General features: G+C 62.1%; 50 protein-coding genes and 3 pseudogenes (2 of these 53 only partly in view). 25 read left to right on the forward strand and 28 right to left on the reverse strand.

Annotated features, from left to right (window positions below; genetic code table 11):
• Positions 1-1,550 (forward strand): annotated as a pseudogene (locus ACX3P0_RS16440) (efflux RND transporter permease subunit); it begins 1,590 nt to the left of the window's first position.
• A 188-nt stretch (positions 1,551-1,738) separates the two neighbouring features.
• Here ACX3P0_RS16440 and ACX3P0_RS16445 read toward each other — a convergent pair.
• The 6 genes and pseudogenes from ACX3P0_RS16445 to ACX3P0_RS16470 form a co-directional block, all read right to left on the reverse strand.
• Positions 1,739-3,133: a mercuric reductase gene (locus tag ACX3P0_RS16445; RefSeq protein WP_459090090.1), complete on the reverse strand. Its 1,395-nt coding sequence runs from the start codon at positions 3,131-3,133 to the stop codon at positions 1,739-1,741.
• A gap of 131 nt (positions 3,134-3,264) precedes the next feature.
• Entirely contained in the window at positions 3,265-3,837 is a 573-nt protein-coding gene (locus ACX3P0_RS16450) for an NADPH-dependent FMN reductase (RefSeq protein WP_459090092.1), read from the reverse strand.
• Between the two features lie 458 nt (positions 3,838-4,295).
• Positions 4,296-4,484 carry a hypothetical protein gene (locus tag ACX3P0_RS16455; RefSeq protein ID WP_459090094.1) on the reverse strand — a complete coding sequence of 63 codons (189 nt, stop codon included), beginning with the start codon at positions 4,482-4,484 and terminating at the stop codon, positions 4,296-4,298.
• 67 nt (positions 4,485-4,551) lie between these two features.
• Positions 4,552-4,776, reverse strand: coding sequence for an amphi-Trp domain-containing protein (locus ACX3P0_RS16460; RefSeq protein ID WP_459090096.1), 225 nt, complete (start codon positions 4,774-4,776; stop codon positions 4,552-4,554).
• 61 nt (positions 4,777-4,837) lie between these two features.
• The gene (locus tag ACX3P0_RS16465) at positions 4,838-5,281 is read right to left on the reverse strand and encodes a PPC domain-containing DNA-binding protein (RefSeq protein WP_459090098.1); all 444 of its coding nucleotides are present in this window, start codon (positions 5,279-5,281) and stop codon (positions 4,838-4,840) included.
• A 562-nt stretch (positions 5,282-5,843) separates the two neighbouring features.
• A pseudogene (locus ACX3P0_RS16470) lies at positions 5,844-6,229 on the reverse strand (diacylglycerol kinase).
• Positions 6,230-6,536: 307 nt separating this feature from the next.
• On the opposite strand from ACX3P0_RS16470, the gene ACX3P0_RS16475 reads away from it, so the two are divergent.
• The 5 genes from ACX3P0_RS16475 (at position 6,537) to ACX3P0_RS16495 (ending at position 10,527) form a co-directional block, all read left to right on the forward strand.
• Positions 6,537-7,409 (forward strand): formate dehydrogenase accessory sulfurtransferase FdhD, encoded by an 873-nt coding sequence (locus ACX3P0_RS16475; RefSeq protein ID WP_459090100.1) that lies wholly within the window; start codon positions 6,537-6,539, stop codon positions 7,407-7,409.
• Positions 7,402-8,025 (forward strand): molybdenum cofactor guanylyltransferase MobA, encoded by a 624-nt coding sequence (mobA, locus tag ACX3P0_RS16480; RefSeq protein ID WP_459081414.1) that lies wholly within the window; start codon positions 7,402-7,404, stop codon positions 8,023-8,025. The genes ACX3P0_RS16475 and mobA overlap by 8 nt, the downstream gene beginning before the upstream one ends.
• Entirely contained in the window at positions 8,022-9,299 is a 1,278-nt protein-coding gene (locus tag ACX3P0_RS16485) for a molybdopterin-binding protein (protein ID WP_459090102.1), read from the forward strand. Before mobA ends, ACX3P0_RS16485 begins: the two co-directional genes overlap by 4 nt.
• Positions 9,300-9,536: 237 nt before the next feature.
• Positions 9,537-10,238, forward strand: a complete 702-nt coding sequence (locus ACX3P0_RS16490; protein WP_459090104.1) for a hypothetical protein — start codon at positions 9,537-9,539, stop codon at positions 10,236-10,238.
• Positions 10,239-10,317: 79 nt separating this feature from the next.
• On the forward strand, positions 10,318-10,527 hold the full coding sequence (locus ACX3P0_RS16495; protein WP_459081411.1) for a hypothetical protein: 210 nt from the start codon (positions 10,318-10,320) through the stop codon (positions 10,525-10,527).
• 363 nt (positions 10,528-10,890) lie between these two features.
• Here ACX3P0_RS16495 and ACX3P0_RS16500 read toward each other — a convergent pair whose 3' ends face one another.
• The 10 genes from ACX3P0_RS16500 to ACX3P0_RS16545 form a co-directional block, all read right to left on the reverse strand.
• Entirely contained in the window at positions 10,891-11,919 is a 1,029-nt protein-coding gene (locus ACX3P0_RS16500; RefSeq protein WP_459090106.1) for a formate dehydrogenase subunit gamma, read from the reverse strand.
• A 162-nt stretch (positions 11,920-12,081) separates the two neighbouring features.
• Complete coding sequence (gene fdh3B / locus ACX3P0_RS16505) at positions 12,082-12,678, reverse strand: formate dehydrogenase FDH3 subunit beta (protein WP_459081409.1); 597 nt, start codon at positions 12,676-12,678, stop codon at positions 12,082-12,084.
• Between the two features lie 13 nt (positions 12,679-12,691).
• Positions 12,692-15,610, reverse strand: a complete 2,919-nt coding sequence (locus ACX3P0_RS16510) for a formate dehydrogenase subunit alpha (RefSeq protein ID WP_459090108.1) — start codon at positions 15,608-15,610, stop codon at positions 12,692-12,694.
• A gap of 7 nt (positions 15,611-15,617) precedes the next feature.
• A complete protein-coding gene (locus ACX3P0_RS16515; RefSeq protein WP_459090110.1) occupies positions 15,618-15,827 on the reverse strand; it encodes a formate dehydrogenase in 210 nt (69 codons plus the stop codon).
• A 45-nt stretch (positions 15,828-15,872) separates the two neighbouring features.
• Positions 15,873-16,547, reverse strand: coding sequence for a TorD/DmsD family molecular chaperone (locus ACX3P0_RS16520; protein ID WP_459090111.1), 675 nt, complete (start codon positions 16,545-16,547; stop codon positions 15,873-15,875).
• Between the two features lie 156 nt (positions 16,548-16,703).
• Entirely contained in the window at positions 16,704-17,426 is a 723-nt protein-coding gene (locus tag ACX3P0_RS16525; RefSeq protein WP_459090113.1) for a DUF3306 domain-containing protein, read from the reverse strand.
• Positions 17,423-17,935 carry a DUF3305 domain-containing protein gene (locus ACX3P0_RS16530; RefSeq protein ID WP_459090115.1) on the reverse strand — a complete coding sequence of 171 codons (513 nt, stop codon included), beginning with the start codon at positions 17,933-17,935 and terminating at the stop codon, positions 17,423-17,425. The genes ACX3P0_RS16525 and ACX3P0_RS16530 overlap by 4 nt, the downstream gene beginning before the upstream one ends.
• A 9-nt stretch (positions 17,936-17,944) precedes the next feature.
• Positions 17,945-18,961, reverse strand: a complete 1,017-nt coding sequence (locus tag ACX3P0_RS16535; protein ID WP_459090117.1) for a DUF6352 family protein — start codon at positions 18,959-18,961, stop codon at positions 17,945-17,947.
• Positions 18,962-19,501: a DUF6505 family protein gene (locus ACX3P0_RS16540; protein ID WP_459090119.1), complete on the reverse strand. Its 540-nt coding sequence runs from the start codon at positions 19,499-19,501 to the stop codon at positions 18,962-18,964.
• On the reverse strand, positions 19,492-20,238 hold the full coding sequence (locus tag ACX3P0_RS16545; protein WP_459090121.1) for a biotin/lipoate--protein ligase family protein: 747 nt from the start codon (positions 20,236-20,238) through the stop codon (positions 19,492-19,494). Before ACX3P0_RS16545 ends, ACX3P0_RS16540 begins: the two co-directional genes overlap by 10 nt.
• Before the next feature lie 104 nt (positions 20,239-20,342).
• Here ACX3P0_RS16545 and ACX3P0_RS16550 point away from each other — a divergent pair, with 104 nt between their 5' ends.
• Both ACX3P0_RS16550 and ACX3P0_RS16555 read left to right on the forward strand, forming a co-directional pair.
• Positions 20,343-22,382: a 4Fe-4S binding protein gene (locus tag ACX3P0_RS16550; protein ID WP_459090123.1), complete on the forward strand. Its 2,040-nt coding sequence runs from the start codon at positions 20,343-20,345 to the stop codon at positions 22,380-22,382.
• A gap of 177 nt (positions 22,383-22,559) precedes the next feature.
• Positions 22,560-22,766, forward strand: coding sequence for a DUF6494 family protein (locus ACX3P0_RS16555; RefSeq protein ID WP_459081399.1), 207 nt, complete (start codon positions 22,560-22,562; stop codon positions 22,764-22,766).
• A gap of 26 nt (positions 22,767-22,792) precedes the next feature.
• On the opposite strand, the gene ACX3P0_RS16560 is transcribed toward ACX3P0_RS16555, so the two are convergent.
• The gene (locus tag ACX3P0_RS16560; RefSeq protein WP_459090125.1) at positions 22,793-23,668 is read right to left on the reverse strand and encodes a substrate-binding domain-containing protein; all 876 of its coding nucleotides are present in this window, start codon (positions 23,666-23,668) and stop codon (positions 22,793-22,795) included.
• Between the two features lie 92 nt (positions 23,669-23,760).
• Between ACX3P0_RS16560 and ACX3P0_RS16565 the strand changes: the two genes are divergently transcribed.
• From ACX3P0_RS16565 to ACX3P0_RS16605, 9 genes and pseudogenes are all read left to right on the forward strand, one after another.
• Positions 23,761-24,453, forward strand: coding sequence for an ABC transporter permease (locus ACX3P0_RS16565; protein ID WP_459090127.1), 693 nt, complete (start codon positions 23,761-23,763; stop codon positions 24,451-24,453).
• A 2-nt stretch (positions 24,454-24,455) separates the two neighbouring features.
• Positions 24,456-25,178 (forward strand): ATP-binding cassette domain-containing protein, encoded by a 723-nt coding sequence (locus tag ACX3P0_RS16570; RefSeq protein WP_459090129.1) that lies wholly within the window; start codon positions 24,456-24,458, stop codon positions 25,176-25,178.
• A gap of 57 nt (positions 25,179-25,235) precedes the next feature.
• Positions 25,236-26,036: an ABC transporter substrate-binding protein gene (locus tag ACX3P0_RS16575; protein ID WP_459090322.1), complete on the forward strand. Its 801-nt coding sequence runs from the start codon at positions 25,236-25,238 to the stop codon at positions 26,034-26,036.
• A 44-nt stretch (positions 26,037-26,080) separates the two neighbouring features.
• Complete coding sequence (locus tag ACX3P0_RS16580; RefSeq protein WP_459090131.1) at positions 26,081-27,208, forward strand: molybdopterin-binding protein; 1,128 nt, start codon at positions 26,081-26,083, stop codon at positions 27,206-27,208.
• A gap of 10 nt (positions 27,209-27,218) precedes the next feature.
• The gene (locus ACX3P0_RS16585) at positions 27,219-29,168 is read left to right on the forward strand and encodes a molybdopterin biosynthesis protein (RefSeq protein ID WP_459090133.1); all 1,950 of its coding nucleotides are present in this window, start codon (positions 27,219-27,221) and stop codon (positions 29,166-29,168) included.
• Between the two features lie 120 nt (positions 29,169-29,288).
• Entirely contained in the window at positions 29,289-29,528 is a 240-nt protein-coding gene (locus ACX3P0_RS16590) for a sulfurtransferase TusA family protein (protein ID WP_459081422.1), read from the forward strand.
• A 155-nt stretch (positions 29,529-29,683) separates the two neighbouring features.
• Positions 29,684-31,357 (forward strand): NAD(P)H-dependent oxidoreductase subunit E, encoded by a 1,674-nt coding sequence (locus tag ACX3P0_RS16595; protein WP_459081392.1) that lies wholly within the window; start codon positions 29,684-29,686, stop codon positions 31,355-31,357.
• Position 31,358: 1 nt separating this feature from the next.
• Positions 31,359-34,151 (forward strand): formate dehydrogenase subunit alpha, encoded by a 2,793-nt coding sequence (gene fdhF / locus ACX3P0_RS16600; protein ID WP_459090135.1) that lies wholly within the window; start codon positions 31,359-31,361, stop codon positions 34,149-34,151.
• 295 nt (positions 34,152-34,446) lie between these two features.
• Positions 34,447-35,018 (forward strand): annotated as a pseudogene (locus ACX3P0_RS16605) (IS6 family transposase).
• A 54-nt stretch (positions 35,019-35,072) separates the two neighbouring features.
• Here ACX3P0_RS16605 and torT read toward each other — a convergent pair.
• Positions 35,073-36,155: a TMAO reductase system periplasmic protein TorT gene (gene torT / locus ACX3P0_RS16610; protein WP_459090137.1), complete on the reverse strand. Its 1,083-nt coding sequence runs from the start codon at positions 36,153-36,155 to the stop codon at positions 35,073-35,075.
• 39 nt (positions 36,156-36,194) lie between these two features.
• Between torT and torS the strand changes: the two genes are divergently transcribed.
• A complete protein-coding gene (gene torS / locus ACX3P0_RS16615) occupies positions 36,195-39,140 on the forward strand; it encodes a TMAO reductase system sensor histidine kinase/response regulator TorS (RefSeq protein WP_459090139.1) in 2,946 nt (981 codons plus the stop codon).
• Here torS and torR read toward each other — a convergent pair.
• Positions 39,137-39,844, reverse strand: a complete 708-nt coding sequence (torR, locus tag ACX3P0_RS16620; protein ID WP_459090141.1) for a two-component system response regulator TorR — start codon at positions 39,842-39,844, stop codon at positions 39,137-39,139. The genes torS and torR overlap by 4 nt on opposite strands.
• Positions 39,845-40,033: 189 nt before the next feature.
• Here torR and ACX3P0_RS16625 point away from each other — a divergent pair, with 189 nt between their 5' ends.
• From ACX3P0_RS16625 to ACX3P0_RS16650, 6 genes are all read left to right on the forward strand, one after another.
• Positions 40,034-40,987 (forward strand): ABC transporter substrate-binding protein, encoded by a 954-nt coding sequence (locus ACX3P0_RS16625; protein WP_459081387.1) that lies wholly within the window; start codon positions 40,034-40,036, stop codon positions 40,985-40,987.
• Between the two features lie 101 nt (positions 40,988-41,088).
• Positions 41,089-42,117 carry a quaternary amine ABC transporter ATP-binding protein gene (locus tag ACX3P0_RS16630; protein ID WP_459081386.1) on the forward strand — a complete coding sequence of 343 codons (1,029 nt, stop codon included), beginning with the start codon at positions 41,089-41,091 and terminating at the stop codon, positions 42,115-42,117.
• Complete coding sequence (locus ACX3P0_RS16635; protein WP_459090143.1) at positions 42,114-44,099, forward strand: ABC transporter permease; 1,986 nt, start codon at positions 42,114-42,116, stop codon at positions 44,097-44,099. Before ACX3P0_RS16630 ends, ACX3P0_RS16635 begins: the two co-directional genes overlap by 4 nt.
• A gap of 526 nt (positions 44,100-44,625) precedes the next feature.
• Complete coding sequence (locus tag ACX3P0_RS16640; protein WP_459081384.1) at positions 44,626-46,335, forward strand: APC family permease; 1,710 nt, start codon at positions 44,626-44,628, stop codon at positions 46,333-46,335.
• A gap of 281 nt (positions 46,336-46,616) precedes the next feature.
• The gene (locus tag ACX3P0_RS16645; protein ID WP_459081383.1) at positions 46,617-46,982 is read left to right on the forward strand and encodes a BRA0787 family protein; all 366 of its coding nucleotides are present in this window, start codon (positions 46,617-46,619) and stop codon (positions 46,980-46,982) included.
• A gap of 42 nt (positions 46,983-47,024) precedes the next feature.
• Entirely contained in the window at positions 47,025-47,426 is a 402-nt protein-coding gene (locus ACX3P0_RS16650; protein WP_459081382.1) for a group II truncated hemoglobin, read from the forward strand.
• A 13-nt stretch (positions 47,427-47,439) separates the two neighbouring features.
• Here the strand turns inward: ACX3P0_RS16650 and ACX3P0_RS16655 are convergent, their stop codons facing one another.
• From ACX3P0_RS16655 to ACX3P0_RS16695, 9 genes are all read right to left on the reverse strand, one after another.
• A complete protein-coding gene (locus ACX3P0_RS16655) occupies positions 47,440-47,751 on the reverse strand; it encodes a hypothetical protein (protein ID WP_459090145.1) in 312 nt (103 codons plus the stop codon).
• 60 nt (positions 47,752-47,811) lie between these two features.
• The gene (locus tag ACX3P0_RS16660) at positions 47,812-48,438 is read right to left on the reverse strand and encodes a sarcosine oxidase subunit gamma (RefSeq protein ID WP_459081380.1); all 627 of its coding nucleotides are present in this window, start codon (positions 48,436-48,438) and stop codon (positions 47,812-47,814) included.
• Positions 48,431-51,409: a sarcosine oxidase subunit alpha family protein gene (locus ACX3P0_RS16665; protein WP_459090147.1), complete on the reverse strand. Its 2,979-nt coding sequence runs from the start codon at positions 51,407-51,409 to the stop codon at positions 48,431-48,433. Before ACX3P0_RS16665 ends, ACX3P0_RS16660 begins: the two co-directional genes overlap by 8 nt.
• Positions 51,409-51,714, reverse strand: coding sequence for a sarcosine oxidase subunit delta (locus tag ACX3P0_RS16670; protein WP_459081378.1), 306 nt, complete (start codon positions 51,712-51,714; stop codon positions 51,409-51,411). Before ACX3P0_RS16670 ends, ACX3P0_RS16665 begins: the two co-directional genes overlap by 1 nt.
• 13 nt (positions 51,715-51,727) lie before the next feature.
• Positions 51,728-52,981: a sarcosine oxidase subunit beta family protein gene (locus tag ACX3P0_RS16675; protein ID WP_459090149.1), complete on the reverse strand. Its 1,254-nt coding sequence runs from the start codon at positions 52,979-52,981 to the stop codon at positions 51,728-51,730.
• Between the two features lie 28 nt (positions 52,982-53,009).
• Entirely contained in the window at positions 53,010-54,317 is a 1,308-nt protein-coding gene (glnT, locus tag ACX3P0_RS16680; protein ID WP_459090324.1) for a type III glutamate--ammonia ligase, read from the reverse strand.
• 62 nt (positions 54,318-54,379) lie between these two features.
• A complete protein-coding gene (locus ACX3P0_RS16685) occupies positions 54,380-55,708 on the reverse strand; it encodes an FMN-binding glutamate synthase family protein (RefSeq protein WP_459081376.1) in 1,329 nt (442 codons plus the stop codon).
• Between the two features lie 12 nt (positions 55,709-55,720).
• Complete coding sequence (locus ACX3P0_RS16690; RefSeq protein ID WP_459090326.1) at positions 55,721-56,407, reverse strand: GltB/FmdC/FwdC-like GXGXG domain-containing protein; 687 nt, start codon at positions 56,405-56,407, stop codon at positions 55,721-55,723.
• Between the two features lie 46 nt (positions 56,408-56,453).
• Positions 56,454-57,350 (reverse strand): class II glutamine amidotransferase, encoded by an 897-nt coding sequence (locus tag ACX3P0_RS16695; RefSeq protein ID WP_459090151.1) that lies wholly within the window; start codon positions 57,348-57,350, stop codon positions 56,454-56,456.
• A 297-nt stretch (positions 57,351-57,647) separates the two neighbouring features.
• Between ACX3P0_RS16695 and ACX3P0_RS16700 the strand changes: the two genes are divergently transcribed.
• Positions 57,648-57,671, forward strand: partial view of an aminomethyltransferase family protein gene (locus ACX3P0_RS16700; RefSeq protein ID WP_459090153.1) — the start only. The gene runs 1,110 nt beyond the window's last position; 24 of the gene's 1,134 nt are visible here — the first part of the coding sequence; the start codon lies at positions 57,648-57,650; its stop codon lies off the right edge, out of view.

A 57,671-nucleotide genomic window follows, 5' to 3' on the forward strand; every position in this document is an offset into this window, starting at 1 on the left:
TCGCCAGCACGACCAATGGTTACGTCCGTTCTGTCACCTATCTGGTGTTGCGTCCATTTCGCATGCTCATCCTGTTCGTCGTTATCCTCGCCGGCGCCTATTATCTTTACACACAACTGCCGGAATCCTTTGTGCCTGTCGAGGATCAGGGCGTTCTGACCACCCAGATTTCGCTGCCCTCAGGCGCCAATGCGGCACGGACGCAAGCCGTCATCGACATCGTCGAGAACTATTATCTCCGGCACGAAGGTGACGCGGTTCAAAGTGTCTTTACCAACCTCGGTTTTGGCTATGGTGGTGGCGGCGAAAATGCGGCCTCGGCGTTTGTGCGGCTGAAAGACTTCGACCAGCGCACCGATCCGCGGCTGTCCGCCGCCGCTGTCGCGCAACGCGCCACGGCCTACTTCCGTCAGATCCGCGATGCGCAGGTGTATGTGCTGGCGCCTCCGGCCATCCGTGGACTCGGCCAGTCGGACGGCTTCTCCATGTATCTGGCAGATACGGGAAACCAAGGCCGCGTCGCACTGATGGCGGCAAGCAACCAACTTGCCGACGAGGCCGGGAAAAGCCCGAACATCGACAATGTGCGCGGCAACACCAAAACGCTGGAGAGCCAGCTTGAAATCAATATCGATCAGGAAAAGGCGGGCGCGCTGGGCGTCGATCTCGCGGGCGCAAACGCGCTGATCGGAACCGTCTTCGCTGGAAGCTACGTCAACGACTTCATCCAGAACGGAGAGATCAAATCTGTCTATGTGCAGGCTGATGCCCCCTACCGTATGCAGCCCGACGATCTCAATGGCTGGTACGCCAGGAATTCGGCCGGAGAGATGGTGCCTTTCTCGGCGTTCGCGACGACCAAGTGGACGCAAGGGTCGCCGTCGCTCGCCCGCTTCAACGGCACGGCGGCAATCTCGATGCAGGGAACGGCAGCAGCAGGTGCAAGCTCCGGCGACGTAATGAGCGAAATGGAGGGGCTGGTCGCCAATCTGCCCGGCGGCTATGGTTCCGACTGGACCGGACTGTCCTATCAGGAGCGCCTCGCAGGTTCTCAGGCCGTCCTGCTTTACGCCATCTCGATCCTCGTCGTGTTCCTGTGCCTGGCCGCGCTCTATGAAAGCTGGTCGATCCCGTTTTCGGTCATTCTGGCTATTCCAGTCGGGATTTTCGGCGCCGTACTTGCGACATGGCTGTTCGACCAGGACAATGACGTCTACTTCAAGGTCGGAATGCTCACCACCATGGGCCTCGCCGCGAAAAACGCCATCTTGATTGTTGAGTTCGCCAAAGATTTGCGGGCGCAGGGCAAGAGCGTGATCGAGGCCGTTGGAGAGGCCGCACGTCTCAGGTTGCGTCCTATTATCATGACGTCCCTCGCTTTCACGCTCGGCGTCTTGCCGCTGGCCATCTCGACCGGTGCCGGATCGGGTGCTCAGAACGCCATCGGCATCAGCGTTCTGGGTGGCATGATCGCGGCGACGGCTCTGGGTATCTTCTTCGTCCCAGTGTTCTTTGTGATGGTGGCGAAGCTTGCGCCCCGCGGCTCGTGAGGCGGCAAGTAACGTAGGACTAACGAAGCGGACTTTTTCGATGGACGCTTTCTACGTCTGTTTCTGCATTAAATGCCGAGATCAGGAGCGCATCTTATTGCTCGGGCTGATGCAGGCAAAATAGCGAGACCAGTTGCAGCTCTAGCGCAGGGGCGGATCGCGGATCACGCCAGATGGAGCGGACGTCATCAACCGCTCTTGGTTGAAATATTGCCAAACAGCGCGTTCAAGCCTTCCGCCATTGTCGGGTGCGTTAGGATGGCATCTCGGAGTGCCATGTAGGGAAGCCCAGCGAGCATAGCCGTCTGCACGACAGCCATGACCTCGCCGGCTTCCGAGCCGATCATGGTGAAGCCGAGGATATGATCGTCGGCATCGACAAACGCCTTCATGAACCCCTCGGATTCCGACGTTGTCCGTGTCCGCAGGACCGCCTTTATGGGCAGCTTCGCCACACGCAGTTTCACTCCTTTGGCGCGCGCCTCTTCCTCGCTCATCCCTATCCGGGCAAGCGGCGGGTCGATGAACATGCAATATGGCGTCATCCGATCTTTGGTCGATCGGTTGCCGCCCTTCAGATTGTCGCGGATCACGCGGAAATCATCGAGCGATATATGGGTGAATTGCGGACTTCCCGCACACTCTCCGATTGCCCAAATGTTCGGCGTGGTTGTCTCCAGCCGATCGTTTACACGGATGTAGCCGCGATCCGTAAGCTCGATGCCTACCTCTTCCAAGCCGATTCCTCGCGTATTGGGGACGCGGCCGGCGGCAACCAGAAGATCGGTACCCTTGATCGTTCTGTGGCCACCCGGGGTGTTGATCAGGACATGCAGATGATCGCCGGACCTTCCGTCTACTTGCTCAACTTCGGTAGACAGCAGTACCTCGATGCCTTCCGCCTCCAGAATGCGCTGGACCTCCTTGGAGACGTCCTCATCCTCGCGCTTGGCCAATCGCGAACCACGCTCGACGATGGTGACGTGGCTGCCGAAGCGACGATAAGCCTGGGCGAACTCAAGGCCCACATACCCGCCGCCAAGAACGATCAGATGGTCCGGGATCCGGTCGAGTTCGAGCGCCTCGATATTGGTGAGGGGTTCAGCCTCGGAGAGGCCGGGAATAGGGGGCACGCTCGCACGCGTACCCAGGTTGAGAAACAGTTTTTCAGCGACCAGCCGTCGTGTCCCACCGTCGTTGAGTGACACCTCGACGGTGTGCGGCTCGACGACACGAGCGGCTCCCATGATAAGTTCCGCCCCGGTGGCCTCGTACCGCTCGAGGTGAAAGGCGACGAGGTCGTCGACCATGTCCCGCTTGCGCTGAAGGACCTTCTTCATGTCGATCGATACAGGGCCGGTGGTCACGCCGAACTCTCCGGCGCGGGCAACCATCCTGGCGACCCCGGCGCTCCAGATTTCATTCTTGCTGGGAAGGCAGTTGATGTTGGGGCAGGAACCGCCAATCCAGCGGCGTTCGACCACCGCGGTCCGCTCTCCCGCTTGAGCAAGATGCCACGCGAGATATTTGCCACCTTCACCGCTGCCGATGACAACGGCGTCGTACCGTTCCGCCTTGGACATTGCTGCTCCCTTGAATATTGGAAGTCGAATCCTGGAGGTGGAGCGCCGCTCCAATCACTCATCAGCGATTCTGGATTTCAAAACCCTTGCCCGTTGCGTGATTGGGGTACGAAATCACCCACGGGCATGCACTACGCGTCCTTTGGAAGGACTGAGCGAACCCGTGCTATGAAGACATGGAAATCCTGCATGAAAGTGCGAAGAAAGTCGGCAGTGCTGTCCTTGGTGACTTCGCCGTCATCGGTGATGAGGCCCGGCGTGAACTGGATATAGGCTTCCGGAGCGTTCATCTGGGGCGAGTTGCAGAAACCTAGCACGCTGCGCAAGTTCTGCTGGGCGACGGCGGTGCCGATTGCGCCTGGCGACGTGCCAATCACCGCCGATGGCTTGCGCGTGAACGAATTGGTGCCGTAGGGACGGCTCGCCCAGTCGATCGCATTTTTCAGCCCGCCGGGTATGGAGCGGTTGTATTCGGGTGTGACGAACAGGACGGCATCGACAGCCGCGATTGCCGCCTTGAACGCCTTGCCGGCCGGCGGGTAGTCGGCGTCATAGTCGTAGCTGTAAAGCGGCAAATCCTTGAAGGATATCTCAGACATTTCGAGCTCCGGCGGAGAAAGCCGCACCAGTGCCTTGGCGAGTTTGCGGTTGATCGAACCCTTGGCGAGGCTGCCGATAAGATAGCCAACCTTGTGTATCGTCATGGAATTCTCCTGTTTCGTCAAACGGTTGAGGCGCAATCGATACAGCCGCCTGAGCGGGTGGAGGAACCTATGGTCTCCGATTAGGCCGCACTTTCTCGACTTCCTCTCTCGAACGGGTCTTGGGAAGCTCGCCCTTGTCGCCAGTTGGCTTGTTGGCAGGATTTGAGCCGGGCTGCTTCACAGGCTGCTGATCGACCCCTTTGTTTGGATTGGGCGCTGGATCTTCCCTGGTATCGCGAGCCGGCTTGTGCTCCGGATCGACCTTGGGCGGGTTTGGTATCGGGTTCTTTGGGTCTGGCATAGTGATCTCCATGAACATCAATCTCATGAACAAGAGAAAGTTCCCCGCGACGGTGCTACTTCATTGATGCCGAGCGAGCCACCAGCCCGCTGCAAGACGACGACGGAGCGTGGCTATGGCTGGAAGTGCGTAAGCGCGGGGGCCGATAGTTCGGGTGCTATTGGAACTCCGGCATTGCTGAGGTCCAGATCGCCAGGCCGATGATGGCGATGAATACCCAGAAGATCGAGTTGATAAGCATGCGAACAAGGTTGCGATTTTCGTCTTGGGATATGCCAAGGCGGTCGGAGATCATGTCACCAGGCGCAATGAACAGCCAAAGGATTAATCGTCCGAGTTTCGCCATGCAGCGTCCTTGCCTTTAAAACGATCAGCTAACCACCAGTGCTTTTAACCGACAAGCGGCGGATGGTTCAGGTTTCCTTTGCGGACCATGTAATCTGAAATTCGATCTCCTCCTCGCCGTCCCCGCGCTCATGCGCGATGTTGTAGTGTGCTCGCACGGGGACCTGGATTCGCTCGCCGCCAATATCGATCTGAAACCGGTCGCCATTCTCCAACGCGTCTGCGAGGCGTCTGAGCTTTTCAACGAACTCAGGCAGTGGATAGTCCTTTTCGATGTCGCGGTCTTTCTTCATGTTCTCGTCTCCTGCTGGCGGCGCTTAGTCTATATTCGACGCGGAGGTCAGTGGCTTGCACTTAGAGATTTGGCTTAATCAATGCTAGGCCGACGTTGGGGTCGAGTTTCTTCCGAAGGTATTCTGGTGATTCCGTCAGGATCACTTCCAACGTAGGGCGGACCTCGGCGGTTTGAAGGTGTCCGGCCACGGCGCTGCCGTCTCTGCGGCCCAGCACTGTGTGGATATGCAATGCCGGCTGCCCTTCGGGCCCGATCGCAATGTCACCCGTTAGAGATGCAACTTCGACCTGTTCATTCACCTCGATGGGCAGATAGGCTTTTGCCTCCCAATCGAAAAAGGCAAGCGTTGCACGCTTGAAGGCGCCAATTGCTTTGAAGCTTGCGGCTTGTAGCCCTGCCTCCTTGGCAAATGCGGTCAGGCAGGCAGTCACCTCGTCGCCGGTCGAAAGTATGATCGCGTAGGTTTGCTGTCCGTCTGCATCATGGATGAGCTTGCTCTGCATGGGTTTATCTCCGCGGGTCGGTAGCTCGCCATTACGAAACATTTGGCCGATCAAGGGGTTCCAAGCCATGCGTTCGATAACCCACCCTCAGGCCCGTGGCTAAATGGGATCATGTGGCTCAATTGAAAAACAAACAAGGAATTCAAAGATGGCGACCAGGCGCAGTGGTGCTCGCCGTCTCCCGGTTTGAACGAATGGGCGCGGGCAAAGTTCACTGGAGACTGATCATGATTGGAATGGCATCCCGTTGCCCTGTATCGGACATCTCCGGCAAGGTCACCGCGCAGACTGTCCACCGTGACGGCGAACCGCACGACAATGGATGGCAATGGGCGGTTGTTCAATTGGGCAGTCAAAATCGCCCTCAGCAGCGTCGGCGTCGGAGGGGGCTGTTTTCTCGGTGGATGGAGAGAGTTGGCTCCCTGACCATATTCCCGACGCCAGCAATATGATCGCCCGCCGTCTTAACCGGCTGTTCACTACGCCACCGCCACAGTGCCGCGTCTCAGGTAACAAGCCCGCCGTCTCTTAATTGAGGCGGCGGGCTTTTATTCGTGTGGCGTTAGGCAGCCTCGAACCAGCGGTCAGCAAGTCCGTCATAGGGCAGTCGGGTGATATCCCAATGGCTGACAAAGCGCGCATAAGCATCCCAAATCGGTGGACCGCCGCCGATATAAACGACGCGACTTGAAAATCGCTTCAGTGCCTCCTCTGGATCCATGCTGGAACGCAAGACGAATAGCTCCCGATCCGCGCGGGCAAAATCTGGGACGCTAGCGATGGTCTTAGGCCCCGCGGCCAAGACATGGCCCCTTGTTAATTCAAAGAACCGGGCGCATCAGCCTTATATTCAGGCGATTTGTTTCCCTCCCACGGTAAGCTCCCTTCGAGGCCCATTTGCCCCGACAGCCCGATCGCGCAGATCACTCTTACGATGGCCTGATGCAAAATCTCTCCTCCACGCTGCCATTCAACTCGACCGCCGGAACAATCCACGGCAACGACAATTTTTGTGATGAAGGAGAGAGATGGATATCCGATCTAAAAAAGCAAACTCCGAAGACTCAGCGTGAACCTGAGGATAATCCAGACGCGCCCGACAAACCAAATGTCGATCGTAAGATCGATTGCTTGGTTTTCGCCCTCCGAAGGAGGCCGTCGCTGAACAGAAATCTCCGTCTGGCTGGACAACAAGACGCCGCTATTGCATCCTTACCGGCTACGCGAGAAGTAACCCCATCCCCGATGGTGACCAATGGCGGCCGATTACATCATAGGTCCGAACATCGAAAACCCGCGGCTGACGCGAACCGTCACCGGCGTTGACCATCATGGCGAAGAGGTCGCGATTTCGGTTGTCGAAGAGCGGCCCCTCACCATCTTCCTCAACTCGCAGGAGATCGTCACGGCCATGACGATCGGCGACTATCCAGAATATCTGGCGCTAGGTTTCCTGCGTAATCAAGGCATGCTGGACTCTGCTGAAACTGTTACCGGCGTTGAGTATGACGAGGATATCGAGGTCGTCGTGGTGCGGACCGAGAGCCGCACGACGTACGAGGACAAGGTTAAGAAGAAGACCCGCACCAGCGGTTGCGCCGTAGGCACGGTGTTCGGCGATATGATGGAGGGCCTGGAGGGGCTTACGCTTCCCGCCGCGCCGCTCCGTACGTCGTGGCTCTATGCGCTTGCCCATACGATCAATACCACGCCGAGCCTCTATCTCGAAGCGGGCGCGATCCATGGCACAGTGCTGTGCAGAGAGGATCGGCCGCTGGTCTATATGGAAGATGTCGGCCGCCACAACGCGGTGGATAAGATCGCCGGCTGGATGCTGTTCGAAAAAGCGAGTGCTGAAGACAAGATACTCTACACCACCGGACGGCTCACCTCGGAGATGGTGATCAAGACCGCCATGATGGGCATTCCGGTGCTAGCTTCCCGATCGGGCTTCACGGCCTGGGGCGTGGAGATCGCGCGTCAGGTGGGGCTGACGCTGATCGGGCGCCTGCGCGGCAAGCGCTTCATCTGCCTTGCGGGAGAGGAGCGCCTGATCCGGGATGCCGACCCCGAGACCGTACCCGAGGACGAGAAGCGCCATCGCCGCAAGGGCGCATTGATTGACTAGAATCCTGGGTGTCATACTGGCCGGTGGCCGGGCCACCCGAATGGGTGGCGGCGACAAGGGCTTGCTGCGCCTTGGTGATGCGCGGCTGCTTGACCATGTGGTCGCGCGGCTTGGCCCCCAATGCGCGGAACTTGCGATCAACGCCAATGGCGACCCCACGCGGTTTTCGCGCTACGGGCTTCCGGTGATCGCCGATACGTTGCCGGATTATCCGGGACCCCTGGCAGGCGTTCTCGCGGGCCTCGACTGGGCGGCGGAAAACGGGGCGGATGCGATCGTGACGGCGGCGGCGGACACGCCTTTTCTTCCGCGCGACCTCGTCGCGTGCCTTGGCAGTGCTGCGGCGCAGAAGAAAGTTCCCATAGCGTTGGCGGCCTCGCCAGACGAGACGGGAGCACCGCGCCGCCATCCCACCTTCGGCCTGTGGCCGGTGGTCTTGCGCGAAGACCTGCGCGCCGAACTTTCAGGCGGGCTGCGCAAGATCGTGTTGTGGGCCGACCGGCACGGCTACGCGACAGCGCTGTTTGCGGCATCGCCCTTCGATCCCTTTTTCAACGTCAACACGCCGCAGGACATGGCGCGCGCCGAAGCGATTTTGCGCGAAGGGGCGCCATGAGTCTGCCTCCGCTTGTGCCGCCTCGCCTCAGGAACGATTGCTTCGCCCTGCCGGCCGGCATCGACTGGATCCCGGTGGACACCGCGCTCGGCGTGCTGCGGGCGAATCTGTCTCCTGTTGTCGACACCGAGGAACTGGGTGTTTCGGATGCGCTGGGCCGTGTTCTGGCGCGCGATGCAGTCGCCCGCCGCTCGAATCCGCCCGCTGCGAACTCGGCTGTCGACGGATACGGTTTCGCCCACGCCGCCACCGGCGAAGGGCCGCAGACGCTGCCGCTGATCGAGGGGCGCGCGGCGGCTGGTGCACCTTTCGCGGGCCGCGTGCCGGAGGGAATGACGATCCGCATCCTGACCGGCGCGATCCTGCCCGAAGGCGTCGACACCGTGGTGCTGGAGGAGGATACGGCGAGCGACGCCCAGCGCGTCGCCTTCAACGGTCCGATCAAGGCGCGATCCAATACCCGCAAGGCAGGGGAGGATGTGATTGCGGGTGATGTCGCGCTACCGGCCGGGCATCGCCTGCGCCCTCCCGATCTCGCGCTCCTGTCTGCGGTCGGCGCGGCAAGGGTCTCGGTTTTCCGCCCGCTGCGCATGGGCGTGCTGTCCACCGGGGACGAGATCGTGCCCGACGCCGGCGATACCATGCTGGACGCCAGCCGCATCTATGACGCCAATCGGCCGATGCTTTTGGCAATGGCGCGGCGGTGGAACCATGTGCCGGTGGACCTTGGCCATGTCGGCGACGACCGTGCAGCGCTTGCCGCCCGGCTCGACCGGGGTGCGGCGGAAGCGGACGTGATCTTTACCTCCGGCGGAGCATCGGCGGGGGACGAGGATCATGTCTCGGCGTTGTTGCAAGAAGCCGGCGCGCTGCACAGTTGGCGCATTGCCGTAAAGCCGGGCCGGCCGCTGGCGCTCGGTCTGTGGCGGGGCGTTCCGGTGTTCGGCCTGCCTGGAAATCCGGTCGCCGCCTTCGTTTGCACCCTGATATTCGGCCGCCCGGCGCTGTCGGCGCTGGCCGGCGCCGGTTGGGAGGAACCGGCGGGCTTTACGGTTCCGGCGGCTTTCGCGAAGAACAAGTTGCCGGGCCGGCGCGAGTATTTGCGGGCGCGGCTGACACCGGAAGGCCATGCGGAGGCTTTCCGGTCGGAAGGGTCGGGGCGGATCAGCGGGCTTTCCTGGGCCACCGGGCTCGTCGAACTCGCCGATGAGGCGCGCCGGATCGTGCCGGGCGATCCCGTCCGCTTTCTTCCCTACGGCTCGTTCGCATTGTAGGCGGTCGAGGCCATGGCGACCGCCTTTGGTCGCTACCACGCGAAAGCCTTGCCTTGTCGAAGTCGAAGCGGGCTGCTCACCGGAAGCATCACGCGATCCAATGGTTCGACGCACGGCAAAGGGAACTTAAGCCCGTGCCAAGCATTTAGGTTCGAACTTGCATGTCGCACGATGATCCTGCACCTTAAGCATGGAATGCTGCGATCGCTGCCTGAACAATAAGCCAAGGAGCTAGCGATGAGAGAAATCATTCTTGCGGGAGTGTTCGCATTCTCGGCTTCGACTTGTCTGGCACAGACGACCACGGCACCGCAGCCGGCGTCTCCCGAGGCTGCTTCGCCTGCCGTTCAGAGCCCCGCCTTGCAGCAAGGTGGTCCAGCCAATCTGTGTCAGGAAATCCTTCTTTTCATGAAATCACCGCCAGAGGCGGCTGTATCGCCCGGTGCAACGAAACCGGCCACGACCGGCGGCCAACAGGAAAAATCTCAGCAATCGGCATCAAACCAGCAGGGTTCGTCGGCTTTGGCCGGCACGACCGCCACCGACAAAGCTATTTCGGGTGACAGCGGGTCGAATTCTGCGCAGGCGGTTACCGGACAGAAAGGTGTCGCAACCGATGCGCCGGAGCCGGGCAAAGACAACGCCGATTCCGGGTCGGTTGCCAACGCGCCTCAGAAAGAGTCACGGTCGGCACCCACACCCCCCGCCGATGTTACCAGCACGCCCAGGGAATCCGTTCTGACCATGGAGGAGGCCCGGCAACTTGCCGACGCAGGCGATACCGCGCAATGCCAGAAGATGGCTCGTAAAATGAGAGTGGCCGGCGTCTCGATGCCGCCGCCGCTCATTGCATTGGCGGCGTTGGATTTGCAGCATCAGCAGAAATCGGGCGTGGCGACCGAACCTTCCGGGAGTGCGGTGCCGGCGGGCGACGAGTAGGCGAAACGAGGCCAGACCGATGGCAGCCCGACCGGGATGCCTTGACAGACACCAAGAAGTAGGAGGTGGGGATATGGGAATGATCTTGTCGGGAATCGTCGTTACGGGGGCAATCGCCTTTGGCTCCGGCTATTATTTTCTGAATGTACAGCCCGAACAGCCGGCGTGGCAGGTCTACAGCACCGTTAGTACAAGGGTGAGCGATCCCGGCCACAATCTCGTTGGGCAGAATTGGTCGGGCGATCCCGGCAACGTTTCTGCGGGCGATGGCGAGAAAATACCCTCTTAAGGGCGTACGTCCTTTCGGTGACAAGGACACGCTGACGGTTTGATTGAGATCGGGCCGAAAGCCGTCCCACTTTTCGGCGACACAGTGCTGGATTGCATGGATGTAGCTGACTGCGTGTTGTGCGCACGCAAGTCAGCGAAGCCGTCGCTCAACCGCACTTGAACGACGCCAGATGCAATGCCGGACATTGCAAATATCAGCCCCGATCGATGGTCGACTGCGCCCAAATGGATCATATCGATGAAATTGGCCGCACCTCAAGGGTGCGGCCAATTTCTGGGTATCGTCATCGAAGCTGGATATCGGCTGTGCCGCAATTGCTCTACGATACGATGCTTACTTGCGCCAGAGCGGCTGGTCGACCTATTCCGCCGGCTCGGCGGCTGCATGCGACGGCGTTCGGCCGTCGACTTTGCCCTTGGCTTGCTCCTCCTCGACCCAGGCACTGTGGTGTTCCTTGGCCCAATTCAGGTCCACCGTGCCGGACCCCATGGCCTCATAGGCGCCTTCCATGCCGAGCGTGCCGATATAGATATGCGCTATGATGACCGCGACCATGAGGACGCCAATGATGGCATGCACATATTGCGCCATCTGCATGCCGTTGATGTCGGTGAAGGAGAACGGGAACAGCATGTAGATGCCGGAAACCGACAATGAAATCCCGCCCAGAACGACAGACCAGAAGATCAACTTCTGCCCTGTGTTGAAGCGCCCTGCCGGCGGATGCGTCCTGTTCGATTTGTCCAAAAGTCCGCCACCGGACTTTATCCAGTTCGCATCGTAGCGGTCCGGGAGGTTGTGCCAAACCCATACCACCAGCATCACCAGTACGCCGAGCATGAACGCCCAGGAGACGAAGTGGTGCGCATATTTGCCCCAGCTCGACCAGGTCGAAAATGCTTCCGGTCCGATCAGCGGGAGCACCAGACGCCGGCCGAAGATAAGGTTCAAACCCGTAATCGCAAGGACGATGAATGCCGTTGCGGTCGTCCAGTGCATGAGCCGTTCCAGCGCATTGAACCGGAGGATCTTTTGCCCCGATTCACCCGCTTGTGTCCGTACCCGGCCCCTGATGAAGAAGAAAAGCGCAATCGCAAGAAGCATGCCGACAATGGCGATGGCGCCGACCCACGGCAACGTGCTCCGCTGGAAGCTCTGATAGTCGCGGCCCTGAGGCTGTTGCAGGGTCGCGGCTTTCTGGTCCGGTATGGTGATGCGGCCCTGGATCTTGCCGAGTTCATCGAGAAGCTGCTGTTCGCTCACCGCCTGCGCGGCGGGATCGTTGGCCGTCGTACTCTGCGCCCACGCAGGAGCCACCATCAGCCCAAGAACCAGAATGAATGCTGCGACAACCGGCGAAATCAATCGATCAAGGCTCCAGATCCGCATTTGCTCCGTCCTCCCGAACTTGTTTCGCTGCGGGCCCAACCGGCACCCGCTGCCTTGAATTGCTGGAGCATCGCGCCGACCGAAGAGCCGGCTCCCTGCTTTTCCCGATGCTCGATCAAGTGCTGAGCGTCCTTTCGCGCGTCCGCAAGGACGCAGGGCGCTCTAAACTCCGACCGTCTCCCGATAGGCTGTCCGCCAGCCCCATGCACCCGAGCCATAGCCCCGCTGCGTCACCCGTTCCTTGTAGATCTCGGCGATGATCTCGCCGTCACCGGCAAGCAGCGATTTCGTCGAACACATTTCCGCGCAGAGCGGCAGCTTGCCTTCGGCCAGCCGGTTGGCGCCGTATTTCTGGTATTCGATCTCGGTGGAATCCTGCTCCGGCCCAGCTGCGCAGAAGGTGCATTTGTCCATCTTGCCGCGCGAGCCGAAATTGCCGACGCGTGGATATTGCGGCGCGCCGAACGGGCAGGCGTAGAAACAGTAGCCGCAGCCGATGCACAGGTCCTTCGAGTGCAGCACCACCGCATCCGCCGTCGTGTAGAAACAATCGACGGGGCACACCGCCGCGCAAGGCGCGTCGGTGCAGTGCATGCACGCCATCGAGACGGAGCGTTCGCCCGGCTTGCCGTCGTTGATCGTGACGACGCGGCGCCGATTGATGCCCCACGGCACGTCGTTCTCGTTCTTGCAGGCGGTGACGCAGGCGTTGCACTCGATGCACCGTTCGGCGTCGCAAAGGAATTTCATCCGGGCCATCTTCGTTCCTCCCCTACACCGCCGCGATCTGGCAAAGCGTAACCTTCGGCTCCTGCATGCCCGTCGCCGGGTCGTAGCCATAGGTGGTGATGCTGTTGGCGCTTTCGCCGAGAACGTAAGGATCGGTCCCTGCGGGATAATTGGCCCGCAGGTCCTCGCCCTGGAACCAGCCGCCGAAGTGGAAGGGCATGAACGCCACTCCCTTGCCGACACGCTCGGTGACCAGAGCCTTTACCTTGGCCTTGGAGTCGTTTTCCGCACCGCTGACCCAGACCCAGCCGCCGTCGGCGATGCCGCGCGCGGCGGCATCGTCGGGGTTGATCTCGACGAACATGTCCTGCTGCAATTCGGCAAGCCATCGGTTCGAGCGTGTTTCCTCGCCGCCGCCCTCGTATTCGACAAGCCGGCCGGTCGTCAGGATGATCGGGAACGATTTCGCGATGCCGTTGTCTACAGCCGCCTTCTGGACACTGAAGCCGATATTCGGCAGTCGGAACTGCTTGGCGTCCGGATAGGTCGGATACTTGGCGACAAGGTCCACCCTGGGCGTGTAGATCGGCTCGCGATGAACCGGCACTGGGTCCGGCAGGTTCCAGGCCAGCGCCCTGGCCTTGCCGTTGCCGTAGGGATGACAGCCATGGCTGAGCGCCACGCGCTGAATCCCACCGGACAGGTCGGTCGACCACGACACCTTGCCGATGTCGCCCATGTCGTCGCCGATCGTCTGGATGACGCTCAGTTCTTCCGCGGTCAGGTCCCGATCCCAGCCGAGCTTCTGGAGCACGGCCATGGTGAATTCCGGATAGCCGTCGGTGAGTTCGGAGCCTTTCGTGTAGGAACCTTCGGCGAGCAGCGTTTCGCCGTTTCGTTCGACACCGAAGCGGGCGCGGAACGGGCTGCCGCCATCCATGACATGCAGGCCGGTACTGTAGAGGTTGGACGTTCCGGGGTGGCGGATCTCCGGCTTGCCCCAGCACGGCCAGGGCAGGCCGTAATAATCGCCGCCGACCTCCGGGTCGTCCTTCGGCGCGCGCAGTGTGAGGAGGTCGAATTTGTGCTGGTTGCGCATATGCGCCTTGAGCCGCTCCGGCGACTGGCCGCAATAGCCGGTCGACCAACTGCCGCGGTTCATCTCGCGCAGCACGTCCTCGGGCACCGGCCGGTCGCCTTCGACCTTGATGTTCTTGAACATCCAGTCGGCGAGCCCAAGCTTCTTCGACAGCAGGTAAAGGACCTGGTAGTCGTCCTTCTGCTCGAAGCTTGGCGGAACGATCTGCTCACCCCACTGGAGCGCGCGGTTGGAGGCAACCCGCGACCCCGAGGTTTCGAATTGCGTGCAGACCGGCAACAGATAGGTGTTGTCCTTGCGCCCCGCCTTTACCGCGAGCGAGGCCCAGGTCGTGGGGTGGGGATCGGCCACGACGAGCAACTCAAGCCCGGCGAGCCCTTTGATCGATTCCGGTATGCGCGCGATGCTGTTGCTGGCGTGGCCCTGCACGAACATCGACCGCATGATGTCGGGTTGGTCGACGTCTTCCTTCGGCAGCGAAACCGAATCGAACCATCGGGTCAGCGGGATGCCGGGTGTTTCCATCAGTTCTTTGGACGAGAATTGGCCCACCAGGTCGTTATAGGGGATCTCCCAGACGCGTCCCCAATGCTTCCAAGCGCCCTCCGTCAGCCCGTAGTAGAAGGGCAGGGTGACCACATCGAGCCCGATATCCGTCGCGCCCTGAACGTTATCATGGCCGCGGAAGATATTGGCGCCGGTGCCCGGCTTGCCGACATTGCCGGTGGCAAGGCACAGGATGCAGCTCGCCCGCGTATTGGCCGTTCCGACAGTGTGGTGCGTCTGGCCCATGCACCAGATGATCGTGGCCGGCTTCTGGGTGGCGAACGTCTCGGCGATCCGCTTCAGCTGTTCGCCGGGCACACCGGTGATCGTTTCCACCTCGTCCGGGGTGTATTTCGCGACTTCCTTTCGGACCTCGTCCATCCCGTAGACGCGCTGGGCAATGAATTCCTTGTCCTCCCAGCCGTTTTCGAAGATGTGCCAGAGCATCCCCCAGAGCAGGGCAATATCGGTGCCGGACCTGAAGCGGGCGTATTCCGTGGCATGGGCTGCCGTGCGGGTGAAGCGCGGGTCCATGACGATGAGGTTGCCGTTGTTGAGTTCCTTGCCTTCGAGCAGGTGCTGCATGGCGACCGGATGCGCCTCGGCCGGATTGCCGCCCAGGACGAGCATGGTCTTGGAGTTTCTGATATCGTTGTATGAATTGGTCATCGCCCCGTAGCCCCAGGTATTGGCTACGCCGGCAACCGTCGTCGAATGGCAGATGCGCGCCTGGTGGTCCTGGTTGTTCGTCCCCCACAGGGCGGCGAGCTTGCGGAACAGATAGGTGCCTTCGTTGGAGAACTTCGCCGATCCCATCCAGTAGGTGGATTCCGGCCCGGATTTTTCGCGAATCTCGAGAAGCTTGTCGCCGATCCCGTTGATCGCGTCATCCCAGGTGGTGCGCTCCCATTGGCCGTCGACGAGTTTCATGGGGTATTTCAAGCGGCGGTCGCTGTGCACGAGTTCGCGCACGCTGGCGCCCTTGGCGCAATGCGAGCCGCGGTTGAAGGGGCTGTCCCAGGAGGGCTCCTGGCCGGTCCACACGCCGTTCTGGATCTCGGCCGTCACCGTGCACCCTACGGAGCAGTGGGTGCAGATGCTCTTCCTGAGTTCGATAGGCACGCCCGGTTCCGGGTGGCTGATCTCGGCGGCCTTGACCGTGCCGAGATGGAACGCGCCCAGCGACGCAAGGCCGCCAGCAGTGAGGCCGGACCGGCGAAGGAATGTCCGTCGATCCATGGAGGCCGCCGCCAAGCCGCCGGTGAGAGCCTGCAGTCGCGTGCGGCTTGCCTGTCCACTCTTGCGCTTCGTCAGCATGGCAACCTCACTTGTGCTCGGGATAGCGATTAACGCGATAGTAGGCCTTGATGTGATCGGTTTCCTGATAGCGAGCCCGCATCTCCTCGGTGCCGGGATCATAGGCAAGCGCCTCGGTGGGGGTGAGCGCGACCGTCGCGACAGCGGCGGTCGATGCGCCGCCGAATGCCCTAAGGAAGTTGCGTCGGCTCAATGCCGCTTGCTGCTTGTCCTGCATCTTCCACCCTCCCACTTAGCGGGGGCATTGCGCCCCGGCATGCGTCTATGCGCTTCGTCGCGCCTCCATGGCGAACGCTTCGCTTTCGATCTCGATGAAAAGCCGCCCGACCGTGCCGACCGACCGGTAGAATTTGGCGGCTTTCGCGCTTTCGAGATCGCCGAAGATACGCGCGGCCCACGGCTCGACATGGCGTTCGAAGAAGTGCTGCTCTTCACCGCCTGAAATACTGAAGCGATTGCTGGCAAAGCCGCTCATCATCTCGCATATGCTGCCGAGATGATCCTCAGGTTCGCAATGGCCATCGGCGCGCGCGATGCCGAAGCGGATCATGTCGCCGCGCAGGCGCGCAAGCGGCCGCTCGTTGAGGAAACCGGTGAGGTAATAGGACGCGTAGGGAAGAAGCTCGCCGCGTCCCACGCCGATAAACAGCTCGAAATATTCGCGCTTGACCGCCTCCGGGGAGGTCGATGCCGCTGCCTGCGCAAGTGCATTGTGGGCGCGGCCAAGCGGCGTATCGCCGTTGTCTTGCAAGCATGAAAGCCGAGAGAGTTGGCTGCTATCGGGCGGCGTGATCAAAAGCGAGGCGAGAAGGGCGTATTCGTCCGACCGGGCCTTGTCGATGTCGTCGAGAACAGTCGTCGTGCTTACGCCGAAGATCGAAGCATTCGCTTCATCCGACCGTTCTCGTGCCTGACCTAAAGGCAAGTCTGGGTTCATTGTCTGACCTTGACTGCGTTGCCTGCGATTGGGTCACCCATAGTAACCAGACAGCCAGTGAATGCAACAGTCCGGTCTTGCAGGCTATTGCATATGGCTACATATGACGTCTCTTTGCTATTCTTACCCTCCCTAAATGCCTTCGGCGAATGCCGGTCAGCGCGGCATCGCCCCGCCGTGGCGGGGTCGGGCGAAGGGCTCGGGAAGCTGGGATGAACTGCTCCCAACCAGCAAAAGCGAGCGTGCCTCTCCTTCGACCGACAAGCTGACATCTGCTCCCGCGACGACAGGTAGTGGCTCCGCTCCAGGCATCTCATCCGAAGGCGGTCGCTCCGCCGGCGAAACCTCCGACTCCTCGATGGTGGGCGCCGCATCACTGGGTTGTTCCTGCGACGCACCGGCTCCCTGTGCGCCTTCGACCGGTTTCGTAGCGGTATCGATGGCACGCGCCGCTTTCGACAGGAAACCGACGACGGTTTCCTTCGCGTCGAGCGGGCCGAACCCTGCCATCGAGCCTGGCTGGTTGAAGTCCCAGGCATATTCCGATGGGCCGACATAGTCGCGGATTCCGGGGTCGAGCGACCATATCCTGCGCAGGGCAGCCCGCTTCAGCGCCATGGGCACGCCCTTTTTCAGGAAAGCCATAACGTCGCTTTCGGCCGTCAGGTCTTCGACGCGCGGAAGGGACTCCACCACCTCCGCGTCAAGCTCCTCTGCTTCCGTCTCGGACAGGCTGGATTCTGGAACGGGCGTGTCGTCCCCTGCGGCGATCTCGCCTGATGCGTGTTCCGCGTCTTGGGGCGCAGGCGCTTCATCGAGCCGTGTGGCCAGTTTGCGGCGCGACCAGCGGGCAAGAATATTGTCGTCACCACCGGTCATTCCTCGTCGTCCCTGTGATCTGGACCAGGACCTCGCCTGGCCATGGCTTCCGGGTCTGCCCGGTCACGCTTGCGCTTGACGAACGGCCGTTCGACGTGATGCGCCTCCACGAATGTGGCAAGGCGTTGCTGTATCTCGACCGGCATGGGAACGGCATCGACGATGTCCGTGTCGGTCGCCGTCAGCGCCTCGGCTTCGGATGAATCTGCCGTCACCAGACGCACCACGACGCCGGGAGCCGCATCTGTGTGCCGGAGCGCGATCCAGAGGCTGGGCCGTTGCGAACGCAGATTTTCCCTGTACATCGTCGTGTCCGTTCCGAAGAATTCGATCGCGAACGTTCCCGCATAATACCGTACAAGCTTAGCCGTCTGTTCCAGGACCGTCCATGGCGTCGCGGCCGGCGCGCCCACCAGCACTGCGACAGGCACCCAGGCGTGATCGACCCACGGGTTGTCCAGAGTCCGCCGCTCCACGACGACACCAATTTCTACCGTTTCCCGTGCCATGCAGCACTCCTAACTCGCAGGTGCCACGGCGCGAAGCGGCAGGCCGACGATGAGATTTTGCGGCTTCATGCGGATCGTTCGGTCGGGCGTCATCGCCAGGATCAGCCAAATCGGCTGCGACCCCACTTCCGGGCTGACTTCGCCCATGTCGGAAAAACTGAGCCGGAATAACGCTATGATGCGCTCGGCCGTCTCGGGGTCGAGTTCCTCGCCTCGCCACAGCGCATTGCCGATGCGCGTCGCCTCGGCGTCCAGGCCGACGAACCACGCCCAGTTGTCGTCCTCTATCCGCTCGACCGGTTCGATCGTCACCTCAACGGCGAGCAGATGCCGTATCCAGGCTTGCATCGCAGCAGCGATGGCGAGCCGTGCCGCGCTGTCGGCCGGCCCGAGACGGAGCACCATGTCGAAGGCGTCGCTTCTGCCGAAATAGCTGCCGGCATTTTCCTCCTCGAGGATATCGAGTTCGGTAACGGCTGGCCCGCCGAGCATGCTCAAGAGCGGCGAGGCGTGGCGGTTCTGCTCGTGAACCTCTATGGTTTCCGCATCGGCAAGCAGCAGCGCTCCTTCGTGGAAGCTTGCCCGCTGCGTGCGATAGAACAGTTCGGCCGCACGCAGCACAGCGGGTTCGTTTATGCCGTCGAGCGCATTGCGCAGCACCACCTGTGCAAGCTGGTTCATGAAAAGCGGAGGCGTGTCGGCCGCCGAACCGCGCACCAGTTGCAGATAGGCGGCTTCAAGCGAGGGCGCGGCGATAAGCCGATCACGGAAGGCGATCATAAAGGCCCAGTTCTCCCGTGCGTCCGGGTCGTCCAGCGCGTCAATCTCGCTCTGCCCGACCGGACGGCGCGGATGATGCATCAGAAGTTCATGGTGGAGCCGAAGTTCCGCTTCGCACGCCTCTTCCGGCGGAAGCAGTTCCGACCGCGCCAGATAAGCCTTGAGGAAGGCATCGGTCAAAACAAGCCGGCCTGCCTCATCCCGATCAAGGAGATGGTGGCCCGAAGAAATCCAGAAATCCTTCACTTAGTGCTTTCCCGCCAATGCCCGGATATCGAGTTCTTCCATGGGACCGTCTTCTTCGTCGATCTCGATGACGCGGAATGCCGTCGCCATATCGAGCCGGCCCACCTTCTGATGAAGGGTACGAAACGACTCCCGGATGCCAGTCTGCTCGCTGGCGCGGTGGAGGGCAAGCAGGGTGTTAGGCGGGTGATCGCAAAGCGATTGCGCAAAAGCGACTTCTTCTTCAGCGGCCGAGCGTGCGGTATCGAGATCGGGCGCCCCGCAATGCGCGACTAGCTGTTCGGCCAGGCGCTCGACTGCCGCCGCGCGTTCCTGCGCGCTTACCTCGGTCACGACCGCGAGGGTGGACCAGCCGAAGCTGTCGATGCCGAGGAAGCCGGCGCGAAAAGCCTGTCGTTCCTTGCCGGTGAGGATTTCGGGGTCGGTGTTGAAGAAAAGGAATGTGCCGGTTACCGCCCATTCGCCCGGTTCAGCGGCGCGCGAATAGACGAACGTATCGGAAGGGTCGAGGCGAATGGTGCGTGGCAGTTTCAAAGCCATGGCATTTCCGTCGCGGGATCGAGCCAGGAGCAGGACGCAAGCGCCTCCGCCAGATTTTGCCTTGTGGCGGGTACCTGACCGGGTTTCGCCTGAACCAGCCGATCCCCGTTGTCGGCGATCCGCGCATCATGCCCCCCCGGCGACACACGGTCCAGCCAGCGCCTGGCCAGCGGCGCAAAGCCGGTCTCTTTCCATTCATCGAACCCAACCATCAGGTGGCGCGAAAAGCTGGCAAGGATCCCGCCGGCGTCGATGGCTTCGAAGCCCAGTTCGTCGAGCGCGCCGAACAGCGGCCGCAGGCCAGCCTCGTCGACGCGGACGGCCGAAGTGCGGATCATGGCCGAGAAGACGAGCCAGGCCGGTATCTCGGCCTCGCCCGTTCCCTCAGGCCAGCCCAGCCGTCCACCGCCAACCAGAACCCCGTCGACGCGGATGGCGTCCGGCCAGTCGAAGGAGACAGGGCGCGACGGCGGCGCATGCGTGGCGAGCGCATCGGCCAGCGCGTTCATGCCGGCATAGATGGCCAGGCGCGCCTGCGCGAGCGGAATTTCGGGCTCCAGAACGACCGCGAATTCGACCAGGTCCTGGCGGCGCACCCAGACCAGCGTTCCTGCCCCCCGTTCTTCGGCAATGGCGCAAGCATGCGCGAAAGCGTCGCCGGATTCGCGCAACGTGATGAGGCTGTACGGCGGCGGCAGGTCGATAGGGTCGTCTGTCACCGAAGCGTGCTGAAACATGATGCCGGTCCATTTCTGATGACGGCGGGCCTTTTGTCCTTATAATGCGTCCCGGGTGGAGACGCTACCGCAGTTGGCGTCGCCGCGATGCGGGGAGGAAAGCCATGAACCCGGACAAACCACGCACGGTCTTCGTTTGCTCCTGTGAACGCAGCATGCCGGACTTCGGCAACAGCGTGGCCCGTGGATGCGCGAGCGCCCAGGTCCAATCCGGAAATCAGTTCTGCGGCGCCGAACTCGAACGCGTCAAAAGCGCGTTGAGTGCAGGCGAAGCCGTTACGATTGCCTGCACGCAGCAAGCGCCGCTTTTCCTTGAGGTCGCCCAGGATGTCGGCTTTGCGGGCGAGCTTGCTTTTGTCAACATCCGTGAGACGGCAGGCTGGTCGAAGCAAGGCGCATCCGCCGGACCGAAGGCAGCGGCACTCGTGGCGATGGCGGCGGAACCGGTCAATTCGCCGGCACACGTTACGCTTGCGAGCAACGGCGTCGTGCTCGTCTATGGCCGGGACGACGCGGCGATCGAAGCTGGACGGCAACTTGCCGACACGATGGATGTCACGGTACTGCTGACCCGGCCGGACGATGTTGTACCCAACCGCGTGTGGGATTTCCCTGTCGTTCAGGGCACGATCCGCAATGCGCGCGGGCATCTGGGCGCCTTCGAACTGACGATCGACAACTTCGCGATTCCGTCGCCGTCGTCGCGCGAGCGCCTGCGCTTCGGCGTACCGCGCGATGGCGCGCTATCGGAAGCGGAAGTAATTCTCGACCTTTCTGGCAACGCTCCCCTGTTTCCGGCCCACGAACTGCGCGCCGGCTATCTCAGGGCTGATCCGGCTGACCGCGCCGGCCTCGCTGCCGCGATCGCCAAGGCCACCGGTTTCGTCGGGGAATTCGACAAGCCCCGCTACATCGAGTTTTCCGCCGATCTGTGTGCCCATTCGCGCTCGCATATCACCGGCTGTACGCGTTGCCTCGACCTGTGCCCGACGGGTGCGATCACGCCCGCCGGCGACCATGTCGCGATCGATGCGGATGTCTGCGCCGGTTGTGGCAGTTGCGCGGCCGTGTGTCCGACCGGGGCCGCTGCCTACGCATTCCCGGATGCGCAAGCCCAACTCCGGCGGCTGCGCACGCTGCTGCTCACCTTTCGAGAAGCAGGTGGCAGTAATCCGATTGTGCTGTTTCATGATGGCGATCATGGCGAACCGCTCATCGATGCGCTGGCGCGCTTCGGCCCGGGGCTGCCCGCCAATGTGCTGCCGGTCGCCGTAAACGAAATAACGCAATTGGGGGTCGAAGCGTGGACCGCGCCCGTCGCCTGGGGGGCGGTGGCGGTCAGGGCGCTCGCTTCGTCGAAGGCCAAACACGACCTGACTGGCCTCGCCAGAAACGTCACCATCGCCAATCTTCTTGGAAAAGCACTGGGTTACGGAGAAGATGTCTGCGGCGTGATCGAAGCGGACGATCCCGATATTCTGGAAGCGGCGCTGGGCCAGATGACACCGGATGCGCCCCAACGAAAGCCCGCGACCTTCCTGCCGCTCGGTGACAAACGCAGCCTGCTGAAAAGTTCGGTGATCGAACTGTACGAGGCCGCACCAACACCGGTAGCGCGCACAGGATTACCGGTGGACGCGCCGTTTGGCGGGCTCGACGTCAATGTCGAAGCCTGCACGCTGTGCCTTTCATGCGTGTCGGCCTGTCCAACGGGCGCGCTTTCCGACAGCGAGGAAAAGCCGGCCCTGTATTTTACCGAGAGCGCCTGCGTCCAGTGCGGGCTCTGCGCCTCGACTTGCCCGGAAAAGGCCATCACGCTCGAGCCACAACTGGACTTCCAAGCCTGGAAAGCGCCGCGCCGGGTGGTCAAGCAGGAGGAGCCCTTCCATTGCATCCGCTGCGACACGCCGTTCGGGACGAAAAGCACCGTCGAGCGCATCGTGGCCAAGCTGGAAGGCAAGCACTGGATGTTTGCCGGCGAGAATGCAAGGCGGCTCGACGTCGTGCGCATGTGCGATAACTGTCGTGTCGAAGCGGTCATGACCGAAGGTTTCGACCCTTACGAAGCGTCAAGCCGCCCAGTTCCGCGAACGACGGAGGATTATTTGCGGGCGCGCGACGAGTCGGCAAACAAACTGGTCTGAGTTCAGTGGTAGCGGGTTTCGGCCTGCAAACAATAGCAGCGTATTACTGGGGTAGCGGATCGTGGGCATCGCTTTGATTGCACGCCAGGCTGTTCCATGCTCGACTGGCGGCGGCATCCGTTGCAGGAACGAGCCTGCCGGATCGTCCTTACCCGTTCACGTGTTCGAGGCAGTGCTATGATCAAGAATATGGAAACCGATCCCTTCAACGTCTCCATGCGCAAATTCCTCAAGCAGGTCGGCGTGACCTCGCAGCAGGCGATCGAGAAAGCGGTGGAGCAAAAAGGCCTGAAAGGACAAGGGAAGCTGGTCGTGAAAGCCGTCATCACGTCCGAGCCCGCCGGTCTGCATCATGTCGTGGAAGGCGAGATCGATCTCGAATGAGACGAGAAGTGCCGTTGCGCTCCCGCCTATTTGAAAAAACGGATCTTGCCGGCTTGGCTGGTGTCATACCCTGTAAGTTCGACCGCACGGTCGGCGAAGGCCTGTTGCGGCAGGAAATCCAGTAGCGCCTGGAATGACGGCTGGAAATAGGTCCGCTGCCGCAGGAGCAGGTCGAAATTCTCCCACAGCAGCGGCACGAACTCCAGGCCGGCGATGTGTGCGGCGGCGCGCGTGGCGATACCGCAATCCGCCCGGCCGGTCCGCACCGCGGCTGCAAGGTCGGGACCGGTAAGGCAAGGCGGCTCAAGGCGATTGAGATCGCCATGGGTCGCGCCGGCTTCTGCCAAAAGCAGCGTAAGCAGCATATCCGCCCCGGCACCGCGTTGCCGACCGGCCATCCTGGCGCCGCTTGCCAGTACGTCATTCAGGCTGTCGAGCGATCTGGGATTGCCCGGAGGCAGCAACAGGCCTTGCTCGCGGCGGACGAAGCCGACCAGTACCGCGTCGTAAAGCCGTGGCATGGCGGCCACCGCCGCGACATTTGAATCGACGGCCTCGCCATGGAAATGGATCGTGGCGGCCGCGACCTCTCCCCGCAGCAGCCGCGCAACGCCGCCTTCGGTGCCCTCGGCTAGCGTGGCAAGCCCCGAGCCTGACTGGCGAAGGCTCCATTCGAGCATGTCATCCTGGCTCCCCCCGACGATGGGTGGCGGTTCGAGCGGGACCATTCCTGCAGGCCGCGCCAATCCCGACATGACCCAGCGGTCGAGTTCATGGCGTGGAAACAGCCATTTGCCCGTCACCTTGCTGCATGGAATGCGCTCCTCCGCGACGAGTTCGTAGAGCTTGCGCTCTCCCAGGCGAAGATAGTCGGCGGCTTCAGATGTCGTCAGAAGTTTCATCCTGCATTTATATGCATATTTAGGCTTTGATTCAACAATTTGACTTTGATGGAAGAAACACAGGAAAAAGGGAAAAGCGGGCGAAATGATTTATGTCGGAAACTATCAGTGCGTGGCACCTCATCGCGTCCGGTGATGCGACCTTGTTCGCGATCGTCAGGCTGTCGCTGGCTGTCAGCCTGACGGCCGTCGCCGCCGCGGTGGTCGTCGGCCTGCCGCTCGGCGCCATTCTCGCGCTGACCCGATTTCCCGGCCGCGCGGCAATCGTCGTGGTGTTGAACGGCTTCATGGGTCTGCCGCCCGTTGTGGTCGGCCTGACCGTCTATCTGCTGCTATCGCGATCCGGGCCGCTGGGAGAGTTCGGTCTCCTCTTCACGCCGACTGCAATGGTCATCGCGCAGGCGTTGCTGGTGCTGCCGATCATTGCCGCGCTGACACGCCAGACGGTCGAGGACCTATGGCTCGAATACCGCGAGGAACTGAGCGCGATGGGGGTCGGACAGGCCAGCCGGGTCGCCACGCTTCTCTGGGACAGCCGCTTCAGCCTCGTCACCGCCTTGCTTGCAGGCTTCGGCAGGGCTGCCGCCGAAGTCGGTACAGTGATGATCGTCGGCGGCAATATCGACGGCTTTACCCGGACCATGACCACCACGATCGCGCTCGAAACCTCCAAGGGAAATCTTTCCCTTGCGATGGGGCTCGGCATCATCCTGATATTCCTCATCCTGCTGATCAATGCGGCGGCCTGGGGCGTGCGGTTGTGGGCCGTGGAAAGAGCCGGTTAGCGATGCGCGCCACCGCAAGCGATCTTCCCCTTGCTTTCGACGACGTGTCGCTGAGCGCCGGCGCGACGACCATACTCGACCGCATAAGCCTGACCATCGGGCCGGGAGCGCCAACTCTTGTTGTCGGCCCTAACGGATCGGGAAAGACGTCGCTGCTGCGGCTGTGCATGGGCTTACTCGGGCCCTCGCGGGGCGCGGTGACGTGGGGTGGGCAGATGGATACCGGCCCCGGACGCCGAGCGATCCTGTTTCAGAAGCCGGTGATGTTGCGGCGTTCGGCTGCCGCGAACATCGCCTATGCACTGGCCCACGCCGGTTGTCCGCGCGGCTTGCGTGCCCGGCGCACGGAAGAACTACTCGATAGTGTCGGTCTGCGGGATTTCGCTTCGAGGCCCGCGCGCCGCTTGTCGGGCGGCGAGCAGCAAAGGCTGGCGCTCGCCCGTGCCTTGGCGCGACAGCCGGAAGTTCTTCTACTCGATGAACCGACGGCCAGCCTGGACCCCGCGGCCACGCGATTCGTCGAGGAAATCGTGCTGGCGGCGGCTCAGTCGGGCACCAAGATCGTCATGGCCTCGCACGATCTTGGGCAGGTGCGCAGGCTTGCTGGAGATGTCGTGTTCCTGGTCCGGGGCGGCCTCGTCGAGCATGCCGATGCCGCCGATTTCCTGGACCGCCCCGCAACGCCGCAAGCCGCGGCTTTCGTCCGCGGCGACCTCGTCCTTTGATTGACCTGAACGGAGATTGAAATGCTGAACCGCCGCCGACTGTTCTCAACCCTTGGAATGCTTGTCGTGCTTGCAGGTGCTGCGCCTGCGCTGGCCGAGGGCGAGTCGATCGTCGTCGCATCGACGACGTCCACGCAGGATTCGGGCCTGTTCGGTCACATTCTGCCGCTGTTCGAGAAGAAGACCGGCATCGAGGTCAAGGTCGTGGCGCAGGGCACCGGTCAGGCGCTCGACACCGCGCGCCGTGGCGATGCCGACGTGGTGTTCGTCCATGCCAAGGCACAGGAAGAAAAATTCCTCGAGGAAGGCTTCGGCGTCAAGCGCTTCGACGTGATGTACAACGACTTCGTGCTGATCGGGCCGAAAAGCGACCCGGCCAGCATCGGCGGCACGAAGGACATCGCGGCCGCTCTGGTCGCCATCGAAACCAAGCAAGCGCCGTTCGTCTCGCGCGGCGACAGGTCGGGCACCCATTCCGCCGAACTCAAACTGTGGAAGGCCGCCGGCGTCGACATCGAGACGGCGAAAGGGCCGTGGTACAAGGATATCGGCCAGGGCATGGGCGCCGCCCTCAACACGGCATCCGCCATGAACGCCTACGTCCTTTCCGATCGTGGCACCTGGCTGTCGTTCAAGAATCGCGGCGATCTGGCCGTTATGGTCGAGGGCGACAAGCGGCTGTTCAACCAGTATGGCGTCATGCTGGTGAACCCGGAAAAGCACCCGAACGTCAAGGTGAAGGCCGGTCAGGCGTTTATCGACTGGTTGCTCTCGCCCGAGGGCCAGAAGGCGATCGGCGATTACAAGATCGACGGTCAGCAACTTTTCTTCCCGAACGCAAGCGGCGAGCGTTCCTGACGTCTGTTGCAATGCGGTCGGCATCTGTCCCATTATCGGGCATGATGCCGACTCCTCCCCCGACCGGTGTGCTGATAAGCCTGGAAGCAGCGCGCACAGCCCTTCTCGACGACCTCGCGCCGGTCGCTCCCCGCTTTGTACCACTCGACCAGGCACTTGGTCGCATCGCTGCCGAGATGCCAGCGGTCGCACCGGCGCAGCCTGCGCGAGACATTGCCGCCACGGACGGCTGGGCATGTCGCGCCCTTGAGCTTACGGGGGCATCTGCCTATTCGCCCGTGGGGCTTGCGGACGCCCCGGCGTGGGTGGAAATCGGCGATGTCATGCCGCCAGGTTGCGACTGCGTGCTCCATGCCGATATGGTCGATTTTGTTGGCCCGATGGCCCAGGCTGTCGGCGAAGTCGCACCCGGCAAGGGCGTGCGCCGCACGGGCGAGGACATGGCGGCATGCCGCTCGCCGACGCTTGAAGGACGGTTGATCTGCGCCACCGACCTGCTGGTCGCGCGCAAGGTGGGGCTTGGCCAGCTTGCCGTTCGCAGTCCGCGCGTCCGCGTGATCGATGTCGCTGCTAGCGACTACGGGACGTTTTCGAAGCGGCTTGTCACGGAGTGTCTGACGGCCTCGAACGCGACAATTGCGGCGATAGAGATCACGGCGCGCGATGCCGCCTCGATTGCTGCTGCGCTTACTGACGAGGATTGCGATGTGCTTCTCCTGATTGGAGGCACTGGCGAAGGCCGCACCGATGTGACTGCCGAAGCGCTTGCGCTTCGCGGTGCCTTGATTGCGCATCGGGTTGCCGTGCGGCCCGGCGGAAGCACGGCGATCGGGCGGTTCGGCAACACGCCATTGGTCGCTTTGGCCGGCTCGCCCGACCAAGCCTTCGCGGGTTTTCTTGCCCTCGTCCAGCCGGTCCTTGACCGTTTGTCGGGTCGGTGCGAGCGGACGGGCACTATCCTGCCGCTCTCGCGCAAGATTTCGTCCACGGTCGGGATCAGCGAGGTCGTCCTGCTCGGCAGAGAACAGGATATGTGGACGCCACTTGCCATCGGCGACTTTTCGCTGGAAGCCATGCGGCTTGCCGATGCCTGGCTTGCAGTGCCGGGCGATAGCGAGGGATATCCCGTCGGCACACCCATCGCTGCCATGCCGCTCCGCAATTCGAACTGAACTGGCCGTCATGATGAAGTCTCCGCCTCCAATCCCGCAGAACGCCGGGCAGGAACAGTTTCTGACGATATTGTCACGCGAAGAAGCCCTGGCGCGCTTTGAAGCCGCGCTGTTTCCTCGGCCGGTACCAGCCGAGGAACGGGCTTTGGCCGACACGCTCGGTCTTGCGCTTGCACAAGACGTAACGGCACAGGTCGATGTTCCCCCATTCGACCGTTCTAACGTCGACGGATTTGCGGTGCGCGCAGCAGACTTGGCCGCCGCTTCCGAACTGCAACCCGTTCGGCTGACGCTCAACGGGGAGACGATTGCCTGCGGCCACGTCCCGCAACTCCCGGTTCTGCCAGGAACCGCCACCGCTATCGCTACCGGCGGGCCGCTGCCGCGCGGTGCCGACGCGATCGTCATGGTAGAGCATACCCACCCGATGGAGGCGGAGGGCATCGAAGTGGGGCGTGCCGTCTTGCCCGGACAATTCATCTCCGGCGCCGGCTCGGACATGGCGCGCGGCGAGGTCGTGCTGCGGGCCGGGACGGTAATCGGCGCGCGCGAGATAGGAATGCTGGCTGCCTGCGGAACCGCACAGGTGACGGTGGCTCGCAAACTGCGCGTGGCGGTCCTCTCCACAGGCGATGAACTCGTGCAACCGGGCGAGCCGCTGCGGCCGGCCGGCATTTACGATGCCAACGGGCCTATCATCAGCGCGGCGATCACCGAGAACGGGGGCGATGCCCATTTTCTCGGGGCGTTTGCGGACGACGAAGCCAGGCTCGAGAAGGCGATGCGCGCGGCACTCGCAGCCCATGACGTGCTGATTCTGTCCGGCGGCACCTCAAAGGGGGCCGGAGATGTCAGCTATCGTATCATCAGCCGCCTCGGAGAGCCGGGCATCATCGCCCACGGCGTTGCGCTCAAGCCCGGAAAACCACTTTGCCTGGCGGTGTGCGACGGCAAGCCGGTCATCATTCTGCCGGGGTTCCCTACCTCGGCGATGTTCACCTTCCACGACATGGTGGTGCCCGTATTGCGGCGCATGGCGGGGCTGCCGCCGCGTATAGATGCGCAGGTGAGTGCGCGGCTTCCTTTGCGCGTCGCGTCCGAACTCGGGCGCACAGAATTCGTCATGGTCTCGCTGGTGCAAGGACGCGATGGGCTTACGGCCTATACGACCGGCAAGGGCTCGGGCGCCATCACCTCCTTCGCCCAGGCCGATGGTTTCATCCGCATCGAAGCCCTGGCCGATCACCTGCCGGCGGGCAAGAAAGTGCCGGTGACCCTATTCACGCCGCAGGTGCGCGTGCCCGATCTCGTTGTCATTGGCAGTCATTGCACCGGCCTTGACCTGGTCATAGGAAAACTCTCGCGCGACGGGGTTTCAGTGCGTTCGCTGGCTGTCGGCAGCCTGGGCGGCCTTGCCGCCGCCAAACGCGGTGAGTGCGATCTTGCACCGATCCATCTCTTCGATCCGGCAACGCAGGCCTACAACACGCCGTTCCTCAGCGATGGCGTCGAACTCGTGCCGGGCTGGCGGCGCATGCAGGGTCTCGTATTCCGTCCCGGCGACGAGCGCTTCGAGGGCCGCAGCATAGAGGAGGCGGTGCAAGCGGCTCTAGCCGATCCCGAATGCATGATGGTCAATCGCAACCAGGGCGCCGGCACGCGCATCCTAATCGACCAATTGCTCGGCCCTTCACGCCCCGATGGCTACTGGAACCAACCGCGCTCGCACAATGCCGTCGCTGCCGCGGTCGTCCAGAAGCGCGCCGACTGGGGCGTCACGATAGAGCCGGTGGCGCATGCGGCCGGGCTCGGTTTCATACCGCTGATGCAGGAACACTATGATTTCGCGCTGGTTTCGGACCGCAAGGAGCAGCCGGCGGTGCAGGCATTCCTTGCCGCCTTGGTGTCGCCCGACATGAAGGAAGCGCTGGAGCGGGCGGGGTTCGGTCGGGCCATTTAACGATCGGCCAACAGCGCTGCAAGTCGCTCGGTTCGGCCAGGTTGCCCAGGATTCCGGCATAGGCCGAATAAAGGTGTTGGTTGACGACAGGTTTGCAAGGTGGGCATCATGTCTTTGACCATGACAACGACCATACTCGACCTTACGGGCCTGAAATGCCCTTTACCGGCGTTGAAAACCCGCAAGGCTCTCAAGGGATTGAACCCAGGCGAGCGGCTGGAGGTGCATTGCACGGATCCGCTGGCGATCATTGATATCCCGAATTTGCTCGATGAAATGGGCGAGAGCCTTCAATCGACGAAACGCGACGGCGATCGCTTGGTGTTCCTGATCGAGAAAATACAGGCAGCGACAACATGACAGGGTTGCACAACGGCCTCCTGCGGCGTTTTGATGCTAAGCGATAGGACTCTCGCTGGTCGTGTAATGAATATATCTTGCCTCATGTTCAACACCCTGGCCCGTGCGAAATGTCTTTAAAGGAAACGGGCGTTTCGCTCGGGGGAGATCAGGACATGACGATGCAGGAAAGGCGGCGGAAAGATCGCGGCCCCAAAGGGCGGCCGCTGGACGATTCCGCCCTCGGCGAGATTCAGGGTCTTTTGACCAACCGGGAGCGGCGGCGCGACCTTTTGATTGAGTTCCTGCACCTGATTCAGGACCGCTATGGGCATCTGTCGGCGCGGCATTTGCGAGCGCTGGCGCACGAGATGAAGCTGGCGCAGGCCGAAATCTATGAGGTCGCCTCTTTCTACGATCATTTCGATGTAATCAAGGAAGGCGAAACGCCGCCGCCGGCGCTCACCATCCGGGTCTGCGATTCGGTAAGTTGCATGCTGGCCGGAGCCGAGACGCTGGTCGCCGCTTTGCAGAAGGGCGCGGATCCATCCGCGGTGCGCGTGGTGCGTGCACCTTGCATGGGCCGATGCGCGGGCGCGCCTGCTGCCCGCATCGGCGACAGAGAGGTTGACCGCGCCACGGTTGAGGGCCTGCTCAAGATGGCGGCAACTGGCGACACCGGGGTGAAAGTACCGACCTATACCGGGCTTGCGGCCTATCGCGCCGAAGGCGGCTACCAACTGCTTGAGCAGATGCGCAAGGGCGAAGTGACAGCCGACGCGCTGATGGAAACCATGCAGAGCGCCGGCCTGCGCGGCCTTGGCGGAGCAGGTTTCCCGGCCGGCAAGAAATGGGAGTTCGTGCGCTCCTATGCCGGGCCGCGGCTGATGTCGATCAATGGCGACGAGGGCGAACCGGGCACGTTCAAGGACCGTATCTATCTGGAGCGCGATCCGCACCGTACCCTGGAAGGCGCGCTGGTCGCCGCCCATGCTGTCGAGGCCGAACGCATCTATTTCTACATGCGCGACGAATATCCGGCGGTGCTGCATATATTACGCACCGAGATCGCCGCGCTGGAAGCGGCCGGCATTGCCGAGCCGGGCTTTATCGAGCTTCGCCGTGGTGCCGGCGCTTATATCTGCGGCGAGGAAAGCGCGATGCTGGAGTCGATCGAGGGCAAACGCGGCCTGCCGCGCAACCGCCCGCCCTATATCGCCGAGGTCGGCCTGTTCGGCCGCCCGACGCTCAACCACAATATCGAAACGCTTTGGTGGATCCGCGACATCGTCGAAAAGGGCGCCGAATGGTTTGCCGGCCTCGGCAAGCCCGGCCATCCGGGCATCCGCTCGTGGTCGGTTTCGGGCCGCGTGAAGAACCCCGGCGTCAAGATGGCGCCGGCCGGCATCACCGTGCGCGAACTGATTGAGGAACATTGCGGCGGCATGGAAGACGGCCACACCTTCAAGGCCTATCTGCCAGGAGGCGCTTCGGGCGGTATCCTGCCGGCTTCGATGGGCGACATCCCGCTCGATTTCGGCGGCGAACTGGCCAAGCAAGGCGCGTTTGTCGGCTCGCATGCCATTGTCGTGTTCTCCGATCACGACAGCGCCAAGGCAGCAACGCTCAACCTGCTTAAGTTCTTCAAGCATGAGAGTTGCGGCCAGTGCACGCCCTGTCGCGAGGGTACCGGCAAGATGGTGGCGCTGTTGCAGAAGGACGGCGCACTTGACGAGACCGCTCTGCGCGACCTCGAATCCGTGATGCGCGATGCGTCCATCTGCGGCCTGGGCCAGGCCGCGCCAAACCCGGTCAACCACCTGTTGACGCACTTCCGTGAGGAGCTCTGAGATGGCGGGCACAATCCAATTCACCCTTGACGGTAAACCGGTCACGGCTGCCGAAGCCGAAACAATCTGGGACGTTGCCAAGCGCGAAGGCAATGAAATCCCGCATCTGTGCCACGTCAACATGCCGGGCTACCGCACCGACGGCAATTGCCGCGCCTGCATGGTGGACATCGAAGGCGAGCGCGTTCTGGCTGCCTCCTGCATCCGCAAGCCGACCAAGGGCATGGTGGTCAAGACCGACACCGAGCGCGCGGAAAAATCGCGCGAAATGGTATTCGAGTTGCTCGCCAGCAATATGCGTCCGGCCAATGACGGTCCCGACAACCAGTCGGCGTTCTGGCAATGGGCCTCATCGATGGGGATTTCGGGCAGCAGCCGCTATCCGTCCAAATTCGACGCCGCCGAAGTGGCCGAGTTCGATATTTCCAACCCGGCCATTGCCGTCAATCTCGACGCCTGCATCGCCTGTGGCGCCTGCGTGCGCGCCTGCCGCGAGGTGCAGGTCAACGACGTGATCGGCATGGCCGATCGCGGTGACCACACCGTCCCCGTCTTCGACATGCATGACCCGATGGGGCTCTCCACCTGCGTCACCTGCGGCGAATGCGTGCAGGCCTGCCCGACGGGCGCGCTCTATGAAAAGACGCTGATGGACCCCGCCGCCAAGACCCGCGCCATTCAGGCGTTCGACAGGGTCGTGGATTCAGTGTGTCCGTTCTGCGGCGTCGGCTGCCAGACCAAGGTTGCGGTCAAGGACAACAGGATCGTCCAGGTCGATGGCCGCAACGGTCCGGCCAACGAAAACCGCCTGTGCGTAAAGGGCCGCTTCGGTTTCGACTATGCCATGTCTCCCGATCGCCTGACCAAGCCACTGATCCGCCGCGACGACGCGCCCAAGGCCGGCGACATCGACCTGCGCAACGTCGACCCGTTGACCGTGTTCCGCGAGGCAACATGGGAGGAAGCGCTGGAACGTGCCACCGGCGGCCTGAAGAAAATCCTCAAGGAGGATGGCGGCCAGGCGCTGGCCGGCTTCGGTTCGGCCAAGGGCTCCAACGAGGAAGCCTATCTGTTCCAGAAGTTTGTCCGCCTGGGTTTCGGCACCAACAATATCGATCACTGCACCCGGCTTTGCCATGCCTCCTCGGTCGCCGCGCTGATGGAAGGCGTCGGCTCCGGCGCGGTCTCCGCACCGTTCATGGATGCCATGAAAGCCGATTGCGTCATCATCATCGGCGCTCGCCCGACCACCAACCATCCGGTCGCGGCGACCTATTTCAAGCAGGCGGTCAAGAAGGGCCTCAAGCTGATCATCATGGATCCGCGCGGTCAGGACCTGATGCGCCACGCCACCCATTTCCTGCAGTTCACGGCGGGTAGCGACGTGGCTATGCTGAACGCGCTTTTGCATGTGATCGTGGAAGAAAAGCTCTATGACGAGCAATATATCCAGGCCAACGTGACCGGCTTCGAAGCGCTCAAGAAGAAGGTCAAGGATTTTTCGCCGGAAGCCATGGCGCCGGTTTGCGGCATCGATGCCTCGGTGCTGCGCGAGGTGGCGCGCACCTATGCCAAGTCCGAGCGCTCGATGATCTTCTGGGGCATGGGCGTTTCGCAGCACACCCACGGCACCGATAATTCGCGCTGCCTGATCGCGCTGGCGCTGATTACCGGCCAGGTCGGGCGTCCCGGCACCGGCCTGCATCCGCTGCGCGGCCAAAACAACGTCCAGGGCGCGTCCGACGCCGGCCTGATCCCGATGTACTATCCCGACTACAGGTCGGTGGAGAACGTCGATATCCGCAGCGAGTACGAGAACTTCTGGGGGCAGACGCTCGATCCCAAGCGCGGCCTCACCGTGGTGGAGATCATTGACGCCATCCATGCGGGCGAGATCAAGGGCATGTACGTCATGGGCGAAAATCCGGCCATGTCGGACCCGGATCAGATTCATGCCCGCGCAGCGTTGGCCAAGCTTGAACATCTGGTGGTGCAGGACATTTTCATGACGGAAACCGCCTGGCATGCCGACGTGATCTTGCCGGCTTCGGCGCACGCCGAGAAACTGGGCACCTACACCAACACCAACCGACAGGTGCAGATCGGCCGCCCGGCGCTCGATCTGCCCGGCGAGGCACGCCAGGATCTCGACATCATCATCGAACTCGCCCGCGGCATGGGTCTCGACTGGAACTACAGCCATGTCTCGGAGGTCTATACCGAGATGGCGCATGTCATGCCCTCGCTCGCCAACATCTCCTGGGAGCGCATCGAACGCGAAGAATCGGTCATCTATCCGGCGGATGGCCCGGACGTGCCCGGCAACGAGATCGTCTTTACCTCCGGCTTCCCGACCTCGGACGGGCGCGGGCGCATCGTGCCAGCCGACCTTTCGCCGCCTGCCGAAGTGCCGGACGAGCAGTATCCGCTGGTGCTGACCACCGGACGCATGCTCGAACACTGGCACACCGGAGCCATGACAAGGCGCGCTGGGGTACTCAACGCCATCGAGCCCTACGGTATCGCCGCCATGAACCCCTACGAGATCAAACGGCAGGGTCTTGGCGTGGGCGACATCGTCCAGGTCGAGACGCGCCGAGGTTCCGTCGAGGCAATTCTGCGTGCCGACCGCGAGGTCGCAGACGGTATGGTCTTCATGCCCTTCTGTTTCAACGAAAGCCCGGCCAACAGGCTCACCAACCCGATGCTCGACCCATACGGCAAAATCCCCGAGTTCAAATATTGCGCCGCGCGAATTATGTCGGCAGCAAAGGCGGTCGAAGCTGCCGAATGACAGCGTTGTGAAAACGTTCCCGGCGGATGCCTGAAAGCCGCCGGGACAGTCGAAGTTCGTGCGGCGTGAATGCCTCGATGAACTGGTTGACCGCGCTCCACGGTGCCGTCATCGGTTTTGTTACCACGGCTTAATGGGTACGCAGAGAGGCCTGCTAGGCGGCCATTATGCGGCAAGAATTTCGAACTTCTCGCGCTCAGCCGTTGGGCGTTTCGGCGCAAGGTTGGCTCTGTCGCAAACCGCACGGTAACGCTATTTGGAGCATGAAGGCTCTTCCATTTCAGGGAGCTCGTCGATGTTCAGTGGCCGTCACTTCGACCAATCAGTAATCCTGCTGTGCGTACGGTGGTGTCTGGCTTACGTCCGGTCACCGGCAAGTAGCACGTGGATGAAACTTATGTTCGGGTGCGCGGTCGCTGGATGTATCTTTACCGCGCCGTCGACAGCGTGGGCGACACGGTCGAGTTCTTCTTCAGCGAAAACCGTGACCTGCCGGCTGCCAAACGCTTCATTCGCAAGGCGCTGGCACGTCATGGCCGACCAGACCGTATCGTCATTGATGGCAGCCAGACGAACCGGGAAGCAATCATTGCCTGCGATGGCGAGAGCCGGCTTCGAGACCAATCGCAACGGCCATTAAAGCCTATCAGCATCCGGCAAAGCCAATACTTGAACAACCGGGTCGAATAAGACCATCGGCGAATCAAACGCTGGATCCAGTCCATGCTTGGCTTCAAATCGACCACCTGCGCTGCGACTATCCTGTGCGGCATTGAAATGGTTCACATGATGCGGAAACGACAGGCGAGGTACGCGCACAATCCAGCACCGTCACTTGTCGAACAGTTTGAAATCCTGGCTGCGTGAAAACTGAGCAGGAAGCCTTTCTGTGTCTCAATTCCGAGTTTGCGACAGAGCCCCTCAGGGAACGCTGAATGTCGGCTTGAACCAGGCTGGCGCGAGGTTCTTTTCCAGGTCCAGCGAATTGACGTTCTTGCGATCGATCACTTCGACAGGCGGGCCGACATGGCGATAGACCAGCGTTCCCTCGATCGCCCGGATCGCCTGATCGATGGCTATGCGACCCTGCAGCGAGGGCGAGTCCGTCGGCGCGGCGACGACCTTGTGCCGGTAGATCGCCCGAAACGTGCTGTGTGTGAAATAATCCGCCAGAACCTTCACCTGGTTGTCGCGGCCCTGCGCGCGCAATAGGCTGACGGCGGCGTCGGCGGTGAGAGCGCTGCCGACGATGTAGTCGATGTCGGGATGTTCCTCCAGCGTCTCCTCGAGCAGCAGGAGTTGGATCTCAAAGCCGGTGTCGCCCCATTTGACCGCCACGATCTCGGCGGAACTTCCCTTCAGGGCGCCCAGGAAGCCCGCTTCGACGAATTTGACCCAGCCCGCGCCCTTGGGGCCAGGAAACCACGCGACCTTGACCGGGCTCGACCCACGCGGGTGCTGGCGCGCCAGATAGTTGCCGACCGAACGGCCCATTTCTTCCCAGGAAACGCCGGCCTTCGCCGTTATACCGTCATCCTCGATATCGTTTACGGCGGCAATGACGGGGATACGCCGGGCGATTTCCTTGATCGTGGGCGTGAGGCCACTATACGATACCGTGCCGACGATAAGTACGTCGGCATCGACGCTGCATGTGCGGATTTGTTCGATCTGCGTTTCGAGATTGGGGTAGCCGCCAGCTTCGACGACCGTCAGCCTGACGCCGGTTGCCCTGGCCTGCTCGACCATGCCGTAATTGACGCTGGCCCAATAGGAGTCTTTCAGGTGAGGATAGGCGGCGCAGATACGCCATGGTTTGGCGGCTTTGCGCACCGGCGTGTAGTCTATCGTGTGTGGCGCTTTGGAGTAATCGAATGCAGGCTGCCAGGAATCGAGATGCCAGGTTTCCGTGGACGTTCCGGCCTCGCTGTGTCCAGCCATGAACAGCAGGCAGGCAACGGCGAGCAGGCACAGGCGATGGGCGATTGATTTGGCGAGCCTCATTTGCATAAGGCTAGACATCTTGGGCGGATCGGGCAAACCATGATTGTGCGAAAGGCATTTCGCGGGCTTGGCATAGGCGGAAGGCTGTTCTTCGCCTTCTTGTGCATCACTGCGTTATCGCTTTCGTCGGGCGTGGCCGGCTGGCTGATCCTGCGCCATATCTCGCTGGCCCAGTCCATGGTCAATGCACAGGCCTTGCCGGCGGTCGGGGCCACCCAGCGAACCGCTGAGCTCAGCGCGCGGCTGGTCGCCATGGCCCCCGCGCTTACCGTGGTCCGCTCCCGCCCCGGCTTGCAGGTCGAGCAGGCCAAGCTCTCCAGCCTCGCTCTCGAGATAAGCCAGTCGCTCAAGGACGTCAGGCAATTGTCGATCGCCCCCGATTTGGTCGAGGAGTTCTCCAGGTCGGTGGAAAAGATGCTGGCCAATCTCAAAAGCCAGGAGGACCTTGTCCGTCGCCGCCTCGATCTGGAACGCGCCTATCGCGACCGGGCCGACAAGGCGGCCAATGCCGCACAGTCGATTTTCCTGCTCGCCGAGACGCTGGTATCCAATGCGTCGGCCGGGGCGTCCGCCGTTACGGCGAACCTCTACGATCTGATCGGCGATCCGGCGCGCAAGGAAGATGCCTACCGTGCCGTCGATCGTCTGATCGAACACGACATCTACCTGATGGAGCGGATGTATGAGTTGCGCCACCGCAGCGCCCAGATAAACCTGCTCATCAATCGCCTGACGCGGGCCCAGACGTCGGAGGAGATCAATGAAATAAGTGCCGTCTACCAAGGGAATCTGCGGGTTGTTCGCCGCAGGGTTTCAAGCATCGACGATCCGGTCCGGCGCGCACAGGCCAAAGACTTCCTCGCGGCGATAGAGACCTCGGCTGGCAACACTCCCGTCTCCGGGACCATTTTCGGGCACCGCGAGGATATGGTTGAACTCGCCGGCACGCTGGAAACGCTGACCCAGGCCAATAGCGATCTTTCGGTGAGCCTGAATGCGGTAGCCAGCAAAATTTTGAGGCAGGCGAGCGAATTCGCCGGTGCCACTGCCAGCCGTGCGGATAACGCGGTACAACTCGGCCTTTATGTGCTGCTGACTGCCCTGATCGGCGCGATCCTGGTTTCGGGGGCGATCGTCTGGTTTTACGTCGAACAAGGCTTGGTTCGCCGCTTGCGCGACCTTTCACGGGCCATGCAGCGGTTGACCGCCGGAGATCTCGCCGTCAGCGTGACGGAGACCGGCGAGGGTGAATTGAGGGCGATGGCCATCGCCGTCAATAGGTTCAGGGACGAATCGCAGCAGCGCCTGCGTCTGGAAAACGAGCGCGCGCGCATCACCGAGGAACTGCGGCGGCACCGCGAGGAGCTTCAACAACTGGTAGAGGAGCAGACCGAGCAGATCAGGCTGACCAATACGCGCCTGCGCCGGGAGGTCGTCGATCATGCCGAGGCGCGCGAACATGCCGAGCAGGCAAGCAATGCAAAGTCGGCCTTCCTCGCCACTATGAGCCATGAAATCCGCACGCCGATGACCGGCATGTTGGGGATGGTGAGTCTGCTGGCGGATTCGGAACTTGATCCGGGGCAGCGCAAGCAATTGTCCATTTTGGCCAGTTCCGGGGAGGCGTTGCTGGGCATTCTCAACGCCATTCTCGATTATTCGAAAATCGAATCGGGAACGGTCGTGGTCGAGCCGGTCGATTTTGCGCTCGGGTCCCTGATGGAGGGTATCGCGGCCCTGATGCAGCCGACCGCCGCCGAAAAGGGGCTCGACCTGACGCTTGATGTCGACTGCCGGCTGGCGCCTCTTCATCATGCCGACGTGGGCAAGATACGCCAGATCATCTTCAATCTGGTCAGCAACGCGATCAAGTTCACGGACAAGGGCGGCCTGCGGGTCGCCGTGGAACTGGAAAGCGCGCGCGAGGCTTGTCAAATGGTGCGCGTGACGGTCGCCGATACCGGCATCGGCATTTCCGCCGACCATCTGGACGATGTGTTCCAGCCGTTTCTGCAAGTAGACGCTTCCATTACCCGGCGCTTCCGCGGCACCGGGCTTGGCCTTGCCATCAGCCGGCATCTCGCCAAGCTGATTGGCGCGGACCTTACGCTCACTTCGGAGATCGGCCGAGGCAGCACGTTCACCCTCACCATGCCGCTACAAGCCGCGACCGGCGCGCTGCCACAGGCAACGGACGGCCCTGGCCGAGAGTGGCGCAGTTCCTCACCTCAAAACATTCTCCTGGTTGAAGACGACGATGCCACGCGCCTGGTTGCCCAAACCATCCTGTCAAAGGCTGGGCACTGCGTGAAGTCCGTCGGATCGGGCCATCTCGCCATGGAGGCGCTTGCGACATTTACGCCTGACATCGTGGTCATGGACATCAGCCTTCCGGACTTGAACGGAATGGAGACGGCAAAGCGCCTGCGCATCGCCTCGAACCGTCCGGGGTTGCCGGTCATCGCGATGTCGGCGCATGTGTTCAAAGAGGACGTGGAGCGGCATCTCCGCTCCGGCATGGATGCTTTCGTCGCCAAGCCGATCGATCGCGAGCGGCTGCTGGAAGCGATTGCGGCGCTGTCGGGCGAGCCGCCTTCCCCGGCACCCGTCGCCGCCGCGCTGGATGCGTCGATCTATGCGGCCGATATCGACGCCCTGGGCATCGAAACCGTCAGGCGCTTGCAGGACATAGCCCGCGACAGCCTTCCGCGCCGGTTCCGCTTGATGGGCGAAGCCTTGCGGGTCGAGGATCGGCAGGCGCTCCGGGACCTGGCCCACTCGACACGTAGCGCGGCGGGCTCGATCGGCTTCCTGCGGCTTTTGCAGAGTGCCGAGGCGCTTGAGACAGGATGTGCCCGGCGTCCAATTCCGCAACTTGGCCGGATGGTTGCCGATTGCGAGGAGGCTTTCGCAGAGGGCGTGCGGCAGTGGGAGGAACTGGCTACCCAACCCACGGAAACTGACGGAGCAGTCGGGACCCGCTAGGCTGCGTTCGCTGCGAAAAAGTAGCCTTCGCCGTGAGACGTGACGATGATCCGGGGAGAGCGGGGATTGTCCTTGAGCTTCTTGCGCACGCGTCGCACGATCACGTCGACGGTCCTGTCGCTCGGGTCCCAGTCCCTTCCTGAAATTTCATGCAGCAATCGCTCGCGCGAAAGCACCTGGCCGGGATTGGAGGTCAGGGCGGCCAGCAGTCTGAATTCGGCGCGCGTCATCTCGACATAGACGCCGTCCTCGGCCCGCAAGGTGCGGCGCGAGACATCCAGCGCCCAGCCGTCGAAACAACGCAGGCCCGACGCGCCGCCGCTATGCCGGTTGTGGCCGAGGCGGCGCAGGAGGCCTTTCACGCGGGCAAGAAGTTCACGGTGCTCGACCGGCTTGGTCACATAGTCGTCGGCTCCGATCTCCAGCCCGACGATCCGGTCGATGGTGTCGGTCCTTCCGGTGACGAGAATGATGCCGGCATCCGAGTGCTCGCGCTGTTCGCGCGTCAGTTTCAACCCGTCTTCCCCCGGCAGGTTGATATCGATCAGCAGGAGATCGGCCGGATGGCGCTCGATGATGGCACGCATCTGGCCGCCATCGGCGGCTTCGCTGACGAGATAGCCTTCGGCCGCAAAATAGCTGGCGAGCTTGGACCGCGTCACCGGGTCGTCTTCGACGACGACGATATGATGTTGAACCGGCATGGTGCATCTCTCCCCGACACGCCTGTTAACATATTTTCACAAACCAGACCATAGATTTTACTTAGCCACCGACACCGGTTCACGAGTCCCGGTTATGGTTGCAGGGCTGGGAATGAAACGGACATCCACTGATCCTGGCTGTCCTACTTGCCGGCGAAGAGGAGCAACAAAATAAGTGGGGAGAACTCGGTGAAGAAACTTATCCGGTCCACATGCCTGGCGACAGCTTTCACGCTGCTTGCGGGGGCGGCATTTGCGGAAGATTCCACGGACGTCATCAAGATTCCGACGCACAACTGGTCAAGCCAGATCGTCGGCGCGCACATTTTCGGCAAGCTTTTGGAGAAGACCGGCGCAACTGTGGAGTATGTATCCTCCGACAGCCAGGTCGTTTACACGGCCATCTGCGAAGGCGATATCCATCTCGCCAACGAAGTATGGGAAGGCGCTTACGGCGTTGCCTTCCAGAAGGTCGTGGATGAAGGCTGCGTCATCGACGCCGGGACTCACGACGCCAAGACCCGCGAAGAATGGTGGTATCCAAGCTATGTCGAGGAAATCTGCCCCGGCCTGCCCGCCTGGGAAGCCCTGAACGCCTGCGCGGAAAAGTTCTCGACGGCCGAAACCAGCCCGAAGGGGCGGTTCCTCGGCGGCCCCGTCGACTGGCTGAAGCACGACGAAGAACGGGTCAAGGCGCTCGGCATAAACTTCGAAGTGGTCAATGCCGGTTCGGCGGCCGCTCTGTGGGCGGAACTCGACTCTGCCGAGAAGCGCAAGGAGCCCATCGTCCTTTTCAACTGGACGCCTAACTTCATCGAAGCGCTCTATGAGGGCAAGTTTGTGGAGTTCCCGGCCTTCGATCCCAAGTGCAAGGACGATCCGTCCTGGGGCACCAACAAGGACTTGGCCTACGACTGCGGAAATCCGAAGGACGGCTATCTGAAGATCGGCGTCTGGAAGGAATTCCCCAACAAATGGCCCAAGGCCTACGCGGTTCTTCAGAAGATCAACTTCACCAATATGGACGTCGCCGTTCAGGCCAAACTTGCCGACATCGACAACATGGAGCCGGCTGCTGCCGCCGACAAATGGCTGGCCGACAATGAAAGCCGCTGGAAGGTGTGGCTGGAGGCGGCCAACTAAGGCCACGCCAGCATCGCTCCCATCGGGGCGCCGGCATCCGCGTGCCGGCGCTCCGTTTGGACATACGCCATGAGCCGTCGCCATCGACAGCGGAGACCGTGATGACCGAAGCCAAGATTTCATGCCGCAATCTCTGGAAGCTTTACGGGGGCGACCCCAAGGGCCTGTTGCGGCAGCATGGCGGCAAGCCGTCGGCGGAAGCCATTCGCGCCAGCGGTTATGTGTCGGCCGTGCAGGACGTGTCGCTCGACATCATGCCCGGCCAGATCCTGGTGGTCATGGGGCTGTCGGGATCGGGGAAGTCGACGCTGTTGCGCTGTCTCGCCCGGCTCGTGGAGCCAACGGCCGGCGAGGTGATCTTCGAGGGCAAGAACCTGCTCGCGGCCTCCGACGCCGAAATGATTGAACTTCGCCGGCACAAGATGGGAATGGTTTTCCAGAATTTCGGCCTGCTTCCGCACCGCACCGTGCTCGAGAACGTGGCGTTTCCGCTTCAGGTGCAGGGGATGGGCCGGCAGCAACGCGAAGCGCGCGCGCGCGAGGTCGTGGAACTGGTCGGCCTGCACGGCCGCGAATCCTACTACCCTCGCGAACTCTCCGGCGGCCAGCAGCAGCGCGTCGGCATCGCCCGGTCGCTCGCCGTCGGACCGGACGTCTGGTTCCTCGACGAACCTTTCTCCGCTCTCGATCCCTTGATCCGCCGCGAAATGCAGGACGAGTTCCTGCGCCTTCAGCAGATGCTCGCCAAGACCATCCTCTTCATCACCCACGATTTCAGCGAGGCCATCCGCGTTGCCGATCGCATCGCGGTCATGAAGGACGGCGTGGTTGAGCAGATAGGCACTGCCGAGGAAATCGTCACGCGGCCCGCGACGCCTTATGTGGCGGAGTTCACCCGCGAGGTTCCGCGCGACCAGTTCCTGTCTGTCGCATCCGTCATGGCGCCCGCGACGGGACGGGCGCCGCAGCCCGGCGCGCTCCAGAGCCGGACCCGGCTGGTGAATGTCGCGCGCCAGGTCCTTTCCTGCGATGAGCCGATCGACGTCGTCGACGAACAGGGCGTGCTGGTCGGCGCCCTGGGCAGGCCAGCCGTCATCGATGCCCTTTACGGCAAGGAAATGCATCCGTGACTGCGTTGGCCGCCCCCGCCTCGCGCGCGATAGGCGAAGCCAACCGAATGGCCGGCCTTGCCAAACTGGCGATCGTCGTCCTGCCATTCGTCACTATCCTGCTGCTGATACCGCTTCTGCCCGGTTGGGCGATCCAGGTTCCGGCGGGCTGGGCAATCCCCTTCATCGACTGGATGAACGCGGCTTTCGATCAGATGCGCCGCTACGAGATTCTGGGCCTGTTCACGGTCAGGGATGTCACCCGCGCGGTGGCGGAGGTGATCAACTGGCCGTTGGTGTTCATGGAAGGGCTGCTGGCCACCGGCTTTCCCAAATTCGGCTTGCCGCCGCTGCCGTGGATCATGATCGCCGGGCTGGCGGGTATATTGGGATGGCACCTGAAGGGAGCAGCACTTGGGGTGCTTTCTGCCGGCGGGGTCGTCTATATGGCGATCTTCGGCAAATGGGAGCTTTCGATGATCACCCTGTCGGTGGTGCTTGTCGCAGTGCCTATCGCTGCGATCATCGGCATGGGCCTCGGCATCGTCGCGGTTAAGAAAAAGTGGTTTGAAGGGCTGCTCGTACCGTTCCTGAACGTCATGCAGTCACTGCCGCACTTCTCCTACCTGATACCGATTGCGATCTTCATCGGGGTGGGACACAAAGCGGGAGCGATCGCGACCATCGCTTTTGCCGTCCCGCCGATGGCGCGGCTTACCATCCTGGGCCTCCGGGGTATTCCCGAGGAAATCCGCGAAGCCGGCAGGATGGCCGGCTGCACCCGGCTGCAAATGCTGTTCATGGTCGAGATACCGGCGGCCAGGCAGGCCCTGCTGGTCGGTATCAACCAGGTCATCATGCAGTGCCTGGCCATGGTGGTCATCGCCGCTTTCGTGGGAGCGAGGGGGCTCGGCCAGGACCTGCTCTTCCGCTTGCAATCGCTCAAGGTCGGGCAGGCGCTGGAAAGCGGCATTGCAATCGTGCTGATGGCGATCGTGCTCGACCAACTTAGCCGGGCCGCCGCCTACAAGCAGCCGGCACGGCCGGTCCCCGGTCCGTTCTGGAAACGCTATCCGCATCTGACGCTGACCGTCGCCCTTATTCTTGCAACGGCCGCGCTCGCCTTTCTGGTGCCTTATGCCCGGACATGGCCGGCTGACCTGACGATAAGCACGGCACCGATCTGGGAGGCGATGATCGACTGGTTCACGACCACGTTCTACGCTCCGCTGCAGTTCTTCCGCGATGGGGTGCTGCTTTACGTGCTGATCCCGACCCGGGATCTTTTCCAGCATATTCCGTGGACGGCGCTGGTCGCGTTGGTGGCGATCGCCGGATGGTCGCTGGGCGGTGCCCGGCTTGTGCTGGTCGTTTCCGGGTTCATCCTGTTCGTCGCCTTCGCCGGGTTCTGGGACCGATCGATGATCACCGCCTATATGGTCACGGTCGCCTTGGCGGTCTGCCTGCTGGTCGGTCTGCCGCTGGGCATATGGGCATCGCGCAGCGCGAGGCGCGCGCAAATCGTCAACGGCTTGTGCGACACCCTGCAAACGTTCCCGTCGTTCATCTACCTGATCCCCGTGATCATGCTGTTCAAGGTGGGGGACGTCGCCGCCATTTCGGCGGTCGTGATCTACGCCATGATCCCGATCGTTCGCTATACCATCTTCGGCCTGCGCAACGTGCCCGCCGAGATCATCGAGGCCGGCATCACGTCGGGATGCACGAAGCGGCAGCTCCTGTGGAACATCCGCATGCCGCTGGCCATTCCCGAAATCATGCTCGGCATCAATCAGACGATCATGTTCGCGCTGTTCATGGTCATTATCGCGGCCTTCATCGGGACCAAGGATCTCGGCCAGGAAATTTTCCGCGCGCTGACCTTCAACGACGCCGGCAAGGGGCTGGTGCTCGGCCTGTGCGTGGCGTTCATGGGCCTGACGGCCGATCAGTTGATTACCGCATGGGCGACGAAACGAAAGCGCCTGCTAGGCCTCGCGTGAGGAAATGGCTGACGGCTGGAAGGCACTGAGGATTGACCTCGCAATCCAAGCGCCCGATGAAGTGGTTGAGTTGCTGGGACCATATAAGGTCGTAGCCGTCGCGCTGGACCAATGCCACTAGCCGACAAGGTGGATCGCAATTCAGCAGGATAGAGCAGCCCGGTAGCTCGCATGGCTCATAACCTAGACCACATGTTCGCCTGAGACTGGGCACGTCCGTCTCGTAATGTGTGGAGGCGAGATCGCCGACACCCCCGCGGCGCTGTTCAGCATCGCAAAGCAGCCGCTTAAAATGCCAACCCAGATGAGCCAGAGCCTCCGCTAAATCGGTCCGTCTAAAGTCTCAAAAACTCTGACGACGAACACTGGAATTGCTCAACACCGATCTTTCGGAGTCACCTGCGACAAAAAGCTTGACGTCAGCAGAGAACGAGTGGATTTTATCCATGGGAAAAAAACAAGACTAACAGGAAAGTGGGCCGCCGCCACCAAGCGCGGAGAAGCCTTGCAACCAATGGGGGATGTGATGAGCGCACACACGGACGTCGCGGCTGTTGGCAGCGGCGACATTCTGCATCGAACGATCAACTGGCACGGTGCTTTCTGGGTGGCGAGCGGCGTGCCTGCCTTGGTCCTCTTCTCGATCGGCGGCATCGCCGGGACCACCGGCACGCTGGCGTTCGTTATCTGGATGGCATCGATCTGCCTCGGCCTGATCCAATCTTTCACCTACGCCGAGATCGCCGGGCTTTTTCCGTCCAAGTCAGGCGGCGCTTCGGTTTACGGCGCGACCGCCTGGCTGCGCTATTCCAAATTCATCGCGCCGCTTTCGGTGTGGTGCAACTGGCTGGCGTGGACGCCGGTCCTGTCGCTGGGCTGCTCCATCGCCGCGGCCTACATCCTCAATGCGCTGGCTCCGATCCCGCTGATCACGGAAGCGACGCCGGACGTCGTCCAGTATCTTGCCGCCAATACCGGTGCCAGTGTGGCTGATGCCATCGCCGCCGTAACGGCAGGCGCCACGCCGGCCATCCGCACATGGACGGCTTTCCAGGGTTCGCTTGGGCCGGTCAGTTTCTCGCTCAACTCGGTGTTCTGGATCGGCGTCGTGCTGATGCTGATCACCTTCGCCATCCAGCATCGGGGCATCCTCGGCACCGCAAGTGTCCAGAAATATATCGGCCTGCTCGTCATCATCCCGATGCTGATCGTCGGCATCGTGCCGATACTTACCGGCCAGATCAACTGGGCGAACTACACGCCGCTGGTGCCGCTTGCTGAAGCCTATTCGCCGGGAGCCGGCACATGGAGCATATCGGGCTGGACGCTGGTGTTCGGCGGCATGTTCATCGCGGCATGGTCGGCTTACGCCTTCGAAACCGCGATCTGCTACACCAGTGAATTCAAAGACCCTGGCCGCGATACCGTACGGGCTATCCTGTATTCGGGCTTGCTGTGTCTTATTCTCTACACGCTGGTGCCATTCACCTTCCAGGGCGTCCTCGGGCTGAACGGCATGCTGGCGGACCCGATCGTCGACGGCTCCGGCGTAGCGCAGGCTATGGCGCAGATGGTCGGCGGCGGCGGCTTCGTCACCAGCGTCATGGTCATGCTGATGATCCTCGCCCTGATGCTTGCGATCATGACGGCGATGGCCGGCTCCTCGCGCACACTTTATCAGGGCTCCGTCGACGGCTGGCTGCCGCGCTACCTTTCCCACGTCAACACACACGGCGCGCCTACCCGCGCTATGTGGACCGACCTTGTCTTCAATCTCTTCCTGCTGGCTATCGCCGCAGCCGACGCGACGAGCTACTTCTTCATCCTCGCCGTTTCGAATTGCGGTTACATCATCTTCAACTTCCTCAACCTGAACTCCGGCTGGATCCATCGTATGGACAATGGCCACATCAAGCGGCCGTGGCGCGCGCCGACCTTCATGATCGCCATCGGCGCCATCCTGTCCTATGTGAACGCCATGTTCATGGGGGCCGGAGCCAAGGTGTGGAACCCCTGGGCGCTATGGGCCGGCCTGATTGCGGCTTCCCTGATCATTCCGGTGTTCTATTATCGGCACTACATCCAGGATGGCGGGAAGTTCCCGGAACATATGCTGGACGATCTCGGTATCCGCCAGGCGGATCTCACCACCAGAAAGGCGGGTATCCTGCCTTATCTGACGCTAGTCGGCGGCTTGGCGGTCGTGCTTTTTGCGAACTGGTTCTTCGTCATCTGAACCAATGGCCTGGGTAATGAAAAAAGGCCGGCGCACGCGCCGGCCTTTTTTCTGTTCGAAGCTTTGTCGTGAAAAGACGAGGCCCGACACATGCCGGGTGCGAAACTGCTCGAACAGCCTGCGGTACACATGCGTCATTGTGTCGAATCGACATGTATGCCTGATGGGCAACAAAGTTTCTTGTAATTCAAGCGACCGTCTGTAGAATGGATAGGCCGGGATACGCGATGTGTCAGGTCACCAATCCCACAGATCGCCCGGCGAGTTGGAGGAGACGACTGATGGCGGATGTTTTGCCCGTGCTTCACCAGGGCCATGCCTCGATCATGCTGCATGAAGCTTTTCACGAAGCGCTGGAGATAGTGGCGGACTGGCCGCGCGACGGGATCGAGCCGACGATAGCCATCGAAGGCAACATCGTGCCGGTGACTGCCATTTTCTCCAGATTGGCGGAATGCACCGATATCATGCCGCAGCGGACCCGGGATGCCCTCAGGGCAGCGGCCCGGTCGATGATCGGCATTCCCCAACTCGCGGAAGAGGATATATATGCGCCGGGCGCGATCCGCATGCTTTCACTGTGCCGTGAGCGGCTGGTCTCGTTTGCGGCATCCGATTATCGGGTGCTGGCCATGCACCAAGCGTAGAAGGTCACGGCATGGTTGGCCGAAACAGAGGAGGGTAATGGAATGACAGCACTGGCGCCGAGAACGCGATCGCTCTACGAGATGGTCGGCTCGGAACAGGGGCTCGATCAACTGGTTCAGGCATTCTACGACATTATCGAGCAGGATCCAGAAGCACACGAACTGCATCTGCTGCATCTTCGAGGGCATGGCGTCGCCCATTCCCGTATCGAGCAATTCGACTATCTGTCAGGGTTTCTGGGCGGCCCGCGCCATTATTTGCAAAGACATGGCCATACGCGCTTGCGCGAGATCCACGAATACATCCCGATCGATCAGAAGATGCGCGACGTTTGGCTGGACTGTATGCGCAAAGCCATTGTCCGCACCGCGATCCCCGCCGAGACGGCTGATGTTCTCATGGCGCACCTGACGCACGCCGCCGACACGACCATCAACATGTAGCCGGGCAGGGCACCTAGATCGCCGTGTGCCCTATCGGGCGCACAAAGGACGATCTAATACTTTGAGTGAGCATCGGAATAATCCGAAAACCGGATTCCACTTTTCGGTCCGATGCTCTAGATAAGGCATCGCGTTTGGCCATGCCGTATTTGGCCTTGGCCACTGGGCTGATGGCCTCGTCGAGGATGGCTTGGGCGCGCTTCTCGCCGATCTCGCGGACCATTCCCTCATAGATGGGAGCGATGATGGCGGCTTCGATCCTGCGGCGCTGCAGGATGCCGATTTCGCCTTCGAGGGCCTGATTTTTGATGGCCGGGGTGTTCATGCTCGTCTGCCTTTATGCCTATCCTGCAAGCCGCGAACGGTAGCCGGATTTCGCGTAAGGTCACCGAATTTCCGGCACCTCGACGCCATATTCGGCCGAAGCATCGAAGATCGTGTGCCACAGGCTGCCGGCGAAGCTCGCAAAGACCAGCAGGTTGAAAACCGGCGAGCCGTCGGCGGCATCCGCCGAACGCCACAGATTGACCGTCGTGTGATCGATCGAAGTGGTCGCTGCCGCGCCGACCGGGAAGGTGTCGTTGTGAAAATCGAGCGACGATATCTTGGCCAGCGTCTTTCGAGCGTCGGTGCCGGAAATACGGATCAGCGCCCGGCCGTCGGATTGGTCGGACAGCGAAGCGATGCCCTTGAACGTGTCATGCAGCCGGTCCAGCGGCAAAATCGCGCCCTGGCGTGGCGATAGCGCCATGACCTGATCGGGTCCTGACCAGATGATCGTTATGTCCTTGCCGGCCACCGCCTTGGGCGCGGATGGGGCGGCAACGCCGAAATCCGCCTTGATGGCCTTGGCCGTCGCGGCCCATTTCCCGCGCCGGGCGAAGATGAGGACGAGGTCGAAAGCGCGCACCTCCGACAGGGTGATCCCCGGCTTTTGCGTGGCGGCGCCGTAGCGGCCGGCAATGGCGGCATGCTGCAACGGAGAGCGAACGGTCCAGGTGAAATCAGCCACGCTGACGGCCTCCTTCCGGGTCGTAGAAAACCGGGCTGCAGATTTCGACTTCGTAATCTTCGCCGCGCAACGGGTCGTGGGCGCGAACGACCTCGCCAATGCGCTCGCGGCCATGCTCGACCAGCCCGAGGCCGATCCACTGGTTCAGCATCGGCGAGTGGCAGACGGAAGTGACGTAGCCCTGATCCGTATCCGGACCGACCGGCGCGCCCTTGGGAATGATGTGGGCGCCCGAGCGCAGCCGCCGCGTCGTGTCGACCGGCTTGAGACCAACCACGACCTGACGGTTCATTGCCACCAGCGCTTCGCGCTCGGCCATGACGCGGCCGATGAAATCCTTTTTCTTCGACACCATCTTGCCGAAACCAAGATCGCCAGCGGTCGTCGTGCCGTTGAGTTCGGGGCCGGCGACATGGCCCTTTTCGACACGCATGACACCCAGCGCCTCGGTGCCGTAGGGGATCACGCCGAACGGTGCGCCGGCAATCATCAGATTGGCCGCCATGGCTTCGCCGTAGCGGGCCGGAACCGAAATCTCGAAGGCTATCTCGCCGGAGAACGAGATGCGGAACAGCCTGGCCCTCAAGCCGCCGCGCAACGCGACCTCACGCGCGGCCATGAAGGGGAAGCCTTCGTTGGACAGGTCCTCGGAAGGGTTGACGATGGCGCGCAGCAGGTCGCGGGTCTTGGGCCCGGCAATCGAGAATTGCGCCCACTGGTCGGTGCACGAGGTCAGCTGCACGTCGAGTTCCGGCCACAGCACCTGCCGGCAGAATTCGAGATGCTGCATCACCGGGCCGGCCTTGGCGGTGGTGGTGGTCAGAAAATAGTGATCTTCCCTCAGCCGTGAGGTGGTGCCGTCGTCCATGACGATGCCGTCCTCGCGCAGCATCAGGCCATAGCGCGCCTTGCCGACATCGAGCGACGAAAAGGCGTTGACATAGACGCGGTCAAGGAAAATCGCGGCGTCGCGCCCCATGACGTCGATCTTGCCGAGCGTCGAGACGTCGCAGAACCCGACGCCGTTGCGCACCGCCAGTACCTCGCGGCTGACGGATGTCAGCCAGTCGTTTTCGCCGGCTAACGGATACCACTGCGCGCGCTTCCACAGGCCGGTATCGACAAATACCGCACCGCGCTTCGCCGCCCAATGATGCGACGGCGTCAGCCGCGTGGCATGAAATGCCTCGTCGCGGTGATGGCCGGCTAGCGCGCCGATCGCCACCGGCACCTGCGGCGGGCGGTAGATCGTCGTACCTGTCTGCGGGATCGAGCGCTTGGTGAGTTCGGCCATGATCGCCAGACCGGTGACATTCGAATTCTTGCCCTGGTCGGTAGCCATGCCGAGCGTCGTGTAGCGCTTGAGATGTTCGACCGACTCGAAGCCTTCCCGCTGCGCCAGCGCGATATCGGACGCCGTCACGTCGTGCTGGAAATCGACAAAAGCCTTGTGCTTGCCTGCGACATGCCAGAGCGGCGCGACGGAAATGCTCTCGTCGGCAGCGCTCGGCGCTTCTCCTGCATTGCCGGTACGACTGCACTCCGAAGCCGCCGAAATTCCGGCCTGGTGGCCGTTGCGCAAGCAGGCGGAGAGTGAAAAATCGCCATTGGCCGCACCCACAGAGGTCATTCCGGGGGGAGAGTCGTCCGGCACGAAGGCGGCGATGTCTTCGCGCCATCTAGGCCGGCCGCGATGATGCGAAGACAGGCCGACGGAAGGATTCCAGCCGCCCGACATGGCAAGCACATCGGCTGCGACTTCAGCGCGGCTGCCATTTGCCAGCGCGACTTCGATGGCGCTTACGCCCTTGGCGCCGCCGTGAACGTCGGCGACGGTGCCATGATGCATGGCAAAACCGCCGCTCTGCGCCAACGCGCGGCAGCGGTCCGGCACGGCGTCGCGTGAATCGACGACTGCCGCGATCTCGATGCCGGCTCGCATGGCCGTCTCCACCGTTTTCCAGCCGTCATCATTGTTGGTGAACAGCGTCAGCCGTTTGCCCGGAGCCGCCGCGAACCGCTCGATATAGGTTCGCACTGCCGACGCCATCATCACGCCGGGGCGGTCATTGCCGGAAAAGACGATGGGGCGCTCGACCGCACCTGCTGCGACCACGCTGCGCTTGGCGATGATGCGCCACAGACGTTGCCGGACCTGATGTGCCGGCGGCTCGGCAAGGTGATCGTTTACCCGCTCCAGCGCGGCATAGATTCCGCCATCATAGACGCCGAAGACCGATGTCCGGGTCATGATGCGGACGTTCGGCAAGGACTTCAGTTCAGCCAGCGTCGCGACACGCCAGACGCTCGCCGGCGTGCCGTCAATCTCGCCGCCGTCCGAATTCAATCGGCCGCCGGGTACGGGGTCTTCTTCCGCCAGGATAACGCGGGCGCCAGTGCGGCCTGCGGCAAGGGCAGCAGCCAGTCCGGTCGGCCCCGCCCCGACGACCAGCACGTCGCAATGCGCCCATGCCTTGTCGTAGTGGTCAGGATCGGGGACGCCGCTGGTCATGCCGAGACCGGCGGCACGGCGGATGGCGGGTTCGTAGAGCTTTTCCCAGAATTTCGCCGGCCACATGAAAGTCTTGTAGTAGAAGCCGGCAACGAAGATGGGCGACAGTAGCGAATTGACCGCCATCACGTCGAAGCCGAGCGAAGGCCAGCGGTTCTGGCTTTGCGCGATCAGGCCGTCATACAGCTCGATCGTGGTCGCCTTGGTGTTGGCTTCCTTGCGCGCGCCGCTGCGCAGTTCGACCAGCGCGTTCGGCTCCTCCGGCCCGGCGGTCAGGATGCCGCGCGGACGGTGATATTTGAACGAGCGGCCAACCAGCTTGACGCCATTGGCGACCAGCGCCGAGGCCAGCGTGTCGCCGGCAAAGCCTGTCATCGCCGCACCGTCGAAGGTGAAGTTGACCGGCGCGTTGCGGTCGATCAGCCCGCCTTTGGCGAGGCGATTGGATTGTGCTGCCATTATTTTGAACCCGCCTTGGCCGCGCCTGCACCGGGCGCAGCCCGGATGGCCGAGATTTCGTGCGACAGCGTATTGCGCTCGACGACGAGCCACGAGCGGCAGCCGCCGCCGTGATACCAGTATTCGCTCATCTCGCCGGCGACGTTGTCGCGCAGGTAGACATAGTCATAAAAGGCAGCCACTTCCGCCGTCGCATCGGTGGTGGCGTCCCGTGCGACCATGGCCGGGCGCTTCGGCTTGGCATCCCCCAGATAGGTGAATTCGCCGTTCTCCCGCTCGCCGCAAAATGGGCATGCAATACGCATTCCTGATCAGCCTTCAGTGCAAATTCGGTTGGGCGCCCTGGCCCTTCTCATCGATCATGGCGCCACGCTCAAAACGGTCGAGGCGGAAGCGCTTGGCTTCCTCATGCGGCGTATCCGTCGCCAGAAGATGCGCGAATACCAGGCCTGATGCGGGTGTCGCCTTGAAGCCGCCATAGCACCAGCCGGCGTTGAGATAGAGCCCGTCGACCGGCGTCTTATCGATGATCGGAGTGCCGTCCATCGACATGTCCATCAGGCCGCCCCATTGGCGCAGGAGGCGTACGCGGCCGATCATCGGCATCAGCGCCATGCCGCCTTCGCACACGTCTTCCATCGTAGGCATGTTGCCGCGCTGGGCATAGGAATTGTAGCCGTCGAGATCGCCGCCGAAGACCAGCCCGCCCTTGTCGGACTGGCTGACGTAGAAGTGCCCCGCGCCGAAGGTGACGACCCCGGGAATGAGCGGCTTGACCGCTTCCGATACGAAGGCCTGCAATACATGGCTTTCGATCGGCAGGCGCATGCCGGCCATCGCCGCGACGCGCGACGAACTGCCGGCGACCGCCATGCCGACCTTGCCGGCGCCGATCTTTCCACGGCTCGTCTCGACGCCGGTGACCTTGCCGTTCTGGTCGCGGGTGAAGCCGGTGACCTCGCAGTTCTGGATGACATCGACGCCGAGCCGATCGCCGGCATGGGCATAGCCCCACACGACGGCGTCGTGGCGCGCGGTGCCGCCGCGGCGCTGCAACAGCCCGCCCTGAATCGGAAAGCGCGCGTTCTCGAAATTGAGGAACGGCATCATCTTGCGGATCTGCGCCTGATCCAGTAATTCGGCGTCGATGCCGTTGATGCGCATGGTGTTGCCGCGCCGGGCGAAGGCGTCGCGCTGGGCATCGGAGTGGTACAGATTGACGATGCCGCGCTGGCTGACCATCGTATTGTAGTTGAGGTCCTGCTCCATGCTCTCCCACAACTTCATCGACAATTCGTAGAAGCCGGTATTGCCGGGCAGCATGTAGTTGGAGCGGATGATGGTGGTGTTGCGGCCGGCATTGCCGCCGCCAATCCAGCCCTTTTCCAGCACCGCAACGTTACGGATGCCGTATTTTTCGGCCAGGAAATAGGCGGTGGCGAGGCCATGCCCGCCGCCGCCGATGACGACCACGTCGTAGTGCGGCTTGGGAGCGGGGTCACGCCAGGTGCGCGGCCAGTTCCGATGCCCGGACAGGGCTGCGCGCGCCAGGGAGAAGATCGAATATTTCATCGTGATTTTTCCGCAGCGCGGGCCGCCGTCAGACGTCCAGGGTATTGTCGCGTTCCCACTGGGTGAAGTGCGAGGCGTAGGCGTTCCATTCTCTCATCTTGAGCTTGACGAAGGCGTCGACAAGTTCCGTACCGAGCATCTCCTTGAACTCCGTACTTGCTTCCAGAAGCCGCAGGGCATCCAGGAGATTGAGCGGCAGCCTCGGCGCATCCTTGATGGTGTGGCCGTCCTCATACATGTTGATGTCGCTGCGCGGGCCCGGATCGAGCTTGTCGCGAATACCGGCGAGACCAGCCGCGAGAATGACGGCCTGCATCAGGTACGGGTTGGCGGCGCCGTCGGGAAGGCGCAGTTCGAAACGCCCGGGGCCGGGGACGCGCACCATGTGGCTGCGGTTGTTGCCGGTCCAGGTCACTGCATTCGGCGCCCAGGTCGCACCGGAGGTGGTGCGCGGGGCATTGATGCGCTTGTAGGAATTGACGGTGGGGCAAATGATCGCCGTCATCGCTGGGGCGTATTTCATGATGCCGCCGAGGAAATGCATGCCCCCTTCGGATAGTCCGTCTGCCGAAGCATCGTCGGCAAAGACGTTCTTCTCGCCGGTCAGATCCCATGCCGAGATATGAGCATGGCAGCCATTGCCGGTCAGGCCGGGGAACGGCTTCGGCATGAATGTTGCGCGCACTCCGTGTCTTTCGGCGATGGTCTTGATCATGAATTTGAAGAAGGAATAACGGTCGGCCGTGATGAGCACGTCGTCGTAGCGCCAGTTCATCTCGAACTGGCCATTCGCATCCTCATGATCGTTCTGGTAGGGTTCCCAGCCGAGGTTGAGCATGGCGTCGCTCGCTTCGGCGATGATGTCGAAGCGGCGCATCAGCGCCTGCTGGTCATAGCACGGCTTGGGCAGGCGATCGTGTTCGTCGGCGATCAACATGCCGTCCGGGGTGGTCAGGAAAAACTCGGGCTCGACGCCTGTCTTGACGCGAATCCCTTGAGCCGCTGCCTCGGCAACGAGCCGCTTCAGCGTATTGCGAGGGGCCTGATCGACCTTCTTGCCGTCCATCACGCAGTCCGATGCCAGCCAGGCAACATCCGGCTTCCACGGCAACTGGATCACCGAATCGGGGTCCGGCACCGCCAGCATGTCGGAGTTGGCGGGCGTCATGTCCATGCCGCCGGCGAAACCGGCAAAGCCGGCTCCGTCTCTCTGCATGTCGGTGATGGCGCGCGTCGGCACAAGCTTGGCCCGTTGGTAGCCAAGCACGTCGGTGTAGGTAATCATGAAGAACTTGACGTCGCGCGCCTTGGCAAAGGCTGCCAGGTCGCTCTGCACGTTCGATTCCGGTTTGGTGTTGAATTCAGTTCCCAAGAATTGTTCCTCCCAATTCGAACGTTTTAAAAGGAGCCCTTACCGGGAATCCAGTTTGTTCCCGCCAGCGGCACGCCGGCCATGGCGGCCGCCTCTATGGTCAGGGCACAGAGGTCCTCTGGCTCCAGATTGTGCAGATGGCTTTTGCCGCAAGCGCGCGCGATGGTCTGCGCCTCAAGCGTTATCACCTTCAGGTAGTTGGCCAACCGCCGGCCCGCTGCTATCGGGTCGACACGTTTCATCAATTCGGGGTCCTGTGTCGTGATGCCTGATGGGTCTTTTCCTTCATGCCAGTCGTCATAGGCGCCGGCATAGGTGCCGAGCTTCTGATATTCGGCCTCCCAGCGCGGATCGTTTTCGCCGAGGGCGACCAAGGCGGCGGTGCCGATCGAAACGGCATCGGCACCCAGCGCCATCGCCTTGGCGACGTCGGCGCCGTTGCGGATACCGCCTGAGACGATGAGCTGAACCTTGCGGTGCATGCCCAGATCCTGCAGCGCCTGAACGGCCGGACGGACACAGGCGAGCGTCGGCTGGCCGACGTTTTCGATGAAGACTTCCTGCGTTGCCGCGGTTCCGCCCTGCATGCCGTCGAGGACCACGACGTCAGCTCCGGCTTTGACCGCCAGCGCCGTATCGTAATAGGGCCGTGCACCGCCGACCTTTACGTAGATCGGCTTTTCCCAGTCCGTTATCTCGCGGATTTCCAGGATCTTGATCTCGAGATCGTCCGGGCCGGTCCAGTCGGGATGGCGCGAGGCCGAGCGCTGGTCGATGCCCTTCGGCAAGGTGCGCATCTCGGCGACGCGGTCGGAAATCTTTTGGCCGAGCAGCATGCCGCCGCCGCCGGGCTTGGCACCCTGTCCGACAACGACTTCGATGGCATCCGCGCGCCGTAGGTCGCGCGGATTCATGCCGTAACGCGACGGCAGGTACTGATAGACCAGCGTCTTGGAATGGCCGCGCTCTTCCTCCGTCATGCCGCCGTCGCCGGTCGTCGTCGATGTACCGGAAAGGGTGGCGCCCCGGCCAAGCGCTTCCTTGGCGGGACCCGACAGCGAGCCGAAGCTCATGCCGGCGATGGTGATCGGGATTTTGAGTTCGATGGGCTTCTTGGCGAAGCGCGCGCCGAGCACGACGCTGGTTTCGCATTTCTCGCGGTAGCCTTCGAGCGGATAGCGCGAAATCGAGGCTCCGAGAAACAACAGATCGTCGAAATTGGGGACCTTGCGCTTGGCTCCGGCACCGCGGATGTCATAGATGCCGGTGGCGGCGGCGCGGCGGATTTCGGAAAGCGTGTACTCGTCGAAGGTCGCGGACCGGCGCGGCGTGGTCGGGGGATTCTGGTAAGTCATGCTGTTCTGCCCTCAATACGCGTCGGCGTTGTCTATATTGAAATTGTAGAGCGTGCGGGCCGACCCGTAGCGCGTGAATTCTTCCGGCTTGACGTCCTTGACGCCGGCGCGGTCGAGCAAATCCTGAACGATGGCGATGTGCTCGGGGCGCATTTCCTTCTTGATGCAATCGGCGCCGAGGCTGTGGACGCTGCCGCGCACGAACAGGCGCGCCTCATAGATCGAATCGCCCAGCGCATCGCCGGCATCGCCGAGAACGACGAGATTGCCCGACTGCGCCATGAACGCCGACATGTGTCCTATGTTGCCACGGACGACGATGTTGATGCCCTTCATCGAAATGCCGCAGCGCGACGAGGCGTTGCCTTCGATGACCAGCAAGCCGCCCCTGCCGGTTGCGCCGGCATACTGGCTGGCGTCGCCCTTGATGACGATGGCGCCCGACATCATGTTTTCGCCGACGCCCGGACCGGCCGAACCATGGACGGTGATGGTCGCCTCGCTGTTCATGCCGCCGCAATAATAGCCGACATTGCCTTTTACGTCGACGCTGATGGGCGCATCGACCCCGGCGGCGACCGCATGGCTGCCCTTGGGGTTCAGGACTTCCCAGGCGGTTTCGTTGGAACCGTCCTTGACGGCATGAAGCGCCTGATTGAGTTCGCGCAATGGCGCCTTCGCAAGGTCGAAGACCCGCATGCCCGAGGTCCTTTCCGCCACGTCGATGACATCATGTTTCACGGTTTCAGTGCTCCCAAAAATAGACGGTGGAGGGTTCAGGCTCCCAGACCCTGGCGTCTTCGATGCCGGGCAGCTTCGCCAGCGCGCGATATTCCGTTCCGAACGCCACATACTGGTCCGTTTCGGCGAGAACCGCCGGCTTGCAGGCGATCGGGTCGCGCACCACGCCGAAGCCGTTCTTGGTGCCGACGACGAAGGTGAAGAAGCCGTCGAGATCGACAAGGCTCGATTTCAGCGCCTGACCAAGATCCTGGCCCTTGGCGATCTGCGAGGACAGATAGGCGGCGGCGACCTCGGTATCGTTCTCGGTTTCGAACTTCATGCCTTCGCGTTTCAGATTGCGGCGCACATTGTTGTGGTTGGAAAGCGAACCGTTATGAACGAGGCACTGATCCGGCCCGGTCGAGAACGGGTGCGCACCCATCGTCGTCACCGCCGATTCCGTCGCCATGCGGGTATGACCGATGCCGTGGGTGCCGGTCATCTTCGAGACTTCGAAGCGCTTGGCCACGTCCGCCGGCAGGCCGACTTCCTTGAAGATTTCAATCGCCTCGCCCATGCCCATGACGCGGGCGTTGGGGCGCAGCTCGACTATCGCATCGCGCGCCGCCGTCAGTTTTTCGCGCGGCACGTCGAAGACGGCATGGGTCGACTTGACCGTCATCTTGACCGGGGAGCCGATCTTCTTGCCGAGTTCGCTATCCAGCCCCGGGAAATCCTGTGCCGGCGATGGCGACTGGACCGTGATCCTGCCGTGATCCTTCTGGCCGGGACCGTAAATGGCGATGCCGGCGCTGTCCGGACCGCGATCGGTCAATGAAACAAGCATCTCCGAAAGCATGGCGCCCAGTTGGGACTCCAGCGCCTTGTCTTTCAGGAACAATCCAACAATGCCACACATCGGCTTCCAACTCCTTCAATTGCCGGCTTAAGTGCTAGCAGTTTTACAAAACCACTTCAACTACCGTGAATTTTTTTTTCATGCTAGAAAACAAAAAGACAGGGTTCGTCACGTCGTCCAGAGAGGCTCTGCACGGCTGGGGCAGGGGGCTTTCGGGCAGGTTTGCAATTTACCTGCAATGAAATTTTTTGCATACCAGTATTGCGTGCGAGGATTTTTGAGGCAGTATGGCGACACCCTTTGCGGCTTCGCCCGGTCGGAGCGACAAAGACCAAGAAACAGGTAGGAGTGAGTATCATGACGGCATCCTGGCGGTTTTCG

The organism is Mesorhizobium sp. A556 (genome assembly GCF_054489545.1).

Excerpts from the sequence above, each read along its gene's own strand:
- ACX3P0_RS16540 (WP_459090119.1), bottom strand. The coding sequence starts at position 19,501 with ATGGCTTTGAAACTGCCACGCACCATTCGCCTCGACCCTTCCGATACG.
- ACX3P0_RS16665 (WP_459090147.1), bottom strand. The coding sequence starts at position 51,409 with ATGGCAGCACAATCCAATCGCCTCGCCAAAGGCGGGCTGATCGACCGC.
- ACX3P0_RS16445 (WP_459090090.1), bottom strand. The coding sequence starts at position 3,133 with ATGTCCAAGGCGGAACGGTACGACGCCGTTGTCATCGGCAGCGGTGAA.
- fdhF (WP_459090135.1), top strand. The coding sequence starts at position 31,359 with ATGGCGGGCACAATCCAATTCACCCTTGACGGTAAACCGGTCACGGCT.
- ACX3P0_RS16565 (WP_459090127.1), top strand. The coding sequence starts at position 23,761 with ATGTCGGAAACTATCAGTGCGTGGCACCTCATCGCGTCCGGTGATGCG.
- ACX3P0_RS16690 (WP_459090326.1), bottom strand. The coding sequence starts at position 56,407 with ATGCGGGTCTTCGACCTTGCGAAGGCGCCATTGCGCGAACTCAATCAG.
- ACX3P0_RS16650 (WP_459081382.1), top strand. The coding sequence starts at position 47,025 with ATGACAGCACTGGCGCCGAGAACGCGATCGCTCTACGAGATGGTCGGC.
- ACX3P0_RS16530 (WP_459090115.1), bottom strand. The coding sequence starts at position 17,935 with ATGGCACGGGAAACGGTAGAAATTGGTGTCGTCGTGGAGCGGCGGACT.
- ACX3P0_RS16460 (WP_459090096.1), bottom strand. The coding sequence starts at position 4,776 with ATGAAGAAAGACCGCGACATCGAAAAGGACTATCCACTGCCTGAGTTC.
- ACX3P0_RS16475 (WP_459090100.1), top strand. The coding sequence starts at position 6,537 with ATGGCGGCCGATTACATCATAGGTCCGAACATCGAAAACCCGCGGCTG.
- ACX3P0_RS16655 (WP_459090145.1), bottom strand. The coding sequence starts at position 47,751 with ATGAACACCCCGGCCATCAAAAATCAGGCCCTCGAAGGCGAAATCGGC.
- ACX3P0_RS16670 (WP_459081378.1), bottom strand. The coding sequence starts at position 51,714 with ATGCGTATTGCATGCCCATTTTGCGGCGAGCGGGAGAACGGCGAATTC.
- ACX3P0_RS16695 (WP_459090151.1), bottom strand. The coding sequence starts at position 57,350 with ATGTGTGGCATTGTTGGATTGTTCCTGAAAGACAAGGCGCTGGAGTCC.
- ACX3P0_RS16595 (WP_459081392.1), top strand. The coding sequence starts at position 29,684 with ATGACGATGCAGGAAAGGCGGCGGAAAGATCGCGGCCCCAAAGGGCGG.
- ACX3P0_RS16585 (WP_459090133.1), top strand. The coding sequence starts at position 27,219 with ATGATGAAGTCTCCGCCTCCAATCCCGCAGAACGCCGGGCAGGAACAG.
- ACX3P0_RS16560 (WP_459090125.1), bottom strand. The coding sequence starts at position 23,668 with ATGAAACTTCTGACGACATCTGAAGCCGCCGACTATCTTCGCCTGGGA.
- ACX3P0_RS16500 (WP_459090106.1), bottom strand. The coding sequence starts at position 11,919 with ATGCGGATCTGGAGCCTTGATCGATTGATTTCGCCGGTTGTCGCAGCA.
- ACX3P0_RS16495 (WP_459081411.1), top strand. The coding sequence starts at position 10,318 with ATGATCTTGTCGGGAATCGTCGTTACGGGGGCAATCGCCTTTGGCTCC.
- ACX3P0_RS16630 (WP_459081386.1), top strand. The coding sequence starts at position 41,089 with ATGACCGAAGCCAAGATTTCATGCCGCAATCTCTGGAAGCTTTACGGG.
- ACX3P0_RS16545 (WP_459090121.1), bottom strand. The coding sequence starts at position 20,238 with ATGTTTCAGCACGCTTCGGTGACAGACGACCCTATCGACCTGCCGCCG.
- ACX3P0_RS16675 (WP_459090149.1), bottom strand. The coding sequence starts at position 52,981 with ATGAAATATTCGATCTTCTCCCTGGCGCGCGCAGCCCTGTCCGGGCAT.
- ACX3P0_RS16455 (WP_459090094.1), bottom strand. The coding sequence starts at position 4,484 with ATGGCGAAACTCGGACGATTAATCCTTTGGCTGTTCATTGCGCCTGGT.
- torS (WP_459090139.1), top strand. The coding sequence starts at position 36,195 with ATGATTGTGCGAAAGGCATTTCGCGGGCTTGGCATAGGCGGAAGGCTG.
- ACX3P0_RS16510 (WP_459090108.1), bottom strand. The coding sequence starts at position 15,610 with ATGCTGACGAAGCGCAAGAGTGGACAGGCAAGCCGCACGCGACTGCAG.
- ACX3P0_RS16450 (WP_459090092.1), bottom strand. The coding sequence starts at position 3,837 with ATGACGATACACAAGGTTGGCTATCTTATCGGCAGCCTCGCCAAGGGT.
- ACX3P0_RS16465 (WP_459090098.1), bottom strand. The coding sequence starts at position 5,281 with ATGCAGAGCAAGCTCATCCATGATGCAGACGGACAGCAAACCTACGCG.
- ACX3P0_RS16515 (WP_459090110.1), bottom strand. The coding sequence starts at position 15,827 with ATGCAGGACAAGCAGCAAGCGGCATTGAGCCGACGCAACTTCCTTAGG.
- ACX3P0_RS16485 (WP_459090102.1), top strand. The coding sequence starts at position 8,022 with ATGAGTCTGCCTCCGCTTGTGCCGCCTCGCCTCAGGAACGATTGCTTC.
- ACX3P0_RS16555 (WP_459081399.1), top strand. The coding sequence starts at position 22,560 with ATGATCAAGAATATGGAAACCGATCCCTTCAACGTCTCCATGCGCAAA.
- torR (WP_459090141.1), bottom strand. The coding sequence starts at position 39,844 with ATGCCGGTTCAACATCATATCGTCGTCGTCGAAGACGACCCGGTGACG.
- ACX3P0_RS16640 (WP_459081384.1), top strand. The coding sequence starts at position 44,626 with ATGAGCGCACACACGGACGTCGCGGCTGTTGGCAGCGGCGACATTCTG.
- fdh3B (WP_459081409.1), bottom strand. The coding sequence starts at position 12,678 with ATGGCCCGGATGAAATTCCTTTGCGACGCCGAACGGTGCATCGAGTGC.
- ACX3P0_RS16575 (WP_459090322.1), top strand. The coding sequence starts at position 25,236 with ATGCTTGTCGTGCTTGCAGGTGCTGCGCCTGCGCTGGCCGAGGGCGAG.
- ACX3P0_RS16645 (WP_459081383.1), top strand. The coding sequence starts at position 46,617 with ATGGCGGATGTTTTGCCCGTGCTTCACCAGGGCCATGCCTCGATCATG.
- ACX3P0_RS16550 (WP_459090123.1), top strand. The coding sequence starts at position 20,343 with ATGAACCCGGACAAACCACGCACGGTCTTCGTTTGCTCCTGTGAACGC.
- ACX3P0_RS16520 (WP_459090111.1), bottom strand. The coding sequence starts at position 16,547 with ATGAACCCAGACTTGCCTTTAGGTCAGGCACGAGAACGGTCGGATGAA.
- ACX3P0_RS16570 (WP_459090129.1), top strand. The coding sequence starts at position 24,456 with ATGCGCGCCACCGCAAGCGATCTTCCCCTTGCTTTCGACGACGTGTCG.
- ACX3P0_RS16590 (WP_459081422.1), top strand. The coding sequence starts at position 29,289 with ATGACAACGACCATACTCGACCTTACGGGCCTGAAATGCCCTTTACCG.
- ACX3P0_RS16490 (WP_459090104.1), top strand. The coding sequence starts at position 9,537 with ATGAGAGAAATCATTCTTGCGGGAGTGTTCGCATTCTCGGCTTCGACT.
- ACX3P0_RS16525 (WP_459090113.1), bottom strand. The coding sequence starts at position 17,426 with ATGACCGGTGGTGACGACAATATTCTTGCCCGCTGGTCGCGCCGCAAA.
- ACX3P0_RS16580 (WP_459090131.1), top strand. The coding sequence starts at position 26,081 with ATGCCGACTCCTCCCCCGACCGGTGTGCTGATAAGCCTGGAAGCAGCG.
- ACX3P0_RS16685 (WP_459081376.1), bottom strand. The coding sequence starts at position 55,708 with ATGACTTACCAGAATCCCCCGACCACGCCGCGCCGGTCCGCGACCTTC.
- torT (WP_459090137.1), bottom strand. The coding sequence starts at position 36,155 with ATGAGGCTCGCCAAATCAATCGCCCATCGCCTGTGCCTGCTCGCCGTT.